This window comes from bacterium (assembly GCA_020444065.1).
Lineage (GTDB): Bacteria > Sumerlaeota > Sumerlaeia > SLMS01 > JAHLLQ01 > JAHLLQ01.
The window spans coordinates 1-57,671 of sequence record JAHLLQ010000011.1; the positions used below are offsets into that span (position 1 = coordinate 1).

The following is a 57,671-nucleotide window of genomic DNA, read 5'->3' on the forward strand; positions in this document are numbered from 1 at the left end:
CTCCGCACTCCACCGATGCAGTCACTTCAAGACGTGTGCCTCGTGGGACGGTTACATAGTTCCTTTCTACTTGAGAGGATTTGTGAAGGTTCAATCAATGCTCGCACTGCGACAGGTTCGAATGAGCGGGCTGGAGGAGATCGCTTTGCCAAGTACTAGGAGTGCGATGAGTCAGTTGTTACCTTGGGAGCAGATTGAGCCTAGAGTGCGCACCCACAAGAGCCTCTGGGTGGGATGAGCAATACCTCAGGCGCATTGAATACACTTGCGTGCGATGTCCGGTTGCGATGAGCCCCAAGTCCTCTGTCGATGGAGCGGTTTCTGACTTCAAGGGGACGGGTTGGGGTATCTCCTTACGGATGAGGCAAACTTTTCCCCGCAGAAAATGACGGTATATGTTTCGTATTTCTCCGACTGCTGACGGTATCTATTTCGTATGTTCCAGATCGGATTCTCTCGCTTTTTCCCATTCCTCATCCCTCTCATACCGATTGCTTGAATCCGCGAACCCTATACTCGCGTGAGCCAAGGGTATGTACAACCATTCCTCAGTGGAGACGACTTCCTCGGATTTTGCATCGCCGGGAAAAGCCGATAAGAATGCTTTTTTCTTCCGCCGGTATGGCACCAAAAAGATACCCCCCCCTCCTTCCCTGGGCAAAAAGAAAGCTCCCCACTCCGGGTTGGACTAAACACAACCTTCCCCAATCGAATCTCACCAGGCGGGTGCGGACCACGCCAAAAACTCCGGGTTGGACTAAACGTACCTTCTGGCAATGCTGATCGCTACGTACTGGCTGGCTGTGCAGATTCCGGGTTGGACTAAGTACCACGCTTTCGATTCGGTCCTTCGCAATGTGGTGGCTGGTCACTCGCTGAACTCCGGGTTGGACTAAACAGGCACATTCTGAAAACTCCGGGTTGGACTAAACGTGCCCTCCGGCATCGATTGCCATCGTGAGCTGAAATACTAACCGAACTCCGGGTTGTACTAAACATGCCCATTGGTATTTATCGTCGTCATGCGGTGGCTGGCTATGCAAACTCCGGGTTGGACTAGACAGGCACACTTCGAAAACTCCGGGTTGGAGTAATTCGGCGCATCGCCGAGGATTGCCATCATGTGCTGGCTGGCACTCCTCCAACTCCGGGTTGGACTAAGCAGAACGCTCTCGATTCGGTTCTTCGGAATGCGGTGGCTGGCAACTCCGGGATCTCCGGGTTGAGCTGAACAGGTCTATTGGCATTGGTTGCTGTAAAGTGCTGGCTGGCACTCCTCGAACTCCGGGTTGGACTAAACGTGCCTTCTGACATTGATTGCCGTCATGTGCTGGCTGGAACGCTTTGCCTCTCCGGGTTGCAGTAAAAAACCTTCCCACCGCCTCAAGTCATCTCACACGAAAGGAATCGTGACGATGACGAAGGCGGCAAACACAAACTTCGAGGATGAGTTCCTGCTGAAGCTCATTCGGACTATCGAGAAACAGTTGGAGAACGGTGTAAAGCGACTCCCTTGGCACTCTACTCACTATCTGGTCAGCCATATTCCGACGAACGCTCTCAAGCACTTCTCCTACAGCGGCGAATCATGCCCCAATGGCGTGCCGTACACGGGAAATTTCAACAGGCTTCTCCTATTTCTCGTTTCGCAGATTGCGAGCGAACGCAGAGGGCTACCACTGGATTGCAGATTTGCCTGCCGATCAGATTTGAAGCGCTACTTCAACGCGGGCGTGCGCATCAAAAGAAATCCGTATGTCGGAGAGAAGACTGATCTATCGCACTACATAATGGTGAAGGTATTCCGACCGATCACATCCATTCGTGAGGTCCCGAACGAGGATTTCAACCCCGCTCTTCCCGAATCCACCAATAATGCGAGGGCAAAGAAGGTTTATGTTCCTACCGGGCGATATGCGTTAGGTGGCTCAGTTCTTTCCATTCTCGACACCAACCTACTTGAGATTGGGATGCTGGGAAAAGACCCGGCAACTATCAAGCGAGAGAATCCACCTCTGACCAAGGTTCAGCGTGTTATCGATTCTCTTCCGTGTTTGTGGAGGGAAGCAAATGAGACTCCGCATTACTCGCTCAGGACCCACGAAATTACCATCCCTCCCAGATCCCAAGCGAAGAGCAGTCTCGTACACGCCCAGACCTGCCTCCATGAGATTGCCCATTTTCTGGGTCACTGCTTGGGCGAGTTCTCCGAAATCCGTGAAATCAAACAGCGATCATTCGAGGAGCTTGTCGCCGAGTTCACAGGCACCTATGTTCTCGGTCAACTAGGCTATCTCACGGATTGTGCGCCGGAGTATGCCAACTCTGTCAGCTACCTGAACAACTGGATGGCGGCGCTGCACGACCAGCCAAGTATGCTTCTCAAGGCGGCACAGCGAGCCGTGGTTAGGGGAAACATCATCTTGAGCGGGAAGATCGATCCCAAACTTGTTTACAATCTCAACGAGTTTCCGTTCTTGCGGGATTCTCTGCCAACCGCCGCCTAGGCAGAGGGGCAGAGGAGGTCTTCACACGGGCTTCCTCTGCCAGCCAGGTCGTGACATCCCTGACATCATGACGTTCGGAGGCATTGCGTGAATCCACGATGCCGGTCGCCTCCGTGTGCCCACGCATACGGACAACCAACAACTCATGGGCTCGTGCTCATGCGGGGGACTCGCTGCGTCGGGTCCCCCTTTCCATCTCAGATAAGGAAGACACCAAAATGACCATTAAGGCGGTGTGTTACGGGCGGGTATCAATTGAAGAGCAAGCCCGTGAAGGAGTTTCCCTCGCGGCGCAGCGGGCGAAAATCGAAGCCTACTGCATGCTGCATGATATCGAGTTGGTTTCCTATCACGAGGATGCTGGAATCTCGGGCAAGGCAATGGACAATCGTGACGGGCTCCAGACATGCCTGGCTGAACTCCGCGCAGGAAAGGCGAATGCCTGCGTTTGCTGGAAGCTTGATCGTTTGTCGAGGAGCACACGAGATGTCCTTGAGATGTCTGATCTCTTCCAGCGAGAAGGCTGGGCGCTTCACTCGATCAGCGAGAAGCTCGATACATCCAGTGCCGCCGGACGTTTCGTCCTGACGATTCTGGCCGCCTTGGCTCAGATGGAGCGCGAGCAGATCGGCGAGCGGACTTCGATGGCGCTGCAATTTAAGAAGTCCAGGGGCGAGAGACTCGGCACGACTCCTTTCGGATTCCGAACTGAATGCATAGACGGTGAGAACCAACTCGTTCCCATCGAGGAGGAGCAGGAGATCATCCGCCGGATGGCTCGACTCCGTTCATCCGGCGCCACGTTCCAAGCAATTGCCGATCTGCTGAACGACGAAGGAATTCCGACAAAGAGATCCGGCAGGTGGCACCCAGGCAGTGTGAGTTACGTGCTCAAAAATGTGCTCCCGAGGCTCGAAAATGCCGCCTGAAGGATGTCAATTTCATAAAAACGGTCCTTTTTGATAAAGACCAACGCAGAATTCACCGAAATTGACCCCTCTCGAATCACTCGGGAGGGGTTTTCCAAGTTATCTCAGAAAGGAGACAGTCCATGTCCAAGAAAGGACTTCAAGGGAGCCGCGGCTTCTTGGATCATGACCTCCGGGTCAACCTCTCGCCGAAATTCATCTTCTGGTTCTGGTTCATCCCGGCGCTTGCCGTCTGGCTTTGGATCTCGGGAATGATGTTCTTTGGCGACACTTCAATCCGGCCGCCCGAATACGACGCGGCGGGCAACCCCGTGGATTTTGAGGCGTGGCAGCGATACATCCTCCTGGGCGAGCAAAGTGACAGCGATTTCCCATTCTGGTCCAAGGTCCTCGGATCTGGGACCATGTTCGCCTATCTGGTGTGGTGGGGGATTCGGCTTCAGGTCGAGATGTGGGCCCTCCGCAGAGTCAGCCGCAAAATGAGGCGCTGGCTGAATGACTAGTTCAGAATAGCAAGGTTGACTCCAGCGCTACTTAATTGTCCCATGCCTCATCCAAAGGATTGCTGCGTATGCACTATGCCTCGTATAAACTTGAAGAGGTTGCTGGTCGACGACAAGGCGGCATTCGATTTCATCCGATGCTCCACAAAATCACCATGGCCTATCATTTGCAGCTGTGGTTCTCAAGATTTGAGATTGATCAAGAATCCTTCTCTTAGATTCCGATGCCGGTCATGCCGAAGATCTGTATCGTTATGGAAGGGCAGTCTCTTCTCGGGATTACGAATTCCTCCAACTCATTGGCTTGCCATTCTCAACGACCTTTCAGCCCCCCCGTTCGTTATCCGTTCCACGACAGCATGCAAAGGAACGGCAGCGAGGGCGCGCCTCATTGTTGGCACTGCATTGGGGCGGGAGGAAGAGAAGTTCTGCGGAGACGCCCGCAAGACTCTGGCACTCTACATGCGCATGCTATACTCCATGAAAACAGGCGCCGTCTGGGAGTTCATTCGGGACTATCGGGACTCCACCCGCATGGAATTCGTGCATGAGGGCAATGGCAGCGAGCGCAGACTTCCGAGGTTCATCCTCAGGGGTGCAGAGGTTATAAAGCCCCAGGCAGGAAGCCGGCGCATTGCCAACGTGGTGATAACGGCCGTTGAGGATCAGATCCATGCCGTGTGTGTTCGGCCCGATCACAGGTCACTCGAAGGTCTGGCCGCTCCTGACGACGGTTGGTTAAAAAGTTGCCCGGATCCAGTGCCGATCCAGATGCTCTGGGACTCCTTCGCGCGTCTGAAGGGAATTAGCCCGTGGGCTTTTCCCGTCTATTGCTTCCTGGTAAATGTCGATAGGGACGCCCGGAAATCCAGCACCTCACCACTGAGGCATCTCGTTAGAATATGTGCCACTAAATAGACCAATAAGAAAATTGTAAGTCCTTATTTTGCAATCTTATAGAAGTGTCCATCCCTGGGTTCAACACTAACCCAAGTTGATCCTTATATTCTGGATCAGCATATTGCTCCTGAGTTCGAGGACACCTCGGACCAAGATACCAACTTCAGGAGCTAATCCTATGAATAATTCAGAAAATGAGCCAGTCGAACAAGCAGCCAGTACGCCAGAATACACAGAAAATCCTCTGCCCAACGAAGAAACTGCTCGTAGCGCGCATCACGAATGCTACCGAAGCTTCGAGATCCTCAAAGCCGAACTCAGGGACACTGAGATCATTCTCGGTGAAACCTACACTAGCCCAGAACACGCCAAGACAATTTCTGAACTTCTGTGCGCTACAACTGAGCACCTGAGGAGGATCAAGGATATGAGTTTCTCGATCTTCTGCTCTCAGAATCGGGATGTGCGCACAATGTATCTGGAGGAACTCCTCTATTTTAGCGATCTAAAACTGGAAGCAGAATTGGAGAAGATCGACGGCCTGATGAAGGAAGAGGAAAAGGCGACAAACTCTGATGCTCAGGGGTATATGCCGAACCTCGAAGTACAGACTGAGTCAGAGCAATCGGCTGAAGACATTGGAGACCTGATTGATGGGGACGAGGAAGAATCGGAAATGCGAAGCCTGCCGTCTGATGAAGATTCCCTGATAATACTAGCCGAAGAGATACTGGGAGACCTGGGCGGCGATGAGTGCGATCCATTCAACCCAGAGCAGGATGAAGAGGTTGATAATGAGGAATAAGCGAACCTTCCTACCACTCATTGGGGCCGAATTGCTGGAAATTGGATTCAGCAGCGACTTTGCCTATAGGTGCGGCCCATTTGCGAACAACGGCCTGTTCGGGATACCCCCCCCAGCGAGATGCCTCCGGCAGGTTCTGTGGCCTCGGGATCTTCCTGGAAACCGGAGGGCGCCATTCAACGTATGTCGCCTAGGCCCGTACAAAACATGATGTGCGGTTCAATATCCGGCGGGAGATTCTGGAACGGGACGATGACGGCGTCTTCAGTCCAGAGAATCTACCCGAAGACAAGTATCTGCGCAAAGCACCGACCAAGGCCAGAAGGAAATCCACGAGGGACCTCGATGACGATGCAGAGGGAATCGTTGGGTTTCACGAACTCTGAAACGGATAAGAGGCAGCACCATGAAAACTCACACGCAAATCTGGCCAAGGGAGAGATCCCGAAATCCGTTATCGTATTGGAATAGTGGGGATAGGCGGCGTTGCAGCCCGCCGAACGGAGACCCTCGCCTCCTTCCCCTTCCTTCTTACCAGCGAGGGCAAAGAATCTTACATGCGAGGGAACAACAATGACTATCAGCGAGGAAACCAGGCTCTGCGAAGCCTGCAACAAACAGCAGACAGAAGACGACTTCGGTAGCGCAGAGTCCAATATCTGCAAGCGCTGTGCGAAGAAGGAACAACGGCAAAGGCTCCTGAAATCCGCTAACCTGCTTCAGACTACACGCACTGCTCCGGAGATCTACGGGATATACAACCGCTTGTATCATCTTGATTACTCAGAGGATGATCCGGATCGCCCGTGGGTCGCAAATTACCCGAGACTTATCTACTCAACCCGTCACGGCAAGAAGGAATGGGTCACCGTTCCCAGCAAATGGGAGAAGACGCCTGAGAAGGCTCTCAAAATGGCGAGGAAATACGCTGGTGACGTTCAGTTCAAGATGGGCGTGGGAACACGGGACCTCGAAAGAAAATGGATCTATGCAATCGAGGTGGACGCGGACAAGGGACGGGTGGATGAGAAGAATATGTGGGCCCTCATTAATGAGAGAGTCCTGCGGCACTTCGAGAGACTCGGAATCCGGCCGCACCTCATGCTCACCGGGCGCCGCTCAGTACATGCTCAATGGTTCTTCAAAGAGCCGTTAAACCGTGAGCAGATTCAGAGTTTCCGTCTGCTGGCAGGGAAGATATTCAAAGGGAAGGCGGATAAGGACACCGAGGTGAATTCATTGAGGGTGGCAGGCATTATGCACTCAGGAACGGGTGAGATCTCCAGATACCCAGGCAACAGAACCCTGGATGATGTCCTTGATTACATGGAGAGCATAGAACCCGTCCGAGTGACAGATGAGATCATCGAGAGGTTGAAGAGGGAAATTGGCATCAAGGGACCAGTGGTGAAGGAGATTGTGGGAGTGGCTTTAAAGAGAGAAGAGGAGGAGAGGAGAGAGGAGAGAGATAATAATATAGTAGCTCTCACGAATATACCCTCTCCAGAGCCGTCAATCACTGAAGTAAAAGGACATACGCTTGATTCTGGCTTACACCGTTTTGATTACCTCGACATTATTCCACCGCACAAGTCCTGTGAGGTTCTCTTCAAGACATCCCTCGTCTTTGATACTTACCGTGAGAACCATGGATGTATCGAAGCCACACGCAAGGCACTGATCCCTCCCCTTCGGGCCGGGGCAAGATCCGAAGAGGTCTTCCAAGAGCGGCTGGAGAGATTAGAGGACTGCCTCAGCCATCTTCCCGAATACCGCCCGTCTGCACGTCCAAAGCTTGAATACACCTCCAAGGACGATTCACGCATAAAAAACGCCCTGAGAAGGCTCAGGCGGCTTCTGAGGAGGGGTACAGACTTCAAGGGCATGAACAAAGTCGCCCGCTACGTTTACCGCCAGATTCTCGATTACGGCGGGGAAGCAGACCTTGGGGTGAATCAGATCGCCAAGGAGACCGGATACCCCACCTCAACCGTTGCCACGTGGATGAGGCAGCTATCGGGCATGGAGGGGAAGTCCGTCCGGCTGTTCCATTGTGAGGACGAGTTCTCACCGCCCATGGCTGACAACAGAACTCGTTGCTGGAGGATCAAAGGCGTCGAATGCCTGCGGAAGGATCAGGACCGCCGTTGGACAGAACTCCAGAGGTGGATAAGGACCGGAGAGGGCACAGATGCCATCTTGGAAGAAATCATCGCTCGGAATGGAAAGCCAACATTCGAAACCCCGAAATACCCAGCGGCGAAGGAGGGAGAACAATGCTACGATGGATCAGCCGCAGGATGACAGATCATGAGTTTGAGCAAGCCAAGCAGGAGATCGAGAGAGCATTTGAAGGACTTGACGAAGAAGAGCGCCACTGGGTTCGACATTTCTGCGGCTATACCCACCTGTATGGACGGATTCCCGAGAACGATTTGCGACGGCCGCGTCAGCAAGTGGAGTTATCTTGTTGCCAGAGGAACCGAAAGAGGCTATGTTGACAGGTGCAATCATATGTACATTGATATTTTCAATCTCCCAAAGGCATCGTGGTTTCACGCAGTGTCGCCACGATAACAAAACCCAAATTCTAACGAAAGGAGGTGATAATGGTGAGTAACAAGGAGGAAACGCAAGTTCCAGCAATGGAACTGATCGTTACCGATGTTCACGTCGACGATCGGCGACAATTCGTGAAGATCTGGGCTGATCCGAGAGGCGGATACAACGTAACGATCAATCCGGCACTACCTCTCTACATAGGCGATGATTTCTGTGAGATCCCTATCGCTAGGGGAATCAGAGAAGAGTTGGCTACACAACTCTTCGCCCGAATCGACGCCGTGATCGAGGAAGTCATGAATAGTTGCACTGAGAACCAACCGTAACACCGGAGTCCCAGTGAACAAGAGATGTGTTCTCTCGACGCCAAGGGTTAGGCAGAGCCGTGCGTGAATGGACGCCCCTGATCTTGTAACCGACAACCATTCTCCAGGCCGCCCGCATAGACGAAAGGGTCTGCGCAGCGGGCGGCAGGAATGACCGGAAAGCCGCAGATCCATGTCACACCAGTTCAACCCCCACACCATCTACGCCACTTCCGAATTGGAGACCATCCTTAAGGGCTCGGTGAAAATCGAGACTCTTCGGGAGTACGGCCTCGTTGGACTACCCGGTGCAGGCTACTGGGGAGGAAATGTGATTGAGGCGCTGGACCGTTTGTGCGAGGCCCGGCAACGTCAACGTGGACTGCGAGCATCGGAAAGGATACGCAACGATGCCTCGCAAGCAAGAAGCAAGGAGAACGCTCGTCGTCGCCGACTGGCACGTCGAGGAAAGGAGAGCCAAGAGGTTCAAAGTCATGGAAATCGACGGAAGCAGACAGTTCACCGTCCATCAGGCAAGCCCGAAGAAGTACCGTGTCAGCGGGAAAAACTCAAAGGGCTCCTTGGTGCGTGAAAGGTTTGCATCCGACAACATTGAGACCGCCGTCCTGCATGCCGCCTCTGTGCTGTACGGCGATCCGATGCCAAACCTCCTCGATCCTCGGGAGATGGATCTAGCAGATGCTTTCGCTAGAGCCATTGCCGCAGGTCATGGGCAACCCGAGAACAAGAGGAACCAACTCCGCTACGCCCTCTACTTCGTCAAGTGGGCAGTGGGGGAGGGACTTGAAAGGTGGTGTCAGATTAGAAGGACCGATATCGATGGCTACGTGAATGAACTCGCCCGCCGCGGCCTAAAACGAAAGACCATCCGGAATTATCTGGAGCCGGTTCGCACAACTGGAGCACGGATGCACGAGGACTTCCCAGAGTTGCACAATCCGCTCGCCTCCTTCCGTCTGCGGAAAGGTCTGGGTGACTCGTATCGCTATGATGACCACTTCGGGAACGAAGCCCTGTCCTTCGAAGAGGTACTGGCATTGTCGGAGTGGTTGAAGGCGCACCGGCACGGCCGCGTTCTCCGCCTTGGAGTCCTCTTATCCGGCCTGATGGGGTTACGTCAGCGGGAAGCGATCTTCCTCACGTGGAAGAATGTGGATCTCGAAGACGGAACTCTCACGATCCAGGAAGAGGACGGGCACAAACCGAAGAATACTTATTCGATTCGTCGGCTCCCAGTTCCCAAGATCATTCTGAGTGAGCTTCGGGGGATTCCGAGTGCCCAGCGAACAGGCAGGGTAATCCGGCCGGAGGAACTGAAGAAGTTCCATCGCTGCAAGGACGAGAACTTCGCCTACGATCTCTCGCACTACTACTCCCTGAGTCTTAATGCGGCGCTCAAGGAATGGAGGAAGGGAATCCGTTTATCGGCGAAGGATTTGAGGAGGACCATCCAGACCCACGCACTGGATAATCCGGGAAACTGGAACCAGATGCTCGTGGATCGTTACTGTGGGCATGCCCCGACAACCATGATGGAGAGGCACTACTTCGCGGACCAGCGGAAGCGCCTCGTTGGGCTGTTTCGACGGCATGTGACACCCATGATCGATGCCGAAGTCGAGGCGGCTCTGGCAGCGAAATCCGAGGTACAAAAATGCATAAAAATGCACAATCCCGAGGGAGCACCCCCGGGACAGCCATCAAAGATTATTGAAATTGCTGATCTTGCGTGAAAAAGAATGGTGCCCAGGAGAGGACTTGAACCTCCACGGCCTTAACGGCCACTGGATCCTTAGTCCAGCGCGTCTGCCAATTCCGCCACCTGGGCACTTCCCGTCGCGGGATGTCCGCAACGGGGTTGAATGGGTAGGGCGAACCGGGAGCGCGCGCAAGCGGAAAATGCGGTTTGACGGATGTTTTTGTTCTGGTACCGGAAGAAGCACCACGAAACCAACTTCGGATGGCGCAAAACGCGCTTGAACTCGTTTCCCGCAACTGGCTAGCCTCTCCGCGATTTCACGAATTCCGCTCTTTGAGCCGGTGGGGGAGTGCCCTGCCGGTCATTTTGCTCCGAAGGGAGATCGATATCTCATGGCGGACCAGCAATTCCATTCCCACGACCAACCCTATCCGATTGATCAGTCCTCGGTCCGTGGCAAGTTCGCGTCTAACATCGGCTTCCTCTTGGCAGCCGTGGGCTCTGCGATTGGCTTGGGGAATATCTGGAAATTCCCCTACATCATGGGCGAAAACGGCGGAGCGGCATTTATGCTGGTCTACCTGGCTTGTATTATCCTGGTCGGAACTCCTGTTCTGATCGCCGAGTTTGCTGTGGGTCGTCAGGGCAAGACGAGTGCCGTGAGTTGCTACAAGGTGATCGCCCCCGGGACGCCATGGTGGCTGAACGGACTGCTGGGTGTTCTGGCAGGCTTTGTGATCTTGAGCTTCTATAGTGCGGTCGCCGGCTGGGTCCTGAAGTACTTCATGATCGGAGTCTTCGAGGGATACGGCGCCTACAACGCTGAGACAAGTGGCGGACTGTTCGTCGGGCTGATTACGGGCTTCGATCAACCGCTGATCTATCAGTTCATCATTATGGCACTGACGGCGCTGATTATCTATTTCGGCATCGAGAAGGGGGTTGAGCGAGCAGCTAAGATCCTCATGCCACTGCTGTTTGCCATTCTCGCCCTCCTGCTGATCCGCTCTCTGACGCTGAAGGGAGGAATGGCAGGCGTCGAGTTCATGTTCAAGCCTGACTTCACCAAGTTGTCTGGCAAGGGTGTGCTGGAGGCATTGGGCCATGCGTTCTTCACGCTTTCGGTCGGCATGGGCGCGATGATGACATATGCTTCTTACCTGGATGGGAAATCGAATCTCGCCACTGTCGGTGCGACCGTGGCGACGCTGGATACAGTGATTGCCATCATGGCTGGACTCGTGATCTTCCCGGCTGTCTTCGCATTCAACATGGACCCCGGCCAGGGACCCGCGCTCATTTTCATCACATTGCCTCAGGTTTTTGCAGAGATGCCGCTCGGGCGACTCGTCGGGTCTTCCTTCTTCTTCCTGATCTTTGTCGCCGCGCTGACCTCGACAATCTCCATCCTGGAGCCTGTAGTGACCTGGTTGGTGGATGACGTGAAGGTGAACCGACACGTCTCCACTGCCATTGCCTCCTTCTTGATCTTTCTGGTCGGCATCCCCGCATGCCTCAGTGTTGCTGAAGGCGGAGCTCTTGACAGGGTGCTCTTCACTCTCGCGGAGGGGACTTATGCCGAGAAGCAGTATCGCTTCTTTGATATCCTGGATGACGCGAGCAGCAAGTTCATGCTGCCTATTGGCGGATTCATCCTCTGCCTGTTTCTGCTCATATCCTGGAAACGCCAGAGCGCGTTGCAGCAGGTGGCGGGTGAGAAGGGCAACCCTCGCAGTATCATCCTGAACGTGTGGTACTGGCTTGCCGTCACGGTCGCCCCCCTTGGTATTCTGACCGTAATCATCTTTGGGATTCTCGATCTTATCGGGAAGAGTCCATTCCACTGAGAGGCTCACGGGATTGCGTCCTCAACCACTTCCTGCCACGCCCCGCAAGGCGATTGCACATCTTCGTTCGGCCGACCCGGTGATGAAGAAGGTCATCGACCGGGTCGGCCGATTTCACCTTCCGCGGAAGCCCGCGGATCTCCATGCGCTTTGCACTGCCGTGATTGGTCAGTCGATTTCGATGAAGGCCGCTGAGAGCATCACGCGGCGATTCAACGAAACCGTCGGACCTCGAGAGAAACTCACGCCTGCGCGACTCCTTCGACACTCGGAGGAGGATCTGCGCGCAATTGGTCTCAGCGGAACCAAGGCGTCGGCAATGCGTGGCTTGGCAGAGGTCTGGAAGTCTGAACGCTTGACCTCCGAACGCATGGCTCAGTTGTCAGATGCGGCACTCACAGATCTTCTCACACAAGTTCGTGGTATCGGTCCGTGGACGGCGAAGATGTTTCTGATCTTCTCGCTCGCACGGCCTGACGTAATGCCCCAGGAGGACTACGGTGTCCGGGCCGGATTGCGACTTGCCCACGGATTGCCAGAACTCCCAACTCAGAAAGAAACCAAGCAACTCACTGAATGTTGGGAGCCCTGGCGCACCGTGGGCACGGTCTACATCTGGCAGTTTCTCCTCAAGGCCGAAGGAGCCGACCTTGGCGAAGATAACGGTTGGTGGGGGAACTGACTAAGGTCAGATGCTTCCCCGGTAAGCCAAGACAACAGCATTCAGTTCCGCCAGATCCAAAACTCCGTCAGTGTTTGTATCGGCCGAGCTCGGTATCTCTCCGAGTCCACGGAAGCCCAGGATACAGGCATTCAGCTCTCCCAGAACAACCGTTCCGCTTCCATCCTCATCGCCCGGAAGCTCAATCGGCGTCGGGCTCGGCGAAGCCGTTGGTGTTGCGGACGGAGTCGCAGTGGGTGTGTCGGTCGGTGTCGGCGAAGGTGTTGCTGTTGGTGTAGGATCGCCATCGTTCCATTCGGCTTCGGTCATCAGGAATGGTGCCGCGCCGTCATCCGTACGATTGTGCTTCCACAACGACCAGATCGTATCGCCCCACGCCCTCAACTGATCGAAGAACGGATCCGTCTGAATGATGTAGTCTTCCGGATCCAGCGTTTGAACCGTACCGTTGATTTCGTCGCGCAGAAACTCGACATACTCGCGGCTCGTCGTCTGGTAGTACAACCGGACATGCACTTCATCCGCCCCGGTCGGCAATTCGATTCCGACTTCGTCGTAGCCTCCCAAGTACTCATCAGCCGTGTACATGTCTGCGGCATCGGCATTGTGATCGCGTGGCTGACACAAACGATCGCTGGATTCTGCAATCCGGAAACCCTTCGGAGGAATGCGGTTGTCCTTGTACCGATCGGTGGCCAGAGCGAAGTGGAAAGTCTTGTCTTCGCCCGTCAAGCTGCTCGTCGGCTTCATCTCATAGACGAGTTCATCGACATGCTCTTCCGTCAGAGGATCGAGGGCGACGGGATCGGGGACATCGACATCAGGCTGATAGGCGTAATCCAATCCCTTCAGCGTGCAAGCCGCTGTATCGTACGGATTTACCGTGTATATCAGTGAATCGCTATTGTAGGCCTCTATCGAGACAAACATGCGGCGGCCCTCAGGGAATCCACTGATCAACTTGTGGCCTGTGTAGTTCTTGATCCGGAACGTCAGGTACCCTGTCGCCGGATTGTAGCCAATGTCCGTAATCGCGGCGGCATTCTGGAGATTCGCACGCGCCCGGTCCGCCCCAAGCAGAAGCGCATCGGGATCCACGCCGATGCCGGCCGACAAGTCCATCGTTAGAATCGATGGGTCCTGATTCAGCAGTCCATCATTGGTCGCATCGTAGTTCGGCGATCCGCTGATCGCGCTGGCGATGATTTCCGAAACCCAGATATTGCCGCCATTCTGCGTATGCACGGGTTGGCCGCTGTTGGGGTGCTCCACACTGTCGGTTGGACGCAGGACGGCGTCGGCTTTATCTGCCCCCTTCCCAATCTGGTCCGTCATGTGGCAATCCTGGCAGGTCGCGATCTTATTGTCGGGATGAGACGTTGTGAACAAGAGGGGATCGTAGGGGCCCTCCCCTGAAGCACCGCCCTGCAGTCCAAAGTCGGACAGCATGAATTCGGAGAATGTACGCTCCACATGAAAGTACGAGTGCGCTGCGTTGAGTTCGGTCGGCAATGGATTCGCCGGATCCGCGCCCAGATTCGCCAACGCAGGGTTGGAAACATCGTGGCATGTCGCGCAGAAAAACTTGCTCTTGTGAAAGCGGCTGTAATGAAACTGGTGACGAGCCGTGGCATCTGCGAATGACGCACGCTTCCCATTGTCCGCGCTGACGAAGTACTGCCCCGCTCCCGCTGCTGTGTAGTTCCCATTCACGGGGCGATTGTCTCCACCGAAGAACGCATCGCCATTCATGTGCTTGATCGTTGCGGCATCCGCTGCATCAATCGTCAGAAGACTATCGGCGGCGGTCTGCGATGGCGTGTCGGAGGCATTCGTCTCGTCCCAGTAGTTGAGCCAATCGTTGCCTTCGCGATCGCCGTCGTACGTCGCGTCGAAGAAAGGATCGTAGGAGCGATGGCAGAAGTCGCACTGCACGCCATTGAAGTCGCCGGTCGTCATAGCGCTGGCATTAGTGGGATCTGACCGCCCTTCGAGCCAACCTTTCGGGAAGTGGCACCGCAGGCAAATGTCTGTGGCATTCGGAGTTCCTACGGCGGCAATGCTGTCCTGTGCCGCCACCGTCAGGCACGCCCAGAAGAGTGGGTCGCGAGCAGCCTGAGCCATCATCGATCCCTGCCAGTTCGTTCCCGGATCGATGTACGGCGCGGTCGTGTCGTATCCCTGGTGGCAATTGAGGCATCGGCCGGGATCTTCCAGCGTTACGGAATTCTCTGTGGGTGGTTGGGTGCCGGGCATGCGAACCAGCGGATCGTCTTTCACGACCACCGGTGTCCAGGCTAGAAGGCTGCCTGTCAAACCAAGCAGCAGAACAAATGTCAGTATGGGGCGAACCATAGATCCTCTCCTCCATTCGGCCGAATATGCGCCGAAAGAATCTCTTACGCGGTTCTTCCCCAACCAACATAAAGACGATAATCAAACCACCCTTTGTCTGCAATGCCAATATCCCCATTTACAGTCCGTTTTGGAGCGCTTTTCGTGATTGAACCTGACCGGATAAACAGTCGATTGTGCCTGTGATTCGAAAAGGAGCAGCAATGAACTCATCGCCCATCATCCCTTTCTTCATCCTTTGCGCCTCAGTTCTCGCGGCACCGGCTGCTTCATTCGCGAAGGAAGATGCCACCGATCCCATCGAGCAGGCGCTGGAAGCACTCGATCTGGATCGGCACGATGTCACGCCGGATCCTTATCGGGTTCTGCTTCGTTCGCGCGATTCCCAGAATCTGACCTACTACCAGAGCCTCCTCATGCGTCCCTTCGAGGCTTCCTACTCGATCGGCATGGGTGAGGAGTATCTTCTGCGGTGGACGCAATCGCCGCATCGTCTATTGATGAACGCGGTGGGGAAGTGGGACGCCAACATCAGCCGCGGCTACATCGGCAACCCCTTCGCCACGGTGGATCGCGGACTGGCGGCCAGTCCGCGCCCCATCGAGACGGCGATGCGGATGATTGAAGGAGAAGATGCGCCGGATGGTCTCCTCGATTCAGCACAGGGATTGGACGATGTACCGAAGGAGTGGCGAATTGAAATCGCCCGCCTCATGACCGCTGCCGTGTGGGCAAAGCACTGGAATGAACGGGCATATCGGGATCTTGGTGATTTCGATCGATCTGCCGTACTGCACGATCTGCTCGATTCCCAACCGGTCGATTGGCAAAACGACTTCCGCTTCCTGGTCGATGATCTGGATCGCGCGGCCGTTGCAGGCGGCGGCCTCGATGTCACGATGCTTGTGGAAGATTTCGTGGACTTCGGGAGATCGCTCGAATCCGATCCCGAACCATTCCTTCTTGAAATTGAGACATCGTTGGGCAAGGTTCGCATCTCCACCATGCAATCCGATGACGTGATCGAGGGCGGGCCGTATCTGCTTTCAGTTGATTGGTTTGGAGACGATCGCTATGGAGGTGCCTTCACCGAAGGAGGCCCGGAGAATCCCGCCTCCATCCTCATCGACTGGTCGGGCGACGATCTCTATGAGGGCTCCCAGGATGGCCTCGCCCCCGGATCTGGCTTCTTTGGCACCGGCTATGTCCACGATGAATCGGGGGACGACACATACAGCGGCACCACCCTGGCCTCTGCAGGGGCCTACTTTGGCGTGTCGGTCCTTGTCGACAATGCCGGCGAGGACACTCACACTGGGCAGAATTACTGTCAGGCGGCCTCGGCGGTCGGCGTGGCGCTCTTGCTGGATCGGAGCGGCAACGACCAGTACACGGCTCTGACAGCCTCCCAGGCCAGCGGTGGCCCCCTCGGCGTTGCGATGCTTCTTGATCTCTCTGGAAACGATACTTACACCATGGCTTCGGAACCATTGCTTTACCCTTCTCCACAAAGGCCATCTGTGAATAGTTCCCAGGGACAGGGCTGTGGATTCGGACTGCGGGCGGACCTTTCGGATGGGAAATCCGTTTCCGGCGGGATCGGCATTCTGCTCGATCGCGAAGGCGACGATCGATACACCGCCGGAGTATTCGCTCAGGGGGTCGGCTTCCTCGGTGGCGCCGGCATCTTGCTCGATGATGCAGGGAATGATGTCTATGAAGGCATTTGGTACGTCCAGGCGGCCACGGCCCACCAAGCCTTCGGCTTCCTGATGGATCGCGCAGGCGATGATATCTACTACTGCGAAGAAATCATCGGCCAGGGGGGGGCTCACGACTTCAGCACCTCCGTGTTCCTCGATCTCACCGGAAATGACTCCTATTCTGTCAATCGCCTCGGGATCGGCGCATCCAACGAGAATTCACTCGGGATCTTCATCGAAGGCGGGGGAGACGACTCATACGAGGCTCGAAAGCAGAATGACGCAGCATTCGGCTCTGCCCGAGTCGATATGTGGGGTGGACCGCGCGAAAGCGCCTTGGGGTTGGGCCTGTTCTTTGATCTCGGGGGCCTGGACGTATATAAAATGCCTCGCTCACGGAAAATCGGGAACAATTCGACATGGCGTAATGTCGAAACACACAAAGAGCTCGAATTGAAGGCAGAGTTGGGCTACGGAATCGACTGCGTGACAAATGAACTCCCGGTCAAAACCGGCGCCATGACCGAGCCCGGCACGCTGGAGACGAAGTATTACGAGGAAGCGATTTCGGCTCGTCGGGAATACCGCAGGAAAGCCAGCCAGTGACACGGGTGCACAACGAACTTCACAGGCCCGCCGCATCTGCTTTTTCCTTGCCGACAACCCCGCTCGTGGACTGAAATCAGACCGAATTTCAAGGGAGCCCGAAAAAGATGCCAAAACGTTGGACTGCAAGCACCTGCGCCGCTTTGCTGACCGTTCTTGCCTTCACCGGCTCGTCCTGGGCCCAGGGTGATGATCCATTCGGCCAGGACCCGGCCTTTAATCAGCCCCCCACAGGCGATGATCCCTTCGGAGCTCCCGCGGGCGATGACCCGTTCGGCGGTTCGACCGGCGGCTCATTCGACCCGTTTGCCAGCGGCGGAGGCGGAGCCGATCCCTTCAGTGCCGCACCGGGTGGCGCACAGGGTGCGGATCCCTTCGTTGGCGGTGGAGCCGCGGACCCATTCGGTGGGGGAGGGGACGAGTTGTTTGGTGGAAGTGACCCCTTCGGTGGCGGTGAGCCCTTCGGCGGAGGCACGGGCGACGCACAGAATCCCTTCGGCGCCGCCGAGTCCGGCGAGATGGATGAGCAGAATCCGTTCGCCGATGCGGCGTCGCTCGATGAACAAACAGTGACTGAGGGTGCCGGCGGAATCAGCCAACTCTATGAGTTCCGTTATCGCACGGTGACTCGCTGGGATGGCAGCTCCGGCGTCGTGCGCCAGCGCATGACGGCAGAAGAAGCCGCCGCAATCGACCAGCAAGCGATTGACGCGATTCGCGAGATGGCAGACGGCGGAATGATCCGAGGATTCGAGCCCGGAAGCGATGCAAACTCATACGCACAGTGGGCCTATTACTACGCGCAACTCAATCTGTGGAGCCAATACGTCGACGACGTCGTTCTCGCCGGAGGAGACACCGGTGACTCCGCGATCGAGCAGGTAAAATGGCCGGGCGCCCCACAGGAAGAACTCGGTCCCGACGGACAGCCTCTCGATCGTCAAGCCATGTACGACGAGAACATGGTCAATTATGCCAGCCAGACCAGCATGGACGATCAGGTCTCGGATATTTTCGTTTCGCCGTCGACAAATGAAGGGGGCGGCCCGCCGACCTTCCCGCCGTCGACGATCGAGAACCAGGTTATCCAAGTATACAACGATCAGCTTCAGAAGCTGCGCGACATGGAGAAGGACCAGAAGGACTTCATGGAGAAGTTCGATCGTCGACTTCTCGACCGCAAGAATCAGCGGATCGCTTACGAGTATTGGAAAGACAATCAGGAGATGTTGCTGGAAGAATTCGTCCAGGACTGGAATCGTCGCTACGAAGGCCAGGTGGCTGTGATCGGCGGCGTTCGTTATGAGCTCTATCGCCCCGGCGAAGTGCCCGAGCGCGTGCGTCGCGACAGCAATGTCGTCGTGACCGATTACCGCCTGACGCCCTACGACATCCTGACTGACGAAGGAGAGTTGCGCGAAGCCGCACGCAACTGAGTCGCCGGCCTTCAATCTGCTCAGAGTTTTTATGCATCCCGGGCCGTCATGGTCCGGGATGTCCGTTTCACGAATTACCGCCACCCGATCCCTGCCCGTCCGACAGGCCGGAGTCAGATCGCTTGATCGCCCAAGAGAAAGCCCACCGTCTATGAAGAAGAAATCCCGCCAGAAACGCAGCGCGAGAAGCAGTTGGCAGATGCACGAAATGTCAGAACGTGCTCGTATCCAGCAAGCAGCCCCATCGCGCATGCCTGTGCCATTGCGTGAATTGCCTCGTGTCGAGAAGGGGAGCGTCAGCGTTGGTGAGATGGGACGCTGGGCCCTCCGCTACGTGGAGGAGAATCCCGGAATCCCGGATAAGGCGGATTATGAGGAGGTTGCGAATCGGTTCATCCGTCTGCAGGAAGCGACCGATGCCGTCCGGGACGGCAATCGCGATACGGCTCGCTCAATTCTAGAAGAGATTGTTGCCTCGAAGCCGGAAGACCTGCGCTCGAAAATGAACCTCTCAACAGTTTATATCGACGACGGAGAGCACGAAAAGGCGCTGTCTTTGTTGGATGAAATCGGCGATGCAATGAAACGCGAAGCACGCTATTATGCACTGCGCGCCCTCGCTTTGAAGGGGCTCGGAAAGCGCGAGGAGATGATCAAGTTCTTGTGGGAAGCTCAAGAGCTGTTCCCCCAGGACACTGCCATCATGGAGCAGCTCCAGAAGGCGGGCGAAATCATCCCGATGGGTTCAGACCCGAACAACGCCCATTCGATTCAGTTCATGAAGCGCGAACACTATGAAAACGCGGTTTATGATCGGATCCAGAAGTTGGTGGCAGAGAAGAAGTGGAATGAGCTCGATGATTATGTCGTGTTCCAGCGATCCGATCAGAAGCCCAAACTCGCACTTGCTGCGGCTGAAGCCTACCGAAAGGCGCGCCCGAATGATTCGCGCTCCCTCTATCTCCTTGGACTATGCGAGTTGGATGTACACAACTGGGCAAAGGCAGAGAAGCTCTTGGGCCAGTATCTTGAGGAGAAGCCCGACGATCCGAAGGCAATCGTCGGCCGTGCCCTTGCCATCCGTCGACAGGAACGCAAAGAAGAGGCGATGGATATATTGCAGCATGCCATCAAAGCAGACCCGAATAACTTGTCCGCGGTCGAACTCGCCACGCTCGGGCACGAGAAGCCGGAAGAACGGCTGGAGTTTGTCCAGAGACTTGAGAAGGAGTATCCCGATGCCTGGGCTCCGCAGAAAGCTCTCGGCGATTTGATGTACGGCCAGGGGGCTTTCGAGACGGCTCGTGTTCACTTCGAGAGAGCCGTTGCCCAGGGCGGCTCCGATGAATGTTGGGTGATGTTGCTGAATGTGCTTGGCCGACTGGGTCAGGTCGCCGAGGCTGTGCAGCGGATCCAAACGATCACGCGACTTCACGAACGCAGCAGCCACGTGCGATGGAACGCAGCGAATCTGCTGCTTCAGGCTGGGCGCGTTCGAGCTGCAACCGATCTGTTCAATGGGCTTCTGAACGATCCCAAGCAACCTTGGGAAACCCGCCACGCAGCGCGCACGATCCTGCGGAATCTAACCGATGCCGTGAACAAGAACAAGTAATCCGCCCGCGTGACGCAGGGGAGCGAAGGAAGAGAAATGGCAGAGTCGTTCTACTTCGACCACAATGCTACCACGCCTCTGGACGAAAGAGTCCTGGAAGCGATGCTCCCCCAACTTCGAGAGACCTGGGGCAATCCGTCCTCTGTTCATTCATTCGGCGCGACTGCGCGCTATGAAATCGAGAAGGCCCGCCGCAGTATATCGAGGACGCTTGGCGCCGCCGAGCCGAGCGAGATCGTCTTCACCGGCGGCGGGACCGAGGCGGACAACATCGCGATCCGCGGAGCCGCTCTGTTCGCGCGAGAATCCCGCGGCGCAAATCATCTGATCACGAGCGCAGTCGAGCACAAGGCAGTGCTCGATACCTGCCACGATCTGCACGTCAGGGATGGCTTCGACCTGACGATCCTACACGTTGATGAGTGGGGGAGGGCTCGACCCGCCGATCTCCTCGATGCTCTGAAACCCAGCACGGCTGTTGTTTCAATCATGATGGCCAACAACGAAGTCGGGACCATCAATCCGATCCGCGAACTGGCCGCGATGACCCATGAGCACACCAATGCCATCTTCCACACCGACGGGGTCCAGGCCGTTGGCCGGTGTGCATTGGACTTACAGTCGCTTGGAGTAGATGCATTCTCGACAACGGCGCACAAACTCTATGGTCCCAAAGGTGTAGGGGCTCTCTATGTGCGCAAGGGAACGCCCCTAGCCGCAGTTCTGACAGGCGGCGGCCAGGAGGGCGGCCTGCGCCCGGGGACCGAGAATGTCGCCTCCATCGCAGGATTCGCCAAGGCCATCGACCTGGCTGCCGAGGAGTTTGAGCGCGAGGATTCCCGTCTTCGTGCCTTGCGCGAGAAGCTGTGGCTGCAGATCTCCAGCATAATCCCGTTGGCCATCCGTAACAGCCCGACGGATCGATGCTTGGCCGGCACACTCAATGTCTCATTCTCTGGCACCGACGCCCAGCGCCTGGTCATGGAGATGGATCGTCGGGGGTACGCCATCAGTACCGGGTCCGCCTGCAACAGCACCGGCAAATCGGCCAGCCATGTCCTCCAGGCGCTCTGCACCGACTTCGAGCGCGTCTCCAGCGCCATCCGGATCAGTCTCGGTAGAACGAACACTGCCGATCAGCTTCCCGAGTTTGTGGATGCGCTCCGACAAGCGATTGCCGCGCTGACTTCTCACTGACTCACCAACCAACCAGAGCCTGACTCAGCTATAAGCCCTCTGTTGGCAGTTTCTTATGGTACTTGCCGGCTCCTCTTATTATTTCGTTAAATTGACATTATTTACTCTAGGGCCAGATCAAGCACCTCCTCTCTTCTTGACGGTCTTTCGGCCTTCCAGGCACCAACTTCTCATGAAGCTGTCAGAGGCCATCGATGAGTTCCTCCGTTTCCTGCGCGTCGAGCGCGGGTTGGCGGAGAATACGCTCAAGGCTTACGAGTCCGACCTCCGCCGACTGCAGTCTCACCTGCATCGCGACGATCGGCCGGAACTAAAATTGCACCAGATTACTCCGCTTCATCTCAAGGATCACCTCGCAACGCTCCGCGACGATGAGCGTTTCAAGCCGCGGAGTATCTCTCGCGTCATGAGTACAATGCGGGTCTTCTTCGATCACCTCGTACGCGAGGAGTTCATGCCGAAGAGCCCGGCCTTGTCCCTCCACAATCCGAAGCTCCCCAAGAAACTACCGCTGTACCTAGTCGATGAGGAGATCGCTCGCCTGCTGCTGGCGCCGGATCGCAACAATCCCGAGGGATACCGCGACTACGCGATCCTTGTGACCTTCCTGTTCACCGGAATGCGCCTGTCGGAACTGGTTGGGCTGAACGTCGGAGACGTGGACTTCTCGTCAAACAGCATTCTGATCCACGGAAAGGGCTCCAAAGAGCGCCTGGTTCCCATGCACAGCCTGGTTTCGAGGACTCTGCGGGCCTATCTGGATGAGGTTCGCTCCCCCATCGACTCAGACCCGCAGGCGTTGTTTTACAGCCGAACAAAAACTCGGATCACCTCCCGGGGCGTCGGATATGCCGTGGAACGAGCCGTCAAGGCGGCCGGCGTCAATCACCGCATTACGCCCCACAAGCTGCGCCATACTTTCGCAACGCAGTTGCTCCACAGAGGCGCCAGTCTGCTAGAAATCAAGGAACTCCTGGGGCACTCGCAGATTGCGACCACCAGTATCTACACGCACACCCACGTGGATCGCCTCCGTAAAGCGGTAGAGAAAATCGACAGTTGAAAAATAATGCCACTCTTTTCCGTGGCGATTGGCACGTAATGCGTTACCCTTGAGGAAAAGGGACTCCACTTCAGGGGTTGTGGATTATGAAATTCTTTCTCAGAGTGTTCGGCCTGCTGATCCTGCTCATCGCCGCTTATGTAGCGATCTTCAATCTCTGGCCCAGCAAAGATGCTCGTAACCGGATGGCACTCGACAAACTGACGGACGTCCATCACACGACGCCTCAGGAGCGATCCGCCCACCCAGTTCAGAATCAAGCTCCGAAGATCAATCTGAAGGAGCAGGTCGCTGCCGCAGCCAAAGACGCCCGCGTCGAGGTCCTTTCTTTCCAGGACACCGGCGGGCAAGCCTACGTGACGATCCAATGGAAGTCCGGGAACTTCGCGCAAGGTGGCGATTTCCTGGACTACCTGATCAACCATGGAGTGATTCGTGATTTTGAAGAGGGCGAATCGACGACCTACACCAATAACTCCGGCCAATACGTGCACACAATGAAGCTAACGCTGATCCCCTACTGAGGTTCAGGTGTCGGAGTCGCGGTACTCTTCATCAAGACCGACACGGCCTGCTGTCCTGGCAACTTAAGCGGTGCTTCTCCGAACATCCGTCCGCCCTGGACGGAGATTTGAATACGATCTGCTTTCAACCCTTCGACAAGAATCTCCGCTGAATTGTCCTTCAGTTCGGCGATTCCGATTCGCGAAGGCTTCTTCCCATCCATCATCGTGTACGTCACCCGACGTGGGAGCCTCATGCTTTCGTCCTCAACGGCGACACGCAAAAGGAGGGACGGAGCACTATGCACTTCGATCGTCAGTTCCTGCTCACTATCGCGATAGTCGGCGATTTCATCGACGCGCAGTTCTCCAACGAGACCGGCGTCCTTCTTCTCTGCGCGCAGCAACACTCCCCCGCTGCCGGATACCTGAAACGAGAACCACCCGACGGCATTCGTCTTCAATGAACCGCCGGCTCGGGGCAGGGCGTCGCTTCCCGGCAAAGGCTCGATTCGCACGGTTGCCCCCTCGACCGGATCGCGGCTTTCGGCATTCACGACATAGCCCTCGACGGCAGGCAATGGCTCCAGTTGCACGACCAGATCGGTCTGGTCGGGATAACCGATCTCCACGGTGTTCGTCCTGTAATTCAGATGCCCGACCTCAAGAACGATCGGCTGGAATGGCACGTTTTCAAAGATGAAGACGCCATCGTAGTCCGTCACCATACTGCCACCGCGCACCAGCGGACCGCCGCCTTCGGGCTTGGCCTGCCACGTCACACGTGCCCTTCTGATGGGTTCTCCTTCGGAGTTCTCGATCAACCCGAGCAGCGCGCTGGCGCGAGTCAGAATGAAGTTCTCTTCTGCGGGAATCTCGAGCAAGGCATCCCGATCGATCACGCGATCGGCGGGCCCAGCCCAGCCTTCCGGAAACTCACCCGATACCTTGGCGAGATAAGCAATTGGCGGAATGGAATCGGCCGAGTACGAGCCGTTCTCCCCCACCTGACTGGATTGCGTCGCGGCCTCGAAGAGGATCGTCGGCTGAAGCACAACGCGGATGCTCGGACTGAGGGCAGGTACCGTCTTGCCACCTTCTTCAATCTCCAGCGCATTGCCCGAGATTTGAACGCGTTCCATCGGTATTGGTTCCCCGTCGGAATTCAACACGCTGCCAATGAGTTGACCGGGGGGATCGAGAATGACATCGATGCTCGTATCCACAGCAGGATTGAAAAGCTCGAAGACCTCGCTCTGGCCTGCACCGTTGTCCGCACCGATCGCCGCCGCGATGTATTCGCCTGGTGGCTGGTCGAGCGGGATACTGACAATGCCTGACTCATCCGCAGGGAGGTGGCGCCTCTCCCCACTTCCCATTCCTGCAAACAGGTCAATCCCACCCGTCGTATCCGCCGGCAAGATCTGTTCATCGTCTTGCACGAATGACTTCGCAGGAAGAACCCAAACGCGCGCCCCGGGGGCCGGCTCGCCTGAGGACGAGAACACGTGGATCGTCAGCGCCGGCGGCTCTTCAGTCGCCTCGGCTGGAGACTCATCCGTACCGGTGCCGCTCATCTCACCCGACTCGGGAAGTGGGGTTGCATCACCGGCGAGTTGGGAGTCCTCGGATACCGGCGTTGGACTCGTTTCGGGGATGTCATTGGAACTGGTTGCACTGCCAGGTCGTTGCACTTGCTGTGGCGTAGCCTCGGGCGTCGCCAGGACACGCGGCTCTTCCGGACGATTCAGAAGAAGCTCGAGTGTCACCAAGACAACAATCACCGTCGCCAGAACTCCAGCGACGACTCCGAGTCCGATTCGATTTCCTTGTGGCATCTGTTCTGGCTCACCCTGGGCTTGATGGAGCGCCTTTCCCGCGCTCACAGAATCCCTAGCCCAGGTCATGCCTTCGGCGGAACGATTTTCTTCAGTTCTTCCAGCACGCGTCGGAAATCGTCCTCGGTGTGCGCAGCGGAGACTTGAATTCTCAGGCGGGCCGTCCCTTCCGGGACAACCGGGAAGCCGAATCCTGTGATGAAGATGCCTCGCTTCAGCAGTTCCTTGCTGGCACGAATTGCATCCTTGGTCTCGCCCAAGATGACGGGGATGATCGCCGTCGGGTTATCGCTGACATCGTAGCCTGCCTCGCGGAACAGATCGCGCGCGAATTTTGTCAGGTTTTGAAGGCGATCGACTCGTGCCTGATCGGTCTTCAGAACGCGAACCGCCCGGAGCGCACTCGATGCAACCGTCGGTGGCAACGCATTCGAGAAGATCTGCGGCCGCGACATCTGCTCCAGCACTCCGATCACGGCGGCGCTGCTGGCGACAAAACCTCCGGCTGCTCCCCCGAGGGCTTTGCCCAATGTGCTGGTCAACGCATCGATCTCTTCCTCGACGCCAAAGTGCTCGCCCGTGCCGCGCCCGTGTTTTCCAAGAACTCCTGTCCCGTGGGAATCGTCGACAATCAGCGATGCGTCGTGCTTCCGGCAAAGATCGACAATGTCATCGAGCGGCGCGACGGTGCCCTCCATACTGAACACACCATCGGTCACAACATAGCGATTCTCTTTGTCTGCGTGGGCTTTCAGCAATTCTTCCAGATGCTTCAAATCCGCGTGACGATAGATCTCGCGAGTCGTCTTCTTGGCCAGGCGGCAAGCATCGATCAGACTCGCATGATTCAACTCATCGCTGATCAGTACATCGTTCGGGCCGGAAATCGTAGGAATCAGTCCCTCGTTGGCGCACCAGCAGGACACGTAGCTCAACGCACGCTCCTGTCGCGCAAGGCCCGCCAATTCCTTCTCAAGTTCCTCGTGGATATCGAACGTACCGCAAATGAAGCGAACGGATGCGGTGCCTGCGCCATAGGTTTCGAGCCCCTCGATGCCGGCCTCGATCACTTCGGGATGATTCGCCAGGCCGAGGTAGTTGTTGCTCGACATCACCAGCAGATCGCCAATATCGCGCGCTTTGACGGAGCGATCCATCGGCCCCTGCAGGTAGTTGAAGGACTTCATCTTCCCTTCCGCCTCGATCGCATCCAGGCGGGCTTGGCAAGTCTCTCGGAGGCTCATGATTACTCCTTCCCGATGTTCAGGATGATCTTTCCGGCCTTTCCCTGAAGGATGAGATCGAATGCCTTCTGGAAGTCTTCCAACTCCAGTTCGTGCGTCAAAATCGGCTCGATCTCATGGCCGTGGTGAACAAGGAACTGCTGGCTCTGGTACCAGGTATCGAACATCCGACGGCCGTTGACGCCAAAGATTCGCAGAGCCTTGAAAATCACGTCGTTGGACCAATCGATTTCAATTGGTTTCGAGGGGATACCCAGCAGCACCGCCGCGCCGGCGCCGCGCACCGAGCGCAGGCCCTCGCGAAATCCCTCCGGGTGACCGGACATCTCAAGAAGCACTTCCACACCGCTCGGGTCGACATCGCTGTGAACGACGTCGCTGATCTTGTGTTTCGTCGGATCGATCAGAAGGTCCGCGTGGCACTTCTCTGCCAGCTTGCGCCGATAAGGATTGGGCTCGGCCACGATGATCTGCGAAGCACCGCGAGCTCTGGCGATCGGAATCGCAAAGAGACCGATCGCACCTGCCCCAACGATCAGAACCGATTTTCCGGCCACCGGTTCGGTCGTCACGGTGTGCATGGCGTTGCCCAACGGATCGAAGATCGAGGCGTGGCTGTCGGGAATCCGCCGATCGACGGGCCAGATGTTTGATGCGGGCATATTGATGAAGTCGGCGAAACAACCGTCACGATCGATTCCGATGATCTTCACATCGGTGCAGATGTGCCCCTGGCCGGTGCGGCAATACTGGCACTGTCCGCAGGTGATGTGGCCTTCGGCACTGACGCGATCGCCGATATGAATGCCCTCGACTCCTTCGCCGATTTTTTCCACAATCCCCACAAATTCATGACCGGTTGTCAGGGGCGGTTTCAGGCGTCCGGCCGCCCATTCGTCCCAGTTCCAGATATGCACGTCGGTGCCACAAATACCTGCCTTGAGGACTCGAATCAGGACCTCCCCATAGTCGACTTTCGGCTTGGGAGCCTTCCTCAAAACCAGCCCTTCTTTGCGTTCCATTTTCCGTAAAGCGCGCATTAGGGTTGCCTTCACGAGGGGGTTGAGTGGGAAATGGCCACAAGGTGTTTGATATGTTGAACGCTTGAGGGCGTCAATGCTGACTAGAAGCAAAAAGAGGGGAATATGACCGCAAGCGGCAAACCTCCGGCAGTCGGCCAGATCCTGGCCGACAAACGCCATCAGCGCGGCCTCTCGCTGCAGAGTCTCGCCAAGCTGTCCGGCGTATCGAAGAGCATGATTTCGCAGATTGAAAACGGCCAGGTGAACCCCACATTGGCCGTTGTCTGGAAGCTCGCATCCGGCCTTGGCCTGAAGCTCCAGGATCTGCTCGAGGGCGAGATGGAATCTCGGGATTCCATGTTCACCTTGCTCGGTGAGGCGAATTGCCCCACGCTCACCTCGAAGGAACACGGCCATAAGGTCCAGATTCTCTCGACCGTCGATTGGGTTGAGAAGGCCGAGCTGTACAAGATCGAGTTCGAGCCGAAGGGCGTCATGGACTCCGATCCTCACAGCAAGGGCACGATCGAGACACTGACCGTGATCCGGGGAGAAGTGGCGGTGAAGTTGGGCGATCGCACCAATATTGTGAAAGCCCTCGAAACAGCGCGCTATCACGCTGACGTGCCCCATGGAATTCACGCGCACGGCAACAAGGGCGCACTGTTTATGCTGGCTGTCAACTTTCAGCCCCCGAGTAAGAAGTCCTCCAACTGGGAGTGATCCGGATGGCGCAATTGCGGACAAAAGAAGGGCAAGTCATCGATCTCGGCACCTTGCCCGAAGACGAGAATGATCTCGTTGAAGCCGTGCTGGAGGTCGACGTCGTCCTGGACGATCTGGCCGAGGACGAGGCGCAAATCGCCGAGGAGACTTTCGTCGAAGATCTTCAGTCTTACATGAGCGATGTCTTCTCGCTGCGGAAGCCGCCGGAAGTCACGTTCGCCGACAAGGGAATGATCGGCGATACAGCCTATTGGGTATTTGAATCTACACCAGTCGAAGAGCTCCCCCTCTATTTGTTCGTCATACGCAACCGAATGATCTCCGAAATCGTCTGCGGCGAACGTTCGGCCTTCTACGTCGATCAGGATTCCGGAACCATGTACGACCGCCTTCTGACACCCGCCCAAGCAGCCCTGCTGGAGTTCGTTTCCACGGATTCTCACACAGTCCTCGAATGAGGATTGCCTCCCCGCCGCAGGCCCGGTGAAACTTACTGCTTGTAGCACCCCTTGGCAGCGTCGCATCTATTCGGGCGCTGGAGTGGAGCCGTGTATTGTTTCGGCTCCCGAATCTACTGGAATGATGTCTGGCTGATGCTCGATTTTCAAGTGGGCGACGTTGTCGCGGGCAGGTACGAAATCAAGCAGGTCCTGGGCGCCGGCGGAATGGGCAAAGTCTACCGCGCCCGCCAGGTCGACCTTGGCCGCGATGTTGCGCTCAAAGTCCCGAGCCAGGCCGTGCTCGAATCGCCGGAGATTCTCGCGCGATTCTCGCGCGAGGCAAAGACCGTCGCCAAACTCCTCCACGAAAACATCGTTCAGGTCTACGAATACTATCACAAGGACGACGCCGTCTTTATTGCGATGGAGTTCGTCGAAGGCCAGGATCTCAAAGAATTCTGTATCTATCCACCGACGGATCTGACTGTCGGCGATCTCTCGATGATCTTCGCGCTTTCCTGCGAAGGCCTCGCCCATGCGCACGAGCACGGCATCGTGCATCGCGATGTGAAGCCACACAACATCATGGTCGCGCGCCTGCCAAAGGGCAAGTGGCGCGTGAAGGTGATGGACTTCGGTATCGCGCACATTGATCCCGCCGGCCAGTACACCGGCATGGGCGATCAACTGACCCAGACCGGTCAAGCGCTCGGCACCCCAAGTTACATGTCGCCGGAACAGATTCGAGGGACTGGCGTTTCCGCCCTCAGCGACATCTACTCGTTCGGTTGCGTGATGTATTATGTCTTCACGCGCCAGACCGTATTCACAGGCTCCGGCCTGACGGTTGCGGTTTCGCACTTGAATGAATCGCCGCCTTCGATTCGTTCGCACAATCCGGCACTGACGGAAGAGTTCGATGCTCTGATCGCCAGTTGCTTGGAGAAGGACCCAAACAACCGTCCGAAGGATGCTTCAGAGCTGGCGGGACTGATCACAGATGCGCTCGAATCGATTGTCGACGTCCCGATGTCGGAGGTCTGGCGCCAATCTGGCCAGGCGCCGGAATCCACGATGCCAATTCCGTCGATTCGCGCAGACGACTCAGAAGACCCGACGGCGCCTCGTGATGGATTGATCGAAGTTCAGACGCAGGCAACGATCGCGCAGACAACGCCGACAGGCGAGTCGTACGATGCGACAGCTCCGATGAAGCGCATCGACGAATCGCGCTCCTCGCAGCCGGCCACGAAGCCGATTCCGGCACCTGCTCCGACACCCTCGTCTGCTGGCGGCGGAAGGGCAGCGTCTCCTCCCCCGGCGACGCCAGCAACGCCTGCGATGGCGGGACCTGCGAAGAAGAAATTCAAGCTCGGGATTCCCGTCGTTTTGTCCATCATTGGAGCTTTGGCGCTGATCATCGGATTCTATGCAGTGGCAGTGCTGACGGGCGGCGATGATGAAGAAGGACCCGACGGAAACGGTCAAGTCGCCATGGTCGAACCGACTCCAACCGCGACGCCGACTCCTGCGCCGCAGGCAACGCCCCAACCCACTGCCACTCCGACGCCAGAGGCCACGACACCGCCGGTTGCAGCGACAGAGATCCCATCGACTCCGAAACCATCTCCGACTCAGAGGGTTGGCACTCCCCTGCCACCGACTCCGGAACCAAGCCCGACACCTCATCTCGGCCGTCGCCGCCTCGCACAGTTGGCCGATCAGGCCGCTGAGACGACAGACCTGCAGGAGCTCGCTCGAAGCTGGTCAGAGATCATGAACTTGAAGGCTTATGAAGATCCTGCCTTCCAGGAAGCGATCATTCAGACGGCTGATGGTATCGCCCGCAAGATCGCCATGTCGCCGGAGATGGTGAAGATCGCCAGCGGCTCCTTCACAATGGGAGCCGATGATGGCGAGTTCGGTGAAGGGCCCGCGCACAATGTCCGCCTTACTGCGTATGATATTGGGAAATATGAAGTTAGCGCCATCGAGTTCTCAGCTTTCTTGAACAGCCGCCCGTCGGTGGATGAGGCGCGTGACCTATTCACCCCCACCGACCAGACAAACGTGATCTTCGACGAGAAGATCCAGCGATTCGTCCCGCGCGAAGGCCGCGAATTGCACCCCGCGAATGGGGTGGATTGGTTCGCGGCCGAAGCCTATTGCAACTGGCTGTCGAGTGAATCGGGCCGCCACTATCATCTCCCGACGGAAGCACAGTGGGAGCGCGCAGCGCGCGGCACGTTTGAGAGCACGTACCCGTGGGGCAACACGCCGCCGACACAGAGCAGCGCGAACTTCGCCAGCAACGAGACGCTGCCCGTGACATTCCTCCGTGACGGGGCAAGTGCCGCCCGGTGCCTCAATATGGCGGGCAACGTTGCCGAATGGTGTTCCGACTGGTTCTCCGAAGACACGTACCAGTCGCCCGATCGCATCGATCCGACGGGGCCGGAATTGGGGCAGTCATCGCGCGATCGTCGTGTCTTGCGTGGTGGCAGTTACTTCTCGGTGACTCCGAAGGAGATTCGGACAACTTATCGAGAGCGCAGCGAACCGGACGAAGAGGAGCCGTATGTCGGCTTCCGCTTGGCCCGGACGGACTGATCGGTCCAGAATTCTTGCTTGCAGACTCTCATCAACTGGTCCGGCTTTGGCCCGGACTGTATTTTATTCCACTGAGGTTGGCGGATATGCGCCGTATTATCCCAGTTGCATTCGTTCTGTTGGGGCTGCTGGTAAATATCACCGGCTGCGGAAGCTCGAACAAGTACCGCGTCATGGAAACGCGTTCCGAGTACCCCGAAATCCCGATGAAGGTCGTGGTGACGCCGCTTGAGGATGCCCGGCCTTTTGATCGCGACCCGGCAATCCTCTATTGGATTCCCCTGCTCCCCTGGGCCACGTACAAGTTCTCTCGCCACGATGAAGTCTACCCCGGCTCCGTCGAGGCCTTCAATCAACTGTTTTCCCGCGACCTGGCGCAGCGACTGAAGGAAGCGGAAGTGTTCTCGCAAGTCGAGTACACCCCGATCGAAGAACTTCCTCCCCTCGGCTCCTACGACTTGCTCATCACGGGAACACTCGAGGAAACGACCAGTCGAGGCGGTGTCTCGTATTATGGCCTTTCAATCTTTGGCGACCTCGTCTGGTTCCTGGGCCTGCCGAAGTTCACGCGCATCTGGGATCTGAAGGCTGACATCCAGGTGTTCGACGGCTACACCGGCGATCCCATCACAGATCCAATTCTCGTGCAGGAAACAACCAGTCGGCGTTTCTTCACGCGGTATGCGAAAGAAGGCTCCACTAAAGACTTGATGGAGAAGATCACACCAATCTGGGATCAGTTCATCGTCGAATTGCGGGCGGAAGTCCCCCCCGCGGGAGACAATTACTGGGCGCAGCTCCGCAAGGATGGCGAAGCTCACGTCGCGAAACTGGCTCGCGAAGCGGAACTCGCCCGCAAGGGCAGCCCGCCGACGTTCTCGTTCCTCTACCCCGCTGCCGGCGACATCGTTCGTGAACCGACAACGACGATTCGCTGGAGCGCTACCGCCCCCGGCGGTACGAAGAGCATCGCCCTCGTCGTCAACAACCAGGCGATCGATCTCGGAATCAATCCACTCGATCTGCTGCAAGAGGACAAGTCGCCGCGGAACTTCTCTGCACGCGATCTTGCCATTCCGCTCCATCTTGGGAAGAACACGCTCGAGGCGATGGTCGTCGACCATCGTGGAAATGAGACGCGTGCGAACTTCGAGATTCAGCGCATGCCCAAGCAGCTTTCGCCGACCGATCGGTTCGCTCTCCTGATTGGCGTGGGGTCGTCTGAGGCCACACGGACCGTCAACGAGTTGGCCTCGGTATTCGCCGATCCCTTGATCGGGCAATTCGATTCGGAAGATGTCCAAGTCGTTGCGGAGAACTCACTCGACTCGGCAGCCCTGGGCAGTGCGATCAACAGCTTCGGAAAGAAGCCACTCGCCAATCAGTTGGCCTTCGTTTACGTGGCTGCCTCCGGCAACGCCGACGGCCTGACAATCGGAAGCGGTGGCAATACCATGTCGATCGACGACCTGATGAGTACCATCGAGCGCGCCATGGCGACCGAAGAGATCGTCGTCATACTGGACATCGACTGGTCCGGCCCGAAGCGCGAGTACATCGACGACCTTTCGAACCTGCCGAAGCGCTGGGCAGTGATCGCCTCCGCTGAAGAAACCGTGCCGGCGACCAAGAGCTCCGGTGGATTCCTCTTCGGAATGGCCATGGCCAGTGTCATGAAAGATGGCCTGCCTGGCCGCGAAACGCTGACCCTGGAGAACGTCATGGACGCCGTGATGGATGAAGTGGAATCCCTGTCCGATGGCGAGATGGTGCCGGTCATGGAAGGCCGTTATCGCCCGGGAATCACAATGGTGGAACGGGAGTAAATGCCAAGGACACAGAATCGCCTTGGCACACATCGGCAATCATGCGAAGAGTGATATGATTCCGAGAGCGACAATAATTCCTCGCGAGGACTAACTGATGAAACGTGGGAAGCTCTACCTGCTGATCGCCCTATTCTCTGCTCTCCTGATGTCCGCCGGCGCATCCCCGTTCGGGACCGTCCAGTCGGAGGGCCCCTTCGAGATTCATCGTGGCCAGGATTCGGTGATCGAGCGCAGCAACACGACCCTAGTCGTGCAGACCGGCGATTCCATTGTATCGCGTGCCGAGATCCTTTCCCTGCGCACCACCGCTGGTGCCGCTCTGGCCATGGGACGCGATGCTCAAGTCGACTTGGTCGATTCGCAGACAATCCGCCTGACCAATGGGCAGGCAGCATTGTCCGCCACGGCGGCCTCCGGCATTGGGCTCGAAGTTGAGGACCTGGAGATTCGCCCCCTGCCAACCTCTGACGCCGAAGATCAGGCCCAGCCCGGTTTCTTCGCAGTCAGTCACACGACCGAAGGCCGAATCGTCGTCTACGCGGTGCAGCGCAGCTTCGAAATCCGCCCAGCCAATGGCGGCGATCCGGTCGCTATGATGACTGCCGGCGATACGCTCCGGCTGACGCGCGACGGCGAAATCTGGAAGACCTCGGCCGACAAGATTGGCCAGGCGACGGGCGATGGCTCCCAACTCTCCGATGACCAGAAGATCACGAACGATGACGATGACGACAAAGTCCTCTTCGGATTCCTGCGCCTGACGCCTGCAGTAATCGGCGGCGCAGCGGTGGCCGGTGGCGCCGCTGTTGTTGTTGGCGGCACGGTCTATTACAACGACCAGCAGGATGATGGAGACACGGGCGGCGGCGATGATGAGACCAGCCCTGTCGATCCGCATGAAGGCGACGGCGATTGGAACTGGGAAGAGTGATCGAGTCCTTTTTCTAGTTTGACTGATTGGGCCGCCGGACCGGAATGTCTGGCGGCTCTTCCTTTTCTGTCTCTGGCTTGCCGATGACCTCCCCGAATTCACAGACCGAAGAAGCTGGCTCCAGTACCGACGTCCCTCTGCCCACCGGGGTGGGCCTGAAAGAGAAAGTTGCGTCTGGCGTCTCGGACTTCCTGATCATCCGTGTGGCGATGATGGGCATCCAGGTCGTGAACACGGCGGTCCTTGCGCGCCTTCTGCTCCCCTCGGACTTCGGCCTCGCCGCTATGGCGGCAACAGTCACGGGGCTGCTCGGAATCGTTGGCGATGGAGGAATCAGCACCGCCGTCATCCAACGCAAGGACCTGACGGACGACGACCTTTCCAGCGCTTTCTGGCTGAATCTTTGTGTCGGAGCGCTGCTGATGGCAATCGCCTGGGTTGCCGCATGGCCCACCGCGGTGTTCTACGAACAGCCGGAGCTCCTCGTCGTTCTGCTCGCCGCAGGTCTTGCGTTCCCCCTCGGTGCATTCGTCAATCTACAAAGCGCACTCCTGGCCCGTCGCCTTGAGTTTCACAAGCAGGCCACACTCCAGGTACTTGGCGTGATCGCCACCGTCGCGGTTGGAATTACGCTCGCGCTTCTCGGCGCGGGATACTGGGCGCTGATCCTGGCTGCACCGGCAGGATCGATTTTGATGATCGTGCCGGCCTGGAGAAAAACACGCTGGCTGCCGTCCTTCACGTTTCGTACAAAGCGAACCCGCGAATTGCTGCTCTTCGGCGGAGCCACGACGCTCTTTGCATTCCTTTGGTTTGGAGCCCGTCAGGGCGACAATGTCATGATCGGCAAGGCATGGGGCGAAGCCGATCTGGGCTTCTACGTAAAGGCCTATGGCCTGTTGATGCTTCCGATCATGACGATCACCCAGCCATTCTCCTCGGCAATCCTGCCAACACTCAGCCGACTGCAGGATTCGCCATCGGAATTCGAGCGCGTCTTTCATCGCGCGACCGGACTGATTGTCTTTCTTGCAATGCCTGTTGCGGTGTTCTCAATCCTGTGCGCCGACGTTGCGATCCGCGTGCTCTACGGACCCGATTGGGGACCCAGCGTTCCGCTCTTTCGTGCGCTTGCGTTCAGCGCGCCCATCCAGCCCGTGCTGGCATGCTTGGGCTGGCTCTTCGTCGCGAAGGGAAACGTCTGGCGCCAGGTCGGCGTCGGCATCGCGAATTTGATCGTGTTGCTTGCAGCCTTTTGGTTCGGCCTGCCGCACGGACCGATCGGTGTAGCGATCGCCTACTCGATTGCGATGGTGGGGGTTCTCTTCCTGCCGAATGTCATCTATGCCTGTCGGGTTGCTCGAGTGCCGGTGGCTCCGATGGCGTTGCACTATCTGCGAACTCTTCCGCAGGCCACTGCAATGGCGGCCATGCTGCTGGCCCTGCAATATGCCTTCGGCGACCGCGTTGCGAATGCCTACTTGTGGGGAGCGATTCTGCTTGGCAGCGGATGCGCGGTCTATGCGGCGACGGGAATCGCCCTGAAAGATCGAACAACACTCCAGGTCATCCACTACGCGCGCGGACTTGCTCTGCGGAAGCGATAAGCGAAGCTCAGCCGGTTGGCATATCGAAGTGATAGTCGAATCCGCGCCAGCGCTTGAATCGCTTGTACTCGCCGACACCCAGGAAAATCAGGGCCAACAGGCCGTAACCGATGATCTGGATCGATACGGGGTTTATGAAGAAGCTCGATGCGCTCTTGTACAGGGCTGCCTGCTCGATGCCTTCGATCATCACATAGAACGGAGAGAATCGCCCGATCAGATCTCCGAGACGGGCCATGGCACCTTCCGAGTTAATCGCGGCGGCGTTAAACGCTCCCCCGATGATCGGCAGCAATATCCAGAAACCGGCAACGACGCCCAGCGTAATTCGACCAGCTCCCATTCTCCCAACAGTCAGAGAAGTGGCAAAGCGGCCGAACGTGCAGAAGAATGCATAGCTCGCCAGGGAAAGAAGAACGGTGCTCTCGACCATTCCCGGTGGCGTTGGGCCGAGACTTCCGACGTGCCCGAGGAAGAACTCGCCCGCAATGTACCAGAGCAGACCGACAGCGATCAGGAACGGAACCGTCTGGTCGATCGGACGCAGGAATGGGATGAGGCGCTTCAGGTGCCAGATCTCGTCACCGACCTCCATGCGTCCAACTGAGAAGCAACTGACCGCAACAACCAGCAACACGCACCCAACCGTCAGGAACCCGAGGATCGTATTGAATCCCAGTGTCTGGCCCGAAGTCGTCGCGAGATATATCCCCACGATAATCGCAGAGATCAGCCCGAATTGCCAGTGGCTGAAGGCCCGCGTCTCAGTCGGCTCGAAGAGCTTTCGCGCCGCAAGCAACAGGAAGACGCCGGTCAGCAGAATCACTCCCCCGCCGACCATCGCCCAGACCGGAAGTCCAAGGCTGTTGGTCGAACTCAGGGTCATACCTCCTCCGGTTGTACCCAACCAGGCGGAAATCTGGCTCATTGCGAACATGCCGCCGAACAGCGTGATGAAGATCATGAAGACGACAATGCCCTGTGCGGTCCGCGTGCGCTCTCGAATCGACGAGATGTAAAGGCCCAGCGCGGAAAGAATCATTGAGCCTCCGAGAAGCTCGCCAGCGGCACTCAACACATCGACCTTGCCGATGCCACCGTAGAGGAACGCGAGACTGATTAGGGGCAAAGCGCACAGCAGCGCCAACGCGACATAGAAGACCGTCGAGAGGAAGCACCCCATGATGTACATCCAGGGGGTAATCGTCGTTACGCGCAAGAAATCGAACGTCTTCTTTTCCTTCTCACCCGTGGTCATACCGGCCGTGATGGTCGGAGCGATGATCAGAACGAGGAGCATCTGAATACTCGTGATCCAGCGGTAAAGTCGCTGGCCCGTATCTGCCATCTGGGCGAGAGCCTCCTGCGTCATCTCCTGGTTCGAAATGGAGAAACTCGCCAGCAACACCAGCATGCTCGTGATGGTCATCAGGATGATGTAGCCGATCATGCTGTAGATCAGTGCCTTGCCCCGCATGCGGCGGCGCAGTTCACGCGTCAGGATCGGATTATCGAAGACGTTCTGCAGGAAGGCCTTCATCGGCGGCTCTGGTCTCCTCTTCTTTCAGTCCCTGCGCCAATCTTCTACAGAGGTCTTTCCTGTATTGTTGATCTGGCCGGTGATGGCAAGGGCGAACCCTTGTGGACCCTCCGGAATGTTCTCTGCCGAAACTCGAATCGTCCAGTCGCCAGCCATTGGCGTGAGGCGAACCTGCTCAACATTGTTCTTCTCGTCAGCCGCCCCTCCCGAGACCGAAACACCGCCTGAGAAGACATTGCCCAGATAAGTTGTGGCGTCTGGCGATTCGACCTCCAGATTCAGATCATTGATCCAAACCTGTGCAGCACTGTGCAGTGCCGGCGGATCTGCCCAGACCAGGGTGACATTGAGCGGTTCCGCCGTTCCTTGAACCTCAACGGTGAATTCGCGCGTCTCCCCCGTTTCCATTCCCTGAGCATTCCACACATCGACAATTTCCAGCCGCCGCGCATCTCCGCTGAAGTACAACGAATTGTCCAAGAGCAACCGCCCCCAACCTTCCCGGTCGCCTGGAAAGCCCGACACGCCAGTCATGTCTACGGTGCTGTTGAGGAGGACGGCTTTGATTAATGAACCCGTCGGGATGTACTCATCCGCGGTATTTGCAGCCCCCGAGGGATAGAAGCCCTCCATGAAGTATTGTCGCACAAGTGCCGCATTTCCAGCGATCGCCGGCGCTGACATACTGGTTCCAGACACCTCCAGAAGGCCACACTCGCTTGTGATGCCGGCGCTTTGAATGAACCTGCCAGGCGCACCGATCTCGGGCTTGCGACGACCATCATCGGTTGGTCCGCTACCGCCATAAGCGATCGAATCCTGGCTGGGGTTCTGGTACGTGGCAAATGTCGAGAGGCAGTTCTTTGCATTCTCTGGAGACTTCAATCCCGGCAAATTCGTCGCGGCAAAGACTACGAATGAATCCTCATTCTCCCAACTGAACTGGTCGATATCGCGGCACCAGTACGTGTAGTTCGTGCGGCTGTCGTCGCCCCAGGAGTTGGAGTGGATGAATGCCCCATCGCTCTTCGCGCGCAGGAACGCTGCAAGCAATGTCGAGGGAGTGTCGAGATAACCTGCGACGTCAAGATCAAGCCCGTGAGCCAGCCGCGCAGCATAGGCGTGACCCACACCGATTGTGCTTCCGTTCTCCAGCGATCCCGCGATGGTACCGGCGGTATGAGTACCATGATATTCGGAAGCCTGGGGTTCGTAGTAGGCGACAATCTTCCTGTGTGACGGGCCTGGAATGTTGCCATTCAGAGTGTCCTCGAAGAAGCAAGAGTCCATGTCGATCTCGCCGTCCAGATGCCCGATGATCTGGCCTTCGCCGTGCAGTCCCTGATTCCAGATCGGCAGGGATCCGCTGACATTCGACTGAAGAACCCATTCCGTCGTGTTGTTGCGGCGAGTCAGAACGGGCGCCCGCTCAATCCATTGAACCTCGTCGAGCGACGCCAGCGCAGGAATGTCCCCGGGATCGATGCGACACAGGAGCCGCGCTCCTTCGCCGGCCGCGTTGAATGGCTTCACCGATTGCGCACCAAGCCGATCGAGTTCTGCACGGAGGCGCGCAGCACTCTCGCCCTTCCAGAGCCCGATCTCCAGATCGATTAGCTCGGTCGATTCCAGCTTCAGGAGATCGGGAGCGACTCGGAAGGCCGGCTGATACTCACCCAGCCAGCGGGTTCGCTGGTTCTGCAGTACCTTGTTTGTGGCGTCCGGCGGCAGTTGGACGACTAATGCATCTTCCGGCAAGTAGCCGAGAATTCGCCCGCCCAGCCCCTCGATTTCCTGACGCGCAGAGGCATCGATCTGTCCCTGGAATTGCAGGATCATCGCCTTAGGTGCATCCGATTCGACTGCACGCTCTGCTGTCTGGAATCCCCTGAAGGAAGGGACGGAGTGCACAGGATCAAACTCCGCTGCCAGGAGGCGAAGGGGCTTCCCCGGCTCCTCGGAACGAGCCGCAGACCCCAGCGACAATAACAGGATGATGAGTAGCAAAGAGGTGGAGATGAGGGGAACTCTGGAGAATCGCAACGCTTTAGGCACCTCGGGATTCGATTGAACTCTCTTGTTCATGATGCCTGTCGGCTCCGACAAGTCGAAAGGTGACAACATTCCGTAATAATTGTGAATCTTGTGTCACACACAAAGGAAAGCCGGGCCGGAGAATGACCCTAATCCGGCCCGGCTTGGTTCTAGTTGGAGGTGAGGACGCAAAGACGAGAGACTAGACCTTGGCCGCCGGCGGTCGTTGCTCCGACTCGCTTCCTCGCTCCATCTTCTGCCAGCCCTCTCGCAGGGCTACGGCACACTCGTCGATATCTTTCTTCACCTGGTCCTCGCTTCGATTCTGGATCATCGCAATCTCATAGATATCGAAGCCCTCGACGCGGTTCAGGAAGAACGCGGAACGCGCTTTGGCGTGGAAATTCGCCAGGTACTTCAAGATGACCCGATGCTCTTCTACGTCGGAGAGCTGGTGTTCCGGATCGATGGCGTGCTCGTCGATCAGCACGTCTTCCATCCGCAGCGCTGCGAACGGCTGGTAGTACTCCACCTCTTCCTCTTCCGGCTGTCCCATTCGCTTGCGCTCGATCTCCTCGGGAGCCGGCTGCTCGATCGACATGACGCTGGAATTCTCCGGCTTCTGCCTTGTGATCTCGTCGGTCAGAATTGCATCGATGTAGCGGAACAGCTTCGTCTCAAGCACTTCCGGGTCCGTCAACACCTGGCCGTTACGCTCGGCAATCTGAACGATCGCCTGATCGACCAGGTCATCCGGTGTGACGTAGTCGGCCGAAACTTCTCCGGCCAGTTCCGCAGTGCGGATCAACTCGCGGGCGTGATTATAGAGAGGGCCCAACAGCGGACGCAGTCGCGCGAAGAGCGGGCTCGTATCCGGCTGCATCTTCATGGCCTCTTCGAGCAGAGCCTCTTCGGTGCTTGCGACCTCCTTCGCGAAGTTAGAAAAAGCCTTCTTCTCGGAGGTCCGCTTCCGGCTGAGGTGCTCCTTGCGAATCTTAGCTGTGGAGCGCCGAAGTTCCTTCTTCAGCGCCGCCTCAGAACTGCTGACGAGTTGGCGAGTGTCCGAAGAGTCCTTCTGGACCACAATATGGTGATCCGGAAGCTGGAGGCTGAGCGTGAGGTGGTAGGTGGGGTGTTCTTTCTTTCCGGCGACTGACAACCGGGCGCGCAACATTGGCAGATCGGGTCCAGTTCGGCCAAGACGGCGCTTTATCGAGGGAAGAGAGTCTTGCAGGTCATGTTCTACGGCTTTCCGAACTCGAGTTTCTACTCCAGGGGCGGCCATAATCAGTTTCATATTGCCCTTCCTCGTTGATGGTTTGGTGGGGCAGTCTCTCCTTTTTCGGGGTCATTTTTTGTACTGCCCCTATCGAAAGAATCTACTCATTCCACCCCCGGATGCAAAGAGAAAAAGACAATGGCGAAAGTTGTCAGGTTCCGGTTGATTCCTTTCATCTGTCTCCGTAATCCTTTACAATTGTGGGCGTAGAGTCCGTGGATTCTGTCGCATCTGTAGTATGGCAAAAAGAGGACCGGCGGAGGACTGCTCCCCCGCCGGTTCCGGACAGTGCTCTGGCTGCAGGATTTACTGCTGGTAGTAGACGATCAGCTTGTCGATAACCAGGATCGCGAGGTCCGGATTGCCATCGCCGTTCAGGTCATCTGCGGCAAATTGTCTCGGCTCCGGCGAAGCGTCCATGTTCACCCGGCGGGCAATTGTGGACTCGCTCTCGAACACGCGGAATTCGTAGAGCGAAGTCAGAGTCAGGTCCGAACCCCGTCCGGCGCGCTCCAGGTTGAAGAATTCGAGCCTCTTCTCACGCATCTCGACGCAGACAATCTGGGGGTGATTGGGATTCCCAAGTAGAGGTATCGCCCGAACAAGGCCGTATCCCCCGTCCTCGATTTCCGTCTCGTAGCTGTCTATCGTCTCCAGGTCCCCATTCATGACGCGCGAGTACAGAACAGCGATTCGATCCAGCGCCACAAGAACCAGATCGTCCCGCTTGTCGCCGTCGAGATCGAAGGCTTCCATGCGCCGATAGTTGACGTCTCCGAGTTCGATCTCCCGCAGGAGTTCGTAGCTCTTCTTGCCCTTCTTGACGCCATGGATCGAGAGGATGCCGTTTCCAACGTCGAGCATCGCCACCTCGCGACTCCCATCCCCTCGCAGATCAGCCACAGCCGCCGCCCTAAGGCGCGTCCGATTGTTCCGCCCATTGAACTGCTGTGCGATGTGAACGCTGCCGTCCTCCTCCAGGTAGAACGCCCGCACATAATCGTCCTTCACGCACATCACGAGCGGCCTGTCCTCGCCCTTCAATTGCGCCGCAAAAAGTTGGCTGGGATTGGTGTCCGCCAGAAGCCCCGAGAGGATTCCGCGAACTTCACGCTTCGTGAAGTGTCCGTCCTTGGTCTGCATGAGGAGCAGCGGCGATTCATACTCGAAGTGCAGGATGATGTCCTCACGTCCATCCCGATCCAAATCCGCGATGGTCATCCCCTCGGGAGCTTCCGCATCATCCTCCAGGACGTAGACTTCTTCAGCGGCGGGAACCGAGTCGGCCGTCGGATCGAAGTCCTTGTAGACGACGATACTCTTCTTTTCCTCGGCGTCTTCCTGAACCACCAGCAGATCCGGAGTGCTGTTCTTCTCCGAGTGGAGAATCCCGGCGGCCAACGGCTGGGCGTCGAGAGCCAGCGGACGTGGGAATCCGAGGCGATTATCCTTGTCCTTATCGACCATCGCGACCCCGAGTGCGTTCTCATCTTCGCTCAGCACAACGAGCGGCGCAGCAGTGCCACGCTCGACCGGCCAGGGCAGAATTTGATCCATGCCTTCCAAAGATGGTACGGTTTCCGGCACGAGCGCTCCCGTTCGCGTCTGGCTGAGCAGCCTCAAGGATGCCGAATTTGGCATTGCTGCGACGAGATCCTCGCGCCCGTCGCCATCGACGTCTGCCACGGCCGAGAAGGTGTCCTGATCCCATGTGCTGGGATCGAAACCGACAAATCGAGGATCGCTGATGGAGAGCGTGGACTCTCCATCGACATGGTCTTCCATCGGCTCGGCCATCTGCATGATGACCAGGTGCCGCGTCTTGTTGTGAATGGCCGCGATTTTTGCGCGCTCGCGCGGCATTGGAACCATGTCCACGGAACGCAGCAGACTCGTCTCCAGACTGAACTCTGCCGGAAAATCCCCCGTGGCCGATTGGAGTCGAACCATCAAGTGGTTGTATGAATCGCCGGGCTGGAAGATGATGTCGTTCTTCCCATCGCCGTCGATATCGGCGATCATCGGCGGGTCGGAGACCTGTCCAGTCGTGTAGAACGTCTCAACGGGCTCCAGCGAGATCCCTCGCGTTCCCGCCTGAAGAATCTGCATCTTCTTGCCGACGACCAGCAGGACATCTTCCCGCCCGTCCCCGTTGAGTTCCCCAAGCGTGAGATGATCGGCTTTCAGATCGGTCATTTCACCGCGCTGCAACCGTCCCTCATCTGTCTGGTACATGACAACCAGGCTGGCCGGCGCCTCGGCCATCAGCAGATCAGTCCGTCCGTCACCGTTGACGTCTGCGGCGATCATCGACTGCACGAGACCATCCAGAGTGATCTCTTCCTTGGTGAAGGGGGCCGCCTCGTTGTCCTCGCTCTGATAGAGAATTTCCAGCAGACCGGCGTCGTTCGATACGGATGCAATGTCCATGTGGCCGTCGCCGTTCAAATCGGCAACGGTTAGTCCCAGACTACGGCGATAGGCGTCGTAAATGTGCGGCCCATCCAGGTGGAACTCCACGGCGGATTCCGGCGCCGCCCAGCCGGCAACGGTGAGCGCGCTTGCAAGGGCAAGGGATTTAAGGACTATTCGATTTGAGAGCATAGTGGGTGACCTTCGGAGATTGGGGCCACGCCCCGACCGTAAGATGACTCAGCCTACCCGGTAACGGCGACAGCGCGGCAATGGAAAATGAAAATCCCAGGGGCGCAGAGGCCCCTGGGAAGACGAATCCTATGGTTTGGCGGCGGTCACTCGTCGCTTGCCGGTCGCGTGTCGGAGGGCGGCCAATTGGAGGGCGGCCAGTTCTTGCGGCGCTCTTTGTCGGCGCGGCGGTCACCACCAAAGCGGCGGTTCTTGAAGATCACCTCAACACGTTCCCGTCGATCTTGCCCGGAGCGACGGTCCTGCCCAGTGCGGCGCTCTGTCACCCCATCCCACGTGCCGTCGGGCCGCGTGCCGGGTCTTGGGCCCGGGGCAGCGGGAGCTTCTGCCGGTGTCTGAGGGGCAACTTCTACGGCAACGGGGGTCGGTGCCGCTGCCGGTTCCTCTTCTTCAGCGGGTGCGGGTGTTACGCCCTTGGGGGCAGGAGATCGGAATTCCTGGGGCTCGTGATCGTGAGACTCACGGATGAACTTCCGCTTCAACATCTCCTTCTGCTTCTCTTCCAGCTCCCGCATCCGATTCCGATCGGTCTCGATCGTCGGACGGTACTCGACTTTGCCCTGGCCGATAGCAGCGAGGAACTTCTCTTCGCCGTTTTGCCGGAGATAGTTCAGGACAGCCGCATATTGATCATCCGGGTATCCAGGGTCCGTGATCCCCATGCGGCGGAGCAGGCGCTGCATGCCGCCTTGCTTGAGCAACTCGGCGTAGATCGTCTCCGACAACTCGTAGCCGAATTCGCGGAAGTAGTTGTGGACTGCCGATCGAATCTGTTGGTCCGATCCGGGACTCATATCGTCGCGCTCCTGGGCCTTCGGGGGAAAAGCAGGCAGAAGGCATCTAGCAATTTGTTCGGGAGCTATGTTCAATCGCGACAGGTGCCGATGTCAAATCCCATTGGACGTTCGAAGCGATCTCAAGTGTCGTCCGGGAGGATCTCATCCTGGAGCTCGCCGGCGTCGGCAACACTCTCGCCCGAGACGTCCTCCAGCTCCAGCAGGTCCTGGCGAGTCTTTGCCATGTATTCGCGGCGACGCTGACGGTACTCGTCTGCGCTCATCTTCATCTGCGGATTCTGTTCGCCGGCCCTGATCTCTTCGAAGAGTTTCTCGATGAAGGGAACGCACCACCCGCAGCCCGTCCCGGCCCCGAAACACTCGGAGCACTGAGACGGCACCTGCGGATTGTTCAAACGGATGAACTTGGCGACTTTTTGAAACGGAACGTGGAAGCAGACACACAATTCCGTGGGGGATTCCATGCGGTTCAGTCTTCCGCCTGGCCGCGGGCCTCGTCGAGGGCCTGGACGATTTCATCCTGATCAGAATTGATTTCGAGCGAACGTTCCCAGCACTCGATGGCCGAGTCCGGATTGTCCAGGACCATGAACAGCGCGCCCTGACCATTCAGAGCCGGGTAGTATTCTTCTTCCAACGACAGGGCCGCATCGAAGGCATTCTGTGCCTCCTCGTAGAAACCGACCAGATCGTCGTCGTCTTCCCAGTTCGGATTATCCTCGAGACCATCGGTGAACATCATCAAGGCCGTCTGGCCGAGATGGTAGAGGGCGAGCGGATTCTCTGGGAAACGCTCGCTGGCTTCCCGGAAAAGGTCGAGGGCCTCTTGATACTCGCCTTCCTCGATCAGGGCTTCGCCCTCCTCGATCAGCGATTCAAGGTCATCCTCTTCGTCTTCGGCATCCGCATCATCGTCTCCGAATTCGAACTCGTCGTCCTCTTCAAACTCGTCGTCCTCGAAGTCGTCACCCTCGAACTCGTCGTCTTCATCTTCGAAGCCGTCGATCCAGCCAGAGGATTCCTCTTCCTCATCTTCCCATGGGGGGGGACAGACCATAACACTGCTCCTTGCAGGGTAGCCTTCCGGGTTTTTGTCTCCTGGGTGTTCCAGTCGTCGGGCTGACGGCTAGCGGGATATTGTTGGGTATGGCAAGGACAAAACGGCCGTTTCGTGGCGTTTTTTTTGAGCCGAAGCCGGGAAAGCGCCCGCCAAGGCCTCCAGTAACCTGAACTTCACACTAGATCGTTGCCGCTGGCCCACTTAGCTGTCAGTCCCTCGAATCGGCCCGGAAAGCCGACGAATGCGGGGGGAAGAGGCGCCCCAAGCATGCAATTCCCGGTTTGTTCGGCTTGCAGCCCGCTTTCGGGTAGGCCATTCTATGACACAAGATTCTCGCGAGAATCGCCACAGGAGGGGCTTTTGTGAACCGACCATTGATACTCGTTATCAATCCAGGGTCCACGTCCACGCGTGCCGCTGTCTACGGAGGGGAGGAACTCCTGGCCGAACGTCATCTCATCTGCGATCCTGCCAAACTGGCCGGGTTCGCCCGCGTGATCGACCAGGCCGCATACCGCAAGGAACAGATTCTGGAAATGCTCAGGGAGATCGAAATCTCTCTGAGCGAACTCGATGCAATTGCTGCTCGAGGCGCGCCGCTTCGCTCCGTTCCGGGAGGCGTCTATCGCATCAATCGAGAGATGCTGGCGGATGCAATCGACGATGGCTTCGTTGAGCATGCTTCGAAGGTCGCCTGCGTGATTGCGAACGAACTATCGAGAGAGGCTCAGAACATCCCGGCGTTCATTGTCGACCCGATCTCTACCGATGAGTACGACGAGATCTCCCGCATCAGCGGGCTGGCAGAACTCCCCCGCCAGTCATTGACGCACGCGCTGAACATGAAGCGCGCAGCCCGCCATTGTGCCACAGAAATCGGAAAGCGCTATGAAGACGCGAACCTGATTATCGCGCACCTGGGAGGCGGCTGTTCGATCGCCGCACATCGTCACGGACGGATGGTCGATTCGGTCGATGCAAACGGAGAGGGACCTTTCTCTCCCGAACGCAGCGGCGGCCTGCGCGTTGACGACCTCGCGCGAATGGTCCTCGTGAGCGGCGATGATTATGCGCGCATTCGTCGACGCCTGACGCGCGAGGGCGGCCTGAAAAGCCACCTCGGAACAACCGATGCCAAAGAAGTCGAACAGCGCGTCGAAGACGGAGACGCGAACGCCCGCCTTGTCTTCCAGGCGATGGCATACCAGATGGCGAAGCACATCTGCGGTCTCGCCGCGGCCCTGTATGGAAGCGTGGACGCCGTTGTGCTGACCGGCGGCCTGGCGAATTCGAAGATGCTGACCGGGTGGATCCGCGATCGGTGCGGCTTCCTGGCGCCGATGTACATCTATGCCGGCGAGTTCGAAATGGAGGCTCTGCGCGACGGCGTGGCCCGGGCACTGTCAGGTGAGGAAGCTGTCCGGATCTACCCCACCGGCGAAGCGGAGGATGCGTGATGAGGAGCTTCGAGGAAATCCTGCAGCGCGCGGCCGCCATGGGTCCGAAACGCATCGCAATCGCCGGGGCCATGGACGAGGCATTGAAGGACGCGTTCGACGATGCGAAGAGACGGGGAGTTGCCCACACGGTCGAATTCACGAATCCGCTCTCCGCCGCTCGCGCCGTTCGCGAAGGCGAGGCCGACGTCCTTATGAAGGGAAAAGTAGATACGAAGGCCTTCATGGGTGCGGTGCTGGACAAGGAGAACGGTCTACGGAGCGGCAAGCTGATCAGCCATGCCTTCGTCTTCGAAGCATTCGGCCGGCTGATGATTATCACGGACGGTGGTATCGTCCTGAATCCGACACTTGAGGAAAAAGCCGAGATCGTCCGGAATGTCCTGCCGATCGCTCGGAAGCTCGGGATTGGGGAGCCACGAATCGCCGTCGTGACCGCCTACGAAAAAGAAAATCCCAAAATGCCGGAGACCGTCGATGCGGCTCAACTGGCAGCGATGAACATCGAAGGCTGCGTCGTGGAAGGCCCACTCGCGGTCGATGTCGCGATGAGCAAGGAAGCTGCGGCAGCGAAAGGTGTCGAGGGCCAGGTCCCGGGGAATGTCGACATCTTCCTCGCGCCGTCGGTCCTTGTTGGAAACATCCTCGCCAAGGGCATTATGTACTTCACTGGCTGCAGCGGCGGCGGAGTCGTCGCTGGAACATCCAGGCCGGTGACTTTTCTCTCAAGGTCGGACACGGCTCAAACGAAACTCCACACAATCGCTCTCGGGGTCCTGATGAGCGAGTAGGACTTGATACTCAGAAGGGGGTCAAGAATGGCAATCAAACGTGAGCTGATGACGGGCAACGAGGCAGTCGCCCGCGGAGCATGGGAGGCGGGAGTCGTGGTTGCCACGAGCTATCCCGGCACGCCCAGCACGGAAATCACCGAGGCGCTTTCCCATTACGAGGAAGTCAATGCCGAGTGGTCTGTGAACGAGAAAGTGGCGCTGGAAGTCGCCATCGGGGCCGCCTTTGCAGGCGTTCGGGCGATCGCGACAATGAAGCACGTCGGTGTAAACGTCGCTGCGGATCCGCTCTTCTCGCTGGCTTATGCCGGCGTGAATGCGGGACTGGTGATCGTCACGGCCGACGAGCCGGGACTGCACTCCTCGCAGAACGAGCAGGACAACCGCATCTACGCCAAGTTCGCCCAGATTCCGATGCTTGAGCCCTCTGACGCGCAGGAAGCAAAGGAGATGACGAAGCTCGCATTCGAACTGAGCGAAGAGCACGACACGCCCGTCATGCTGCGACTGACGACGCGCATCTGCCACACCGATAGCCCGGTGCGCCTGGGGCGTCGCGAAGAAGTCCCTCGACGGCCCTACCAGAAACAACCCCGCAAGTACGCCATGTTGCCGCCCCACGCGTACGGACGACATCTCGTTCTGGAGAAGCGCCAGGCCGTCCTCGAAGCCGTCTCGAACACATTCGACGGAAACCGCGTCGAGATGCGGTCATTGGAGTACGGCGTTGTCACCAGCGGCATCAGCTATCTGAACGTGCGCGAGGCGCTTCCCGAGTTCTCCGTGCTGAAGATCGGGATGACGTATCCTGTGCCGCATCAATTGATTCGCAACTTCGCGCAGCGAGTCGAGTACCTCTACGTTGTGGAAGAGAATCGGCCGTTCCTTGAGGAAGAGATCAAGGCCCTCGGAATCAAGGTCGAAGGCAAGGAGCAATTACTCTCGGTCGGTGAGCTTCCGGCAGAAGCACTACGCGAACGCATTCGCCATCGGCCGAGTCCCCAAAAGCCTCCCGTGCAGGATCTTCCTCCCCGACCGCCGCAGTTCTGTCCGGGGTGCGGACACCGCGGTGTCTTCCATGTGTTGTCGAAGAACCGCATCACGGTGAATGGTGATATTGGCTGCTATTCGCTAGGAGCGCTCGCGCCGTTCAACGCGATGGATACGTTGATTTGCATGGGAGCCTCTATCGGCATGGATCACGGTTTCCGCAAGGCAGCCGAGCCCAACGAACGCAGCGTTTCCGTCATCGGCGATTCCACGTTCTTCCACAGCGGCATGACGAATCTGCTTAACATGGTGTACAACAACGGCACCGCGACAACGATCATTCTGGACAACCGCATCACAGCCATGACCGGCCATCAGCCCAACCCCGCATCGGGTGTGCTGGCCGCCGGTGAGCAAGTTCGCCCGGCAAACATGGTGGAGATCTGCAAGGCCCTTGGCGTGAAGCACGTTCGCGAACTCGACGGCTTCGACATGCAAGGCATCGAGAAGGCCCTGAAGGAAGAGATGGATCGCCAGGAGCCCTCGGTGCTCGTCATCAATACACGTTGCGTGATGGTGGAGCGCGAACGCTTCGGTTCGGCCCGCGTGGTGGACGAAGATCTCTGCACGAAGTGCCGCCTCTGCTTGAAGTTGGGCTGTCCGGCGCTGACCATTGAAAACGATAAGATCGTCGTCACGGACTTCCTCTGCGATGGCTGTGGACTGTGCGAAGACGTTTGCCGCTTCGATGCGATCAAGTGCGAAGAACCCCAGGAGGTGAAGACATGAAGACCGCCGTGAAACCAGTTACGAATGTTCTCGCCGTAGGCGTTGGCGGCCAGGGCATCATCCGACTGTCGAATATTCTGGCCGAGACGGCATTCCGATCCGGCTTGGATGTGAAGAAATCGGAGATCCACGGCCTGTCCCAGCGAGGCGGCAGTGTCTACAGCCACATCCGCTGGGGTGAAACCGTCTTCTCACCAGTCATCATGGACGGCGAGGCGCACTTTGTTCTGGCCCTGGAGGAACTCGAGGCGCTCCGCTTCGCGCACACCGTGCGACCCGACGGGCTGATTCTCATCAACGACTTCCGTCTGCTGCCTGCGACCGTGGTGAATCGCCAGGCGGAGTATCCCGACGACATCGATGAGCAATTGCTTGAGTATGCCAGATTCGAGCGCATCCCAGCCACGAAGATGGCGGCGGATCTTGGGAATGTGCGGGCGGCGAACATAATCCTGATCGGGGCGCTTGCCAGGCACCTGGAACTGGACGTTGACACATGGAAGGCGGTTGTCCGCGACTCCTTCGCATCCAAGTTCGCCGAAATCAACGAACACGCGTTCGAGGTCGGATACAACTTCGCAGAAGCGGGAAAGGCGGAGCCTGAACCGGCAACATGACAGCTTCGGGTTGAGCCTTCATCCGGGTTGACCTCTCCGTCCCGCGGCGCGAGAATAGCGCTGGGAAGAAGTCTGGGAGGGAGGAGAAGAGACTCATTTAGGAGGCTGATATGCCCGGCGATCCGATTCGACTCGTGCAAGCCCTGGTTGGGGCCGAATTGTCCAGCCACGACGAAGTGGCTGTCAGCGCTGTTCCGAAGGGACCGGTGGTCACGCTCTCGCGCGACTACGGATCCGGCGGAGAGGATGTGGCTCACGAACTCTCGATGGCCCTGCACGTCGGGTGCTTCGATCGTGAGATTCTGGACGCCATCGCAGATAGCGCAAAAGTCGATCGCTTCCTCATGGAGCGCCTCGACGAGCAGGTTCGAGGGATCATGGACGCGTGGGCGTTCTCGATCATCAGTGGCAAGAGCGCCTTCAAGGAGGATTATCGGCGGCACCTGGTTAGCGTGATCCTCGGCATTTCGCAGCGTGGCGGCGTGATCGTGGGCCGCGGGGCCCACCTGATCCTCTGGGATCGAAAGGCCTTCCGCGTAAGGATTGTGGGATCGCTCGATCGCTGTGCCAAGCGCGTGGCCGAGAAGGAGAATATCTCCCAAGAGGAGGCGGAGAAGAAGATCCAACACATCAACCAGGAACGCGCATCCTTCATCAAGAACCTGTATCGACACGATTTGTCCGATTGCTCCAGCTTTGACATGGTCCTAAATTCCGACCGCTACACGCCGCAAGTGCTGGCGAGAATGATCGCAAACGCCATGCGACTGGCGGGTTTCGCGGTTCCGGTCGAATAGCCGACCGCCCCGAGACCAAGGCATCCCCATTTCGCCCCTTGCGCTCCGCGCCTGGGACTGTGGGGATGATTTGAACACAATGACGAGCAGGAGCCTTCTGACCGAGCATGGAGCACAGCCCCACTCACGACATGTTGATCACGATGGTGACGGCGATTTCCGCCGGCGTGATCCTGATTGCCATCTCGAAGCTGATCCGGACCTCGGCCATCGTTCTGCTCCTGATCGGTGGGATGCTGCTTGGACCGGAATTCCTGGACATCATCAAACCGGAGAGCCTCGGCGATGGCCTGCGAGTAATCGTCTCGCTCGCCGTTGGCCTGATTCTCTTCGAGGGCGGCCTGACACTCGACCTGGAGGGCTATCGCTCGGCCAGCAAGCTGATTCGCCGCCTGCTCAGTCTCGGCATCCTGACGACGCTGCTGGCAACGGCGGTGGCCATCCATCTGACGTTCGATAAGCCATGGAACATAAGCTTCCTGGCCGCGAGTCTGGTCATCGTGACTGGACCCACCGTCATCGCTCCCCTGCTGAAGCGCATCAAGATCAACACGAAGCTGCACAACATCCTCCATTGGGAAGGCGTCTTGATCGATCCGCTCGGCGTGTTCGTCGCGCTGCTGTTCTTCGAGTGGATTATCGGCCAGGGAAGCACCGAGGTGCTCTCGAACTTCATCCTGCGGTTCATCTCCGGTATCGCCATCGGCCTGGCCGGCGGATTTGGCATCTATCAACTGCTTAAGAGCCGCCTGATCCCCGAAGACATGATGAACGTGACGTCCCTGGCTCTGGCCGTCCTGATCTTCGGAATTACCGATACACTCTTCACCGAGGCAGGCCTGCTGGCGGTCACAGTCGCGGGGTTTGTCCTCGGAGTGAAACGGCCGGTCGAGTTGAAGCAGATCCGGCACTTCAAGGCCGAGATCACAGATCTCCTGATCGGCATGCTTTTTATGCTGCTCGCCGCGCGACTCAAGCTCTCGCAGTTTTCCGACTTCGGCTGGCAGGGCGTTCTTCTGGTCGCCATCGTAATGATCGTCGTTCGACCACTGAATATCCTCATCTCCTCGGTCGGGTTGGATTTCAACTGGCGCGAGAAAGCCTTCCTGGGTTGGGTCGCTCCGCGCGGAATTGTCGCCGCATCGATGGCTTCGTACATCACGATCCGGCTGCAGGCCATGGGCCGCTTCGAACAACCGCAATTCATTGAGACATTCACCTACTCCGTGATCACGGCCACGGTCTTGATTCAAGGATTCACCGCCGGTCCATTCGCGTCATTGCTGCAGTTGAAACGCCCGGCACCAACCGGCTGGATGATCATTGGGGCGCATCCTCTCGGGCGGCGAATTGCGCGCTTTATCGAACGTACCGCAAAGTTGCCGGCAGTTCTGATCGATACAAACCCGCGCGCAGTGAACGAGGCGCGCAACGATGGGCTAAACGCGTTGATTCTGGATGCCCGCGAGGCCGAGGTGGAAGACCGCGATGATTTCCAGTCGGTGGGCAACTTGATCGCACTGACCGATAACGAGGAGCTCAACGTCCTGCTATGCCAGCGCTGGGCCGCGGTCGTCGGTCGCGATCATGTTTATCGTTGGACTTCCGGCAAGACGAAGGCCCGCGAAGCCCAGGAGACGCCTGGACGTGCCGTCTGGACAGGCCTGCCGAAGCCTTCGCTTCTGAGTGCCGAATTGCAGCGCGGCGAGGCTTCGATCATTCACTCCCACGGTGACATCATCGATCCGGGCAACCTGACGACTCCTCTTCTCGCAGCTCAGAATAAGCAACTCATAATCGATCCCGGCGCGGCAAAGAAAGACGCCAGTGGGCAAGCTCAGGGCGAGCGCCTGTACCTGCGGCGTGAGGCCGATTACCTGGTCCGCAGCTTGCGGCCGGAATTGGTGACGCGCGTTGAGGCAAAGGACATCGATCACCTCTTCGAGCAAATGATCGAAATCGTGATTCGCCTTTTTCCCAAGGTGCCCAAGGACGAGACACTGAGCGAGTTACAGGAACGCGAGAAGTCCTTCCCAACGGCCCTTGGTCACGGCATCGCGGTGCCGCACGCATACAGCCATGCGCTTGAAAGCCGCGTGTGCGCCGTCGCTCAGATTCCTGGCGGCGTCGACTTCAACGCCCCCGATGGCGAGCCCGTGCGGCTGGCGTTCCTTCTACTCAGCCCGACAGGCGATCCGGAAGGGCACCTGGCCACCATGGCGGAAATTGCGCGCCTCGTTGTCGACAAGCAAACCCGCCAGCGCCTGATGGATGCGGAAGATCCTGCCGATGTCCTGATCATCGTCAATCGCGTGAATACGCTTCTGTCGCAGCCGCCCGGCTCGCGTTCAGGCTCCAGCAGCGAGGTCGCCAAGAAGCGATGAAGATCACCGTTCTGACTTTGTTTCCGCAGTGGTTCGAGGGCCCGTTTGGCGAGAGCATCCTTGCCCGCGCCCAGCAACGCGGCCAGGTGGAACTCGTGGTTCGCAACTTCCGCGACTGGGCCACAGACCGCCACAACACGGTGGACGATGCGCCGTATGGCGGCGGCGGTGGGATGCTGCTGAAAGCCGAGCCGATCTCTGCGGCGCTCGATGAAGTCGCCGGCGCGCCGGGCACGGAAGGACGCGCGTATGTCGTTTACACCTCGCCGCGCGGGAAGACTTATGATCAGGCACGTGCGCGCGAGTTCGCATCCACCGACCAGGACATTGTCATCATTTGCGGCCATTACGAAGGCCTCGACGAGCGCGTCATCGAAACGCGCGTGGACGAGGAGATTTCTCTTGGTGATTTTGTTCTGACTGGAGGAGAGATTCCAGCATTGGCTATCGTCGACTCGATCGTACGGCTGCTTCCCGGTGTGCTGGGGTGCGCGGAAGGTGCCGAGCGCGATTCCTTCTCCGACGGGCTCCTGGAGGCGCCACACTACACGCGCCCGGAGGAATTCGAGGGCCTGCGCGTGCCGGATATTCTTCTCTCCGGACATCATGCCCGCATCGAGGAATGGCGCCGAGAGATGGCAATCGATGTGACTCGGCTGCGCCGCCCGGATTTGTACGAAGCCTGGAAGGATAAGCAGAAGAAAGCGAAAGACTAGCGCGGCGATGAGTTCACGCGCGTGAGCAGATTCAATCCATTCGCCCGAAGCGTCGGCAAGTCTCTCTCCTCGGGTTCATGTTTCGCCTCGGTCACATCGGCCAGGAACTCCTGCACTTGGTCCCGAAGGGCGCCATCCTCGATTGTCGACCCTTGCAATGCCATCGCCAACTGCTCGATCTGCTGCATCTCGATCTGCGCAAGCGCATACTCCCCCACCTGACGCGCATCTTCGGTCCTGTGTGCGGCAGTCATCGCCTGGATTTCCGCAAGCCAACCGGCGTACATTGCCTGCCACTTCGGATCCAGATCGGTGCGGTCAAGCTGCAGTTGGATTTCTCGCGTGTAGCGACCAAGGTCCATCTCCGTCGCTTCGCCAGATGAGGCACTACTGTGAGCTGATTGGTGTGTTTGAAGCCAGTACGTTGCGCCTGCCGCAACGATAACCAACGCCAAGGCAATCATGGCATTTCGCAGCAGTTTGGTGGGCGACCTTTTCTTCGGAGTGGTCAGTTCGAGATAGACTGATTCCAGACGACGGCGAAAATCGGCAATACTCGGCGGACGATCATCTGCCGAGGATGCGAGCATCGCACGAACCAGCCGCCTTAGTGAAGCTGGCGTCTCAGGAGGCAGCGCATCCCAACAATCCTGGGCGACCGCGTCCGTCCCTTCCTTTGCATGGCGCGCGATTCGAGAGAGACTCGCGCCCGAGTTCGGAGGAAGCCCCGTCAACAGATAGAGCGTCAGGCCACCAAGCGCATAAATGTCCGCCCGATGATCGACAGGACGACCTCCGGCCTGCTCCGGTGCCATGAAGGCGGGCGTCCCTGCCGCCGGCATTGCACTGTCTGACTCATCACGCAGGATGGCGATTCCGAAATCCATCAATCGAGCACGTCCATCCGCCTCGATCAAAACGTTTTGTGGCTTGATGTCTCGATGAATGATGCCCTTGGAGTGAGCCAGTTCAAGAGCATCGCAGAGGTCGAAAAGAACTCGGAATGCCTCGGAAATCGAACGCCTCCCGCCACGTCGACGCTTCTCGATGAACGGACCGGTCTTCTTGACGAGTTGATCGAGCGTCTGCCCTTCGACAAGTTCCATCACAAAGAAAAGGCTGCCATCGCTCAATACGCCGGCTTGATACACCTGGACGATGCCCGGATGACGAAGCTGTGCGCAGGTCTGGGCCTCCCGCAGGAAGAGCTTCCGATGAAACTCGTTTCCCGCAACCGCCGGCGGCATTACCTTGATCGCAACATCGCGATTCAGACTCACTTGATGCGCGCGCAGAACAACTCCCATTCCGCCACGACCAAGTACCTCGGCGATCTGGAATTCGTCCGGCATGAACCAGTTATTCTGCATGTTTGGAATGCTGCCGCCCGAGCCCTGCCCCCTTGGGTGCGTGATCGCCTCGGTTGTGTGGCATGCTGTATCGGCAGTGGGTGGCGTGGGTTGCATGTCAGTGCTCCCGCGCGTTGGAGAACGTGCCGGCGCCGATCATGCCTTCCTGCGTCCGGAACATGTCCCCTCCCGAGATCGTCCCATTCGTTGGGTCGTACACCGAGTTCGCCGTATCGTTCTGGAAGTCATTGAGCATGCCACCGAGCGTCGAGTTATTTGCATCGAAGTCCCCGTCAGGTCCCCGGCAGACAAAGAAGTAGGAATGCTCGAAGAGATCGCTGAGTTCCGTGATCCCCATGTCGTAAATAACGTACATGTTAATGTAACCGAACGTGCCAGCGGTCGGATCGTTCAAGTCCCCCTGCTCCTTGCGCCAAAAAACATCATCGGGGAGCGAGGAGAGATAAGCGATGGGAGTCGTCAGGCGACTCATCGTTTCCTGACTGAAGATTGGTGAAGAAGCATCCGGCGGCAGGAGATGATTCGTGTCGCTATGGTAGCTTGCCAGCCCCACTACCAGGGACCGCATATCGGCCTGCGCTCGCGATGTCTTCGAGCGCGTCTGCGCCGTCAGGAAATTCGGAACTGCGATCGCGGCCAGAATAGCAATGATTGCGACAACGATAAGCAACTCGATCAGTGTGAATGCACGGGACCTTCGGGGAATCATATCCGACTCCTCACTCCAAGAAATCTCCACAGGACAACCAGCAGGTACCCGACCCAGAAATTCCTACAACCCCTATCGCTAATGTCCGGCACTTCTTTCCCTGACTTGCTTGGGAATGCCGTCCATTCCTGCTGTTGCAGCGGGTTCTGTGATGTGAGGAGCAAGATGAGGACCCTGAATGGGTCAGTTGCCGGCGCCCATTCCCTGCGCACCGACCGCAGGCGACACAGCGGAGGCCGGGAGGAGATCGTGACGGATCAGGCGGCGGCGGAATTCATCGATGGCAACGATTTCCTGTTCGCCCAATCGGAATCGGATCGCGCGTCCCAAGTAGTTGACCAGATCCTGAACAGGTCGATCAGAGGCATCTGCGGCCTCCTGGGCGATCGTCCATACCTCGCGCTCGCCACGTTGGCGTGCCTCGACGAAGGCCTCGAGATCGGCCGGCGAGAGATCCACGTCCTGCCGGGCCACCCAGGCGGCAAAAACGAAAGGCAGACCGGTCAGATCTTTCCACCCCTGACCAAAATCGAGTGTGTGCTCGAAGCGATCTTCCCAGTCCAACGCCACATCGCCGATCACGACGGCCGCATCGAAACCACTGGCAGCCAAGTCGAATTCACGAGGAAGCGGCTCTGAAGAGGTCTCCAGCACCGGATCGATTTCTAAAAGCTCTTTCGTGAGAATCTGCGCCAAGTGGACTGAAGTCAGCGAGCTACGATCAAGCAAGAGGCTTCGAATCTGGGTCAGCGGCTTCAGAGAGACGATCCGCACACTTCGCACAGGGCCGTCGCAGGCAATCGCACAGCCGGGCACAATCCAGTAGGTCTGAGCTCTGAGGGCTTCGAAGATCGGCAATGTCGCAACGTCGATTTCGCGCGCAGCCATCTGTCCGCCGAGCTCACGCGGCGTTGCCCGAATCCAGTTCTCCTGTGGAAAACGGTCGTCAAGGCCGCGGAGAAGCGGAAGAACATTGAGATATGGGACGATACCGAGTCTGAGGTTGGAGTGGGACATGATGTACGACCTCGTGGGGTCAGTTGCCAAGACATTCATGGCAATTTCTGGGCCCACGTGTCATACAGCGTCAAGAAAATGTGCTTGCGAGGTCACGAAGGAGGCTGATCCGAGCGCTTGGCTGTAACCTTCTGGCGGATTGTCTCTTCGCGGCGAATCTGGGTCAGAATCCATCCCAGACTCTGCTTCTCTTCCTTTCGCGCGCGGGCGAATACCTTTTTTATCAAGTCCAGCGGATACCGCGCGGCGATCAGGCGAAGCTCATCCAGAATGAAAGCATTCATCTTCATGGAGACGGTGTTGAAGTACTCGTCGATCACGGCCTTCAGCTTGGGATCGGGCTTGTCACCGTCCGGAGCCGGAAGATCCTCGGCGGCAAGCGCGTACCGAAACTCCTCCACCGCCAGATTGCGCAGACGGATTTGCTCCTGACGAACCTTCTCCCAGGACTTCGGTGTCGAGAGCGGCGCGATGACCTGAAACAGCCCCGGCTCCTCATCATTGTCTGGAACGAAGGCGCGCAGGACAGCGCACTTGCGGATCTTCTTGAGTGTCTTCCGAAGTTGGTCGGCCGGTATCCCGGTCAACTCTTCCAACTCAAGCAGTGAAATCTCCACAGTCCCGGGGGTGGAGTTCCTCTCGCAATCCAGTTCGACGATCTTGCGGAAAACGAAGTACGCGTGCGGACTCTTGGCCGTCTCGTTCATCTCGCGCGGCAGGCCGCTCCGCTCTATCCACAGTGGAAACTCGCAGCGGCTCTCGGGAAGCACGGCGAAGGTCCTTTCATTCGTGTGTGAGGTTGATCAGTCGCCGGACAACTCGCTCTCGATCATCCGGAAGTGCTTCCGAACAGTCGCCAGGCGGCGCTGAGAGTCATTCAGCTTCTGGTTGGTCTTGTCAAGCCGCTCTGCCAGCGAACACGCCAGCACATAGCACATATCGGGGTGGCGATTGTTGAATTCGCGGAAGTGCTTCTCCTCCACGCGCAGCAAGACAGATCGCCCGGTGGCGCGGATCGTTGCCGTTCGAGGCGCATCCAGCAAGGTCGACATTTCACCAAGCCAGTTTCCGGACTCATTGATGGTCGCGATCTGTCGGCCTGACTTCAGGACTTCCAACTCGCCGTTCAACAGGATGTAAGCGTCACGCGATGTGTCGTCCTCGTAAAACAACAC

The 57,671-nt window shown here is 57.8% G+C and carries 45 protein-coding genes and 1 tRNA gene (1 of these 46 running past the window's edge); 29 read left to right on the forward strand and 17 right to left on the reverse strand.

Annotated elements, in window-relative coordinates; all coding sequences use genetic code 11:
- Positions 1 to 1,415: 1,415 nt before the first annotated feature.
- The 8 genes from KQI84_18685 (at position 1,416) to KQI84_18720 (ending at position 10,265) form a co-directional block, all read left to right on the forward strand.
- Positions 1,416 to 2,507: a hypothetical protein gene (locus KQI84_18685; GenBank protein MCB2156909.1), complete on the forward strand. Its 1,092-nt coding sequence runs from the start codon at positions 1,416 to 1,418 to the stop codon at positions 2,505 to 2,507.
- Between the two features lie 224 nt (positions 2,508 to 2,731).
- Complete coding sequence (locus KQI84_18690; protein ID MCB2156910.1) at positions 2,732 to 3,436, forward strand: recombinase family protein; 705 nt, start codon at positions 2,732 to 2,734, stop codon at positions 3,434 to 3,436.
- 122 nt (positions 3,437 to 3,558) lie between these two features.
- The gene (locus tag KQI84_18695; GenBank protein ID MCB2156911.1) at positions 3,559 to 3,939 is read left to right on the forward strand and encodes a hypothetical protein; all 381 of its coding nucleotides are present in this window, start codon (positions 3,559 to 3,561) and stop codon (positions 3,937 to 3,939) included.
- A 1,078-nt stretch (positions 3,940 to 5,017) separates the two neighbouring features.
- The gene (locus tag KQI84_18700) at positions 5,018 to 5,644 is read left to right on the forward strand and encodes a hypothetical protein (protein MCB2156912.1); all 627 of its coding nucleotides are present in this window, start codon (positions 5,018 to 5,020) and stop codon (positions 5,642 to 5,644) included.
- A gap of 212 nt (positions 5,645 to 5,856) precedes the next feature.
- On the forward strand, positions 5,857 to 6,030 hold the full coding sequence (locus tag KQI84_18705) for a hypothetical protein (GenBank protein ID MCB2156913.1): 174 nt from the start codon (positions 5,857 to 5,859) through the stop codon (positions 6,028 to 6,030).
- A gap of 187 nt (positions 6,031 to 6,217) precedes the next feature.
- Positions 6,218 to 7,948: a hypothetical protein gene (locus KQI84_18710; GenBank protein MCB2156914.1), complete on the forward strand. Its 1,731-nt coding sequence runs from the start codon at positions 6,218 to 6,220 to the stop codon at positions 7,946 to 7,948.
- Between the two features lie 305 nt (positions 7,949 to 8,253).
- Positions 8,254 to 8,532, forward strand: coding sequence for a hypothetical protein (locus KQI84_18715; GenBank protein MCB2156915.1), 279 nt, complete (start codon positions 8,254 to 8,256; stop codon positions 8,530 to 8,532).
- A gap of 389 nt (positions 8,533 to 8,921) precedes the next feature.
- Positions 8,922 to 10,265, forward strand: a complete 1,344-nt coding sequence (locus tag KQI84_18720; protein MCB2156916.1) for a site-specific integrase — start codon at positions 8,922 to 8,924, stop codon at positions 10,263 to 10,265.
- Between the two features lie 7 nt (positions 10,266 to 10,272).
- On the opposite strand, the gene KQI84_18725 is transcribed toward KQI84_18720, so the two are convergent.
- A tRNA-Leu gene (locus tag KQI84_18725) sits at positions 10,273 to 10,360 on the reverse strand.
- Positions 10,361 to 10,623: 263 nt separating this feature from the next.
- On the opposite strand from KQI84_18725, the gene KQI84_18730 reads away from it, so the two are divergent.
- Together KQI84_18730 and KQI84_18735 are read left to right on the forward strand one after the other, a co-directional pair.
- The gene (locus KQI84_18730) at positions 10,624 to 12,078 is read left to right on the forward strand and encodes a sodium-dependent transporter (protein MCB2156917.1); all 1,455 of its coding nucleotides are present in this window, start codon (positions 10,624 to 10,626) and stop codon (positions 12,076 to 12,078) included.
- A 13-nt stretch (positions 12,079 to 12,091) separates the two neighbouring features.
- Entirely contained in the window at positions 12,092 to 12,760 is a 669-nt protein-coding gene (locus KQI84_18735; protein MCB2156918.1) for a DNA-3-methyladenine glycosylase 2 family protein, read from the forward strand.
- A gap of 6 nt (positions 12,761 to 12,766) precedes the next feature.
- Here the strand turns inward: KQI84_18735 and KQI84_18740 are convergent, their stop codons facing one another.
- A complete protein-coding gene (locus tag KQI84_18740) occupies positions 12,767 to 15,115 on the reverse strand; it encodes a cytochrome c family protein (GenBank protein MCB2156919.1) in 2,349 nt (782 codons plus the stop codon).
- A 203-nt stretch (positions 15,116 to 15,318) separates the two neighbouring features.
- On the opposite strand from KQI84_18740, the gene KQI84_18745 reads away from it, so the two are divergent.
- From KQI84_18745 to KQI84_18770, 6 genes are all read left to right on the forward strand, one after another.
- Positions 15,319 to 17,424 (forward strand): hypothetical protein, encoded by a 2,106-nt coding sequence (locus KQI84_18745; GenBank protein ID MCB2156920.1) that lies wholly within the window; start codon positions 15,319 to 15,321, stop codon positions 17,422 to 17,424.
- Between the two features lie 107 nt (positions 17,425 to 17,531).
- Positions 17,532 to 18,860: a hypothetical protein gene (locus tag KQI84_18750; GenBank protein ID MCB2156921.1), complete on the forward strand. Its 1,329-nt coding sequence runs from the start codon at positions 17,532 to 17,534 to the stop codon at positions 18,858 to 18,860.
- A 151-nt stretch (positions 18,861 to 19,011) separates the two neighbouring features.
- Positions 19,012 to 20,475 carry a tetratricopeptide repeat protein gene (locus tag KQI84_18755; GenBank protein ID MCB2156922.1) on the forward strand — a complete coding sequence of 488 codons (1,464 nt, stop codon included), beginning with the start codon at positions 19,012 to 19,014 and terminating at the stop codon, positions 20,473 to 20,475.
- A 36-nt stretch (positions 20,476 to 20,511) separates the two neighbouring features.
- On the forward strand, positions 20,512 to 21,672 hold the full coding sequence (locus tag KQI84_18760) for a cysteine desulfurase (GenBank protein ID MCB2156923.1): 1,161 nt from the start codon (positions 20,512 to 20,514) through the stop codon (positions 21,670 to 21,672).
- Positions 21,673 to 21,844: 172 nt separating this feature from the next.
- The gene (locus tag KQI84_18765) at positions 21,845 to 22,735 is read left to right on the forward strand and encodes a tyrosine-type recombinase/integrase (protein MCB2156924.1); all 891 of its coding nucleotides are present in this window, start codon (positions 21,845 to 21,847) and stop codon (positions 22,733 to 22,735) included.
- Positions 22,736 to 22,821: 86 nt separating this feature from the next.
- Complete coding sequence (locus KQI84_18770) at positions 22,822 to 23,259, forward strand: hypothetical protein (GenBank protein MCB2156925.1); 438 nt, start codon at positions 22,822 to 22,824, stop codon at positions 23,257 to 23,259.
- On the opposite strand, the gene KQI84_18775 is transcribed toward KQI84_18770, so the two are convergent.
- The 3 genes from KQI84_18775 to tdh form a co-directional block, all read right to left on the reverse strand.
- Positions 23,253 to 25,076, reverse strand: a complete 1,824-nt coding sequence (locus KQI84_18775) for a hypothetical protein (protein MCB2156926.1) — start codon at positions 25,074 to 25,076, stop codon at positions 23,253 to 23,255. The two genes, KQI84_18770 and KQI84_18775, sit on opposite strands and share 7 nt — an antisense overlap.
- A 65-nt stretch (positions 25,077 to 25,141) precedes the next feature.
- Positions 25,142 to 26,320, reverse strand: coding sequence for an aminotransferase class I/II-fold pyridoxal phosphate-dependent enzyme (locus KQI84_18780; GenBank protein ID MCB2156927.1), 1,179 nt, complete (start codon positions 26,318 to 26,320; stop codon positions 25,142 to 25,144).
- 2 nt (positions 26,321 to 26,322) lie between these two features.
- Positions 26,323 to 27,360 (reverse strand): L-threonine 3-dehydrogenase, encoded by a 1,038-nt coding sequence (tdh, locus tag KQI84_18785; protein ID MCB2156928.1) that lies wholly within the window; start codon positions 27,358 to 27,360, stop codon positions 26,323 to 26,325.
- Positions 27,361 to 27,465: 105 nt separating this feature from the next.
- On the opposite strand from tdh, the gene KQI84_18790 reads away from it, so the two are divergent.
- The 6 genes from KQI84_18790 to KQI84_18815 all read left to right on the forward strand — a co-directional run bounded on the left by KQI84_18790 (position 27,466) and on the right by KQI84_18815 (position 35,485).
- Entirely contained in the window at positions 27,466 to 28,065 is a 600-nt protein-coding gene (locus KQI84_18790; protein ID MCB2156929.1) for an XRE family transcriptional regulator, read from the forward strand.
- A gap of 5 nt (positions 28,066 to 28,070) precedes the next feature.
- On the forward strand, positions 28,071 to 28,526 hold the full coding sequence (locus KQI84_18795; GenBank protein ID MCB2156930.1) for a hypothetical protein: 456 nt from the start codon (positions 28,071 to 28,073) through the stop codon (positions 28,524 to 28,526).
- A gap of 90 nt (positions 28,527 to 28,616) precedes the next feature.
- Positions 28,617 to 31,118, forward strand: coding sequence for an SUMF1/EgtB/PvdO family nonheme iron enzyme (locus KQI84_18800; GenBank protein MCB2156931.1), 2,502 nt, complete (start codon positions 28,617 to 28,619; stop codon positions 31,116 to 31,118).
- Positions 31,119 to 31,204: 86 nt separating this feature from the next.
- Complete coding sequence (locus tag KQI84_18805; GenBank protein MCB2156932.1) at positions 31,205 to 32,944, forward strand: hypothetical protein; 1,740 nt, start codon at positions 31,205 to 31,207, stop codon at positions 32,942 to 32,944.
- Positions 32,945 to 33,041: 97 nt separating this feature from the next.
- The gene (locus KQI84_18810) at positions 33,042 to 33,878 is read left to right on the forward strand and encodes a hypothetical protein (GenBank protein ID MCB2156933.1); all 837 of its coding nucleotides are present in this window, start codon (positions 33,042 to 33,044) and stop codon (positions 33,876 to 33,878) included.
- Positions 33,879 to 33,961: 83 nt separating this feature from the next.
- Positions 33,962 to 35,485, forward strand: a complete 1,524-nt coding sequence (locus KQI84_18815) for a lipopolysaccharide biosynthesis protein (GenBank protein MCB2156934.1) — start codon at positions 33,962 to 33,964, stop codon at positions 35,483 to 35,485.
- Positions 35,486 to 35,492: 7 nt separating this feature from the next.
- Here the strand turns inward: KQI84_18815 and KQI84_18820 are convergent, their stop codons facing one another.
- The 7 genes from KQI84_18820 to KQI84_18850 all read right to left on the reverse strand — a co-directional run bounded on the left by KQI84_18820 (position 35,493) and on the right by KQI84_18850 (position 44,856).
- Entirely contained in the window at positions 35,493 to 37,025 is a 1,533-nt protein-coding gene (locus KQI84_18820; GenBank protein ID MCB2156935.1) for an ABC transporter permease, read from the reverse strand.
- A 24-nt stretch (positions 37,026 to 37,049) separates the two neighbouring features.
- Complete coding sequence (locus KQI84_18825) at positions 37,050 to 38,864, reverse strand: S8 family serine peptidase (GenBank protein MCB2156936.1); 1,815 nt, start codon at positions 38,862 to 38,864, stop codon at positions 37,050 to 37,052.
- Between the two features lie 397 nt (positions 38,865 to 39,261).
- On the reverse strand, positions 39,262 to 40,233 hold the full coding sequence (locus KQI84_18830; GenBank protein ID MCB2156937.1) for a hypothetical protein: 972 nt from the start codon (positions 40,231 to 40,233) through the stop codon (positions 39,262 to 39,264).
- A gap of 411 nt (positions 40,234 to 40,644) precedes the next feature.
- Complete coding sequence (locus tag KQI84_18835) at positions 40,645 to 42,942, reverse strand: VCBS repeat-containing protein (protein ID MCB2156938.1); 2,298 nt, start codon at positions 42,940 to 42,942, stop codon at positions 40,645 to 40,647.
- A 146-nt stretch (positions 42,943 to 43,088) separates the two neighbouring features.
- Positions 43,089 to 43,796: a hypothetical protein gene (locus KQI84_18840; GenBank protein ID MCB2156939.1), complete on the reverse strand. Its 708-nt coding sequence runs from the start codon at positions 43,794 to 43,796 to the stop codon at positions 43,089 to 43,091.
- Positions 43,797 to 43,918: 122 nt separating this feature from the next.
- Complete coding sequence (locus tag KQI84_18845) at positions 43,919 to 44,263, reverse strand: (2Fe-2S)-binding protein (GenBank protein ID MCB2156940.1); 345 nt, start codon at positions 44,261 to 44,263, stop codon at positions 43,919 to 43,921.
- Positions 44,264 to 44,268: 5 nt separating this feature from the next.
- Positions 44,269 to 44,856: a tetratricopeptide repeat protein gene (locus KQI84_18850; protein MCB2156941.1), complete on the reverse strand. Its 588-nt coding sequence runs from the start codon at positions 44,854 to 44,856 to the stop codon at positions 44,269 to 44,271.
- 365 nt (positions 44,857 to 45,221) lie between these two features.
- Here KQI84_18850 and buk point away from each other — a divergent pair, with 365 nt between their 5' ends.
- From buk to trmD, 7 genes are all read left to right on the forward strand, one after another.
- Positions 45,222 to 46,316, forward strand: a complete 1,095-nt coding sequence (gene buk / locus KQI84_18855; protein ID MCB2156942.1) for a butyrate kinase — start codon at positions 45,222 to 45,224, stop codon at positions 46,314 to 46,316.
- Positions 46,316 to 47,107, forward strand: coding sequence for a phosphate butyryltransferase (locus KQI84_18860; GenBank protein ID MCB2156943.1), 792 nt, complete (start codon positions 46,316 to 46,318; stop codon positions 47,105 to 47,107). The genes buk and KQI84_18860 overlap by 1 nt, the downstream gene beginning before the upstream one ends.
- Positions 47,108 to 47,134: 27 nt before the next feature.
- Positions 47,135 to 48,886: an indolepyruvate ferredoxin oxidoreductase subunit alpha gene (gene iorA / locus KQI84_18865; GenBank protein MCB2156944.1), complete on the forward strand. Its 1,752-nt coding sequence runs from the start codon at positions 47,135 to 47,137 to the stop codon at positions 48,884 to 48,886.
- The gene (locus KQI84_18870) at positions 48,883 to 49,503 is read left to right on the forward strand and encodes an indolepyruvate oxidoreductase subunit beta (protein ID MCB2156945.1); all 621 of its coding nucleotides are present in this window, start codon (positions 48,883 to 48,885) and stop codon (positions 49,501 to 49,503) included. The genes iorA and KQI84_18870 overlap by 4 nt, the downstream gene beginning before the upstream one ends.
- A 110-nt stretch (positions 49,504 to 49,613) precedes the next feature.
- Positions 49,614 to 50,300 (forward strand): cytidylate kinase-like family protein, encoded by a 687-nt coding sequence (locus KQI84_18875; GenBank protein ID MCB2156946.1) that lies wholly within the window; start codon positions 49,614 to 49,616, stop codon positions 50,298 to 50,300.
- A 107-nt stretch (positions 50,301 to 50,407) separates the two neighbouring features.
- Entirely contained in the window at positions 50,408 to 52,684 is a 2,277-nt protein-coding gene (locus KQI84_18880; GenBank protein MCB2156947.1) for a cation:proton antiporter, read from the forward strand.
- Positions 52,681 to 53,400, forward strand: coding sequence for a tRNA (guanosine(37)-N1)-methyltransferase TrmD (trmD, locus tag KQI84_18885; GenBank protein ID MCB2156948.1), 720 nt, complete (start codon positions 52,681 to 52,683; stop codon positions 53,398 to 53,400). Before KQI84_18880 ends, trmD begins: the two co-directional genes overlap by 4 nt.
- On the opposite strand, the gene KQI84_18890 is transcribed toward trmD, so the two are convergent.
- From KQI84_18890 to KQI84_18910, 5 genes are all read right to left on the reverse strand, one after another.
- On the reverse strand, positions 53,397 to 54,866 hold the full coding sequence (locus tag KQI84_18890; GenBank protein ID MCB2156949.1) for a serine/threonine protein kinase: 1,470 nt from the start codon (positions 54,864 to 54,866) through the stop codon (positions 53,397 to 53,399). The two genes, trmD and KQI84_18890, sit on opposite strands and share 4 nt — an antisense overlap.
- A gap of 1 nt (position 54,867) precedes the next feature.
- Positions 54,868 to 55,479: a prepilin-type N-terminal cleavage/methylation domain-containing protein gene (locus KQI84_18895; GenBank protein ID MCB2156950.1), complete on the reverse strand. Its 612-nt coding sequence runs from the start codon at positions 55,477 to 55,479 to the stop codon at positions 54,868 to 54,870.
- Between the two features lie 183 nt (positions 55,480 to 55,662).
- A complete protein-coding gene (locus KQI84_18900; protein ID MCB2156951.1) occupies positions 55,663 to 56,496 on the reverse strand; it encodes a menaquinone biosynthesis protein in 834 nt (277 codons plus the stop codon).
- 92 nt (positions 56,497 to 56,588) lie between these two features.
- Positions 56,589 to 57,266, reverse strand: coding sequence for a hypothetical protein (locus KQI84_18905; GenBank protein ID MCB2156952.1), 678 nt, complete (start codon positions 57,264 to 57,266; stop codon positions 56,589 to 56,591).
- Positions 57,267 to 57,299: 33 nt separating this feature from the next.
- A protein-coding gene (locus KQI84_18910; protein MCB2156953.1) for a protein kinase crosses the window boundary here: on the reverse strand, positions 57,300 to 57,671 show its end. Its footprint extends 1,053 nt past the window's final position; the window shows 372 of its 1,425 coding nt (coding positions 1,054-1,425); its start codon lies beyond the right edge, outside the window — the gene reads right to left on this strand; its stop codon occupies positions 57,300 to 57,302.

Bases quoted from the DNA above. Each gene is read 5' to 3' on its own strand.
- KQI84_18685 (MCB2156909.1), top strand. From the start codon at position 1,416: ATGACGAAGGCGGCAAACACAAACTTCGAGGATGAGTTCCTGCTGAAG.
- KQI84_18695 (MCB2156911.1), top strand. From the start codon at position 3,559: ATGTCCAAGAAAGGACTTCAAGGGAGCCGCGGCTTCTTGGATCATGAC.
- KQI84_18700 (MCB2156912.1), top strand. From the start codon at position 5,018: ATGAATAATTCAGAAAATGAGCCAGTCGAACAAGCAGCCAGTACGCCA.
- KQI84_18710 (MCB2156914.1), top strand. From the start codon at position 6,218: ATGACTATCAGCGAGGAAACCAGGCTCTGCGAAGCCTGCAACAAACAG.
- KQI84_18715 (MCB2156915.1), top strand. From the start codon at position 8,254: ATGGTGAGTAACAAGGAGGAAACGCAAGTTCCAGCAATGGAACTGATC.
- KQI84_18720 (MCB2156916.1), top strand. From the start codon at position 8,922: ATGCCTCGCAAGCAAGAAGCAAGGAGAACGCTCGTCGTCGCCGACTGG.
- KQI84_18730 (MCB2156917.1), top strand. From the start codon at position 10,624: ATGGCGGACCAGCAATTCCATTCCCACGACCAACCCTATCCGATTGAT.
- KQI84_18740 (MCB2156919.1), bottom strand. From the start codon at position 15,115: ATGGTTCGCCCCATACTGACATTTGTTCTGCTGCTTGGTTTGACAGGC.
- KQI84_18745 (MCB2156920.1), top strand. From the start codon at position 15,319: ATGAACTCATCGCCCATCATCCCTTTCTTCATCCTTTGCGCCTCAGTT.
- KQI84_18750 (MCB2156921.1), top strand. From the start codon at position 17,532: ATGCCAAAACGTTGGACTGCAAGCACCTGCGCCGCTTTGCTGACCGTT.
- KQI84_18755 (MCB2156922.1), top strand. From the start codon at position 19,012: ATGAAGAAGAAATCCCGCCAGAAACGCAGCGCGAGAAGCAGTTGGCAG.
- KQI84_18760 (MCB2156923.1), top strand. From the start codon at position 20,512: ATGGCAGAGTCGTTCTACTTCGACCACAATGCTACCACGCCTCTGGAC.
- KQI84_18765 (MCB2156924.1), top strand. From the start codon at position 21,845: ATGAAGCTGTCAGAGGCCATCGATGAGTTCCTCCGTTTCCTGCGCGTC.
- KQI84_18770 (MCB2156925.1), top strand. From the start codon at position 22,822: ATGAAATTCTTTCTCAGAGTGTTCGGCCTGCTGATCCTGCTCATCGCC.
- KQI84_18775 (MCB2156926.1), bottom strand. From the start codon at position 25,076: ATGCCACAAGGAAATCGAATCGGACTCGGAGTCGTCGCTGGAGTTCTG.
- KQI84_18780 (MCB2156927.1), bottom strand. From the start codon at position 26,320: ATGAGCCTCCGAGAGACTTGCCAAGCCCGCCTGGATGCGATCGAGGCG.
- tdh (MCB2156928.1), bottom strand. From the start codon at position 27,360: ATGCGCGCTTTACGGAAAATGGAACGCAAAGAAGGGCTGGTTTTGAGG.
- KQI84_18790 (MCB2156929.1), top strand. From the start codon at position 27,466: ATGACCGCAAGCGGCAAACCTCCGGCAGTCGGCCAGATCCTGGCCGAC.
- KQI84_18795 (MCB2156930.1), top strand. From the start codon at position 28,071: ATGGCGCAATTGCGGACAAAAGAAGGGCAAGTCATCGATCTCGGCACC.
- KQI84_18805 (MCB2156932.1), top strand. From the start codon at position 31,205: ATGCGCCGTATTATCCCAGTTGCATTCGTTCTGTTGGGGCTGCTGGTA.
- KQI84_18810 (MCB2156933.1), top strand. From the start codon at position 33,042: ATGAAACGTGGGAAGCTCTACCTGCTGATCGCCCTATTCTCTGCTCTC.
- KQI84_18815 (MCB2156934.1), top strand. From the start codon at position 33,962: ATGACCTCCCCGAATTCACAGACCGAAGAAGCTGGCTCCAGTACCGAC.
- KQI84_18820 (MCB2156935.1), bottom strand. From the start codon at position 37,025: ATGAAGGCCTTCCTGCAGAACGTCTTCGATAATCCGATCCTGACGCGT.
- KQI84_18825 (MCB2156936.1), bottom strand. From the start codon at position 38,864: ATGATCCTGCAATTCCAGGGACAGATCGATGCCTCTGCGCGTCAGGAA.
- KQI84_18830 (MCB2156937.1), bottom strand. From the start codon at position 40,233: ATGTTGCGCGCCCGGTTGTCAGTCGCCGGAAAGAAAGAACACCCCACC.
- KQI84_18835 (MCB2156938.1), bottom strand. From the start codon at position 42,942: ATGCTCTCAAATCGAATAGTCCTTAAATCCCTTGCCCTTGCAAGCGCG.
- KQI84_18840 (MCB2156939.1), bottom strand. From the start codon at position 43,796: ATGAGTCCCGGATCGGACCAACAGATTCGATCGGCAGTCCACAACTAC.
- KQI84_18845 (MCB2156940.1), bottom strand. From the start codon at position 44,263: ATGGAATCCCCCACGGAATTGTGTGTCTGCTTCCACGTTCCGTTTCAA.
- KQI84_18850 (MCB2156941.1), bottom strand. From the start codon at position 44,856: ATGGTCTGTCCCCCCCCATGGGAAGATGAGGAAGAGGAATCCTCTGGC.
- KQI84_18860 (MCB2156943.1), top strand. From the start codon at position 46,316: ATGAGGAGCTTCGAGGAAATCCTGCAGCGCGCGGCCGCCATGGGTCCG.
- iorA (MCB2156944.1), top strand. From the start codon at position 47,135: ATGGCAATCAAACGTGAGCTGATGACGGGCAACGAGGCAGTCGCCCGC.
- KQI84_18870 (MCB2156945.1), top strand. From the start codon at position 48,883: ATGAAGACCGCCGTGAAACCAGTTACGAATGTTCTCGCCGTAGGCGTT.
- KQI84_18875 (MCB2156946.1), top strand. From the start codon at position 49,614: ATGCCCGGCGATCCGATTCGACTCGTGCAAGCCCTGGTTGGGGCCGAA.
- KQI84_18880 (MCB2156947.1), top strand. From the start codon at position 50,408: ATGGAGCACAGCCCCACTCACGACATGTTGATCACGATGGTGACGGCG.
- trmD (MCB2156948.1), top strand. From the start codon at position 52,681: ATGAAGATCACCGTTCTGACTTTGTTTCCGCAGTGGTTCGAGGGCCCG.
- KQI84_18890 (MCB2156949.1), bottom strand. From the start codon at position 54,866: ATGCAACCCACGCCACCCACTGCCGATACAGCATGCCACACAACCGAG.
- KQI84_18895 (MCB2156950.1), bottom strand. From the start codon at position 55,479: ATGATTCCCCGAAGGTCCCGTGCATTCACACTGATCGAGTTGCTTATC.
- KQI84_18900 (MCB2156951.1), bottom strand. From the start codon at position 56,496: ATGTCCCACTCCAACCTCAGACTCGGTATCGTCCCATATCTCAATGTT.